The organism is Pseudarthrobacter quantipunctorum, from assembly GCF_045291495.1.
Lineage (GTDB): Bacteria > Actinomycetota > Actinomycetes > Actinomycetales > Micrococcaceae > Arthrobacter > Arthrobacter quantipunctorum.
In genome coordinates this window covers 4,040,154-4,097,824 of sequence record NZ_CP148033.1, presented here as the reverse complement: position 1 = coordinate 4,097,824, position 57,671 = coordinate 4,040,154, and the positions used below count along the sequence as shown (strand labels likewise).

50 protein-coding genes and 2 tRNA genes (2 of these 52 cut by a window edge) are annotated in these 57,671 nt (G+C 63.9%); 23 read left to right on the top strand and 29 right to left on the bottom strand.

What is annotated here, in order from left to right; genetic code table 11:
• The 15 genes from WHH00_RS18695 to WHH00_RS18625 form a co-directional block, all read right to left on the bottom strand.
• Positions 1 to 326, bottom strand: partial view of a M18 family aminopeptidase gene (locus WHH00_RS18695; protein WP_406635142.1) — the 5' end (the start) only. It extends 982 nt beyond the left edge of the window; only the first 326 of its 1,308 coding nucleotides appear in the window; the start codon lies at positions 324 to 326; its stop codon lies off the left edge, out of view.
• Positions 327 to 360: 34 nt separating this feature from the next.
• Complete coding sequence (locus tag WHH00_RS18690; protein WP_231454181.1) at positions 361 to 1,053, bottom strand: response regulator transcription factor; 693 nt, start codon at positions 1,051 to 1,053, stop codon at positions 361 to 363.
• Positions 1,050 to 2,402, bottom strand: a complete 1,353-nt coding sequence (locus tag WHH00_RS18685; RefSeq protein ID WP_406635140.1) for a sensor histidine kinase — start codon at positions 2,400 to 2,402, stop codon at positions 1,050 to 1,052. The genes WHH00_RS18690 and WHH00_RS18685 overlap by 4 nt, the downstream gene beginning before the upstream one ends.
• Before the next feature lie 26 nt (positions 2,403 to 2,428).
• A complete protein-coding gene (locus WHH00_RS18680; RefSeq protein WP_406635138.1) occupies positions 2,429 to 3,274 on the bottom strand; it encodes an ABC transporter permease in 846 nt (281 codons plus the stop codon).
• Positions 3,271 to 4,218 (bottom strand): ABC transporter ATP-binding protein, encoded by a 948-nt coding sequence (locus WHH00_RS18675; RefSeq protein WP_406635136.1) that lies wholly within the window; start codon positions 4,216 to 4,218, stop codon positions 3,271 to 3,273. Before WHH00_RS18675 ends, WHH00_RS18680 begins: the two co-directional genes overlap by 4 nt.
• A gap of 118 nt (positions 4,219 to 4,336) precedes the next feature.
• Positions 4,337 to 5,866 carry a bifunctional phosphatase PAP2/diacylglycerol kinase family protein gene (locus tag WHH00_RS18670; RefSeq protein WP_406635134.1) on the bottom strand — a complete coding sequence of 510 codons (1,530 nt, stop codon included), beginning with the start codon at positions 5,864 to 5,866 and terminating at the stop codon, positions 4,337 to 4,339.
• Between the two features lie 63 nt (positions 5,867 to 5,929).
• Positions 5,930 to 7,123 carry an MFS transporter gene (locus tag WHH00_RS18665; RefSeq protein WP_406635132.1) on the bottom strand — a complete coding sequence of 398 codons (1,194 nt, stop codon included), beginning with the start codon at positions 7,121 to 7,123 and terminating at the stop codon, positions 5,930 to 5,932.
• Positions 7,120 to 7,893: a DeoR/GlpR family DNA-binding transcription regulator gene (locus WHH00_RS18660; RefSeq protein WP_406635130.1), complete on the bottom strand. Its 774-nt coding sequence runs from the start codon at positions 7,891 to 7,893 to the stop codon at positions 7,120 to 7,122. Before WHH00_RS18660 ends, WHH00_RS18665 begins: the two co-directional genes overlap by 4 nt.
• Positions 7,894 to 8,055: 162 nt before the next feature.
• Complete coding sequence (locus WHH00_RS18655) at positions 8,056 to 9,738, bottom strand: ABC-F family ATP-binding cassette domain-containing protein (RefSeq protein WP_406635128.1); 1,683 nt, start codon at positions 9,736 to 9,738, stop codon at positions 8,056 to 8,058.
• Positions 9,739 to 9,828: 90 nt separating this feature from the next.
• A complete protein-coding gene (locus WHH00_RS18650) occupies positions 9,829 to 11,817 on the bottom strand; it encodes a penicillin-binding transpeptidase domain-containing protein (protein ID WP_406635126.1) in 1,989 nt (662 codons plus the stop codon).
• A 69-nt stretch (positions 11,818 to 11,886) separates the two neighbouring features.
• On the bottom strand, positions 11,887 to 13,335 hold the full coding sequence (locus tag WHH00_RS18645) for a phytoene desaturase family protein (protein ID WP_406635124.1): 1,449 nt from the start codon (positions 13,333 to 13,335) through the stop codon (positions 11,887 to 11,889).
• Positions 13,328 to 14,794 carry a glycosyltransferase family 87 protein gene (locus WHH00_RS18640; RefSeq protein WP_406635122.1) on the bottom strand — a complete coding sequence of 489 codons (1,467 nt, stop codon included), beginning with the start codon at positions 14,792 to 14,794 and terminating at the stop codon, positions 13,328 to 13,330. Before WHH00_RS18640 ends, WHH00_RS18645 begins: the two co-directional genes overlap by 8 nt.
• A 125-nt stretch (positions 14,795 to 14,919) precedes the next feature.
• Entirely contained in the window at positions 14,920 to 15,057 is a 138-nt protein-coding gene (locus tag WHH00_RS18635) for a hypothetical protein (RefSeq protein ID WP_406635120.1), read from the bottom strand.
• Positions 15,058 to 15,639: 582 nt separating this feature from the next.
• Positions 15,640 to 16,224, bottom strand: coding sequence for a histidine phosphatase family protein (locus tag WHH00_RS18630; RefSeq protein ID WP_231454169.1), 585 nt, complete (start codon positions 16,222 to 16,224; stop codon positions 15,640 to 15,642).
• Entirely contained in the window at positions 16,221 to 17,744 is a 1,524-nt protein-coding gene (locus WHH00_RS18625) for a CCA tRNA nucleotidyltransferase (protein ID WP_231454168.1), read from the bottom strand. The genes WHH00_RS18630 and WHH00_RS18625 overlap by 4 nt, the downstream gene beginning before the upstream one ends.
• A gap of 207 nt (positions 17,745 to 17,951) precedes the next feature.
• On the opposite strand from WHH00_RS18625, the gene WHH00_RS18620 reads away from it, so the two are divergent.
• The 5 genes from WHH00_RS18620 (at position 17,952) to trxA (ending at position 23,990) form a co-directional block, all read left to right on the top strand.
• Positions 17,952 to 18,452: an NUDIX hydrolase gene (locus tag WHH00_RS18620; protein WP_104186702.1), complete on the top strand. Its 501-nt coding sequence runs from the start codon at positions 17,952 to 17,954 to the stop codon at positions 18,450 to 18,452.
• 71 nt (positions 18,453 to 18,523) lie between these two features.
• A complete protein-coding gene (murJ, locus tag WHH00_RS18615; RefSeq protein ID WP_406635118.1) occupies positions 18,524 to 20,692 on the top strand; it encodes a murein biosynthesis integral membrane protein MurJ in 2,169 nt (722 codons plus the stop codon).
• Between the two features lie 164 nt (positions 20,693 to 20,856).
• Positions 20,857 to 22,413 (top strand): ABC transporter substrate-binding protein, encoded by a 1,557-nt coding sequence (locus WHH00_RS18610; protein WP_406635116.1) that lies wholly within the window; start codon positions 20,857 to 20,859, stop codon positions 22,411 to 22,413.
• A 257-nt stretch (positions 22,414 to 22,670) separates the two neighbouring features.
• Complete coding sequence (gene trxB / locus WHH00_RS18605) at positions 22,671 to 23,627, top strand: thioredoxin-disulfide reductase (protein ID WP_400517864.1); 957 nt, start codon at positions 22,671 to 22,673, stop codon at positions 23,625 to 23,627.
• A 36-nt stretch (positions 23,628 to 23,663) separates the two neighbouring features.
• Entirely contained in the window at positions 23,664 to 23,990 is a 327-nt protein-coding gene (gene trxA / locus WHH00_RS18600) for a thioredoxin (RefSeq protein WP_188810651.1), read from the top strand.
• Positions 23,991 to 28,241: 4,251 nt separating this feature from the next.
• On the opposite strand, the gene WHH00_RS18595 is transcribed toward trxA, so the two are convergent.
• The 8 genes from WHH00_RS18595 to rpmH all read right to left on the bottom strand — a co-directional run bounded on the left by WHH00_RS18595 (position 28,242) and on the right by rpmH (position 33,958).
• Complete coding sequence (locus WHH00_RS18595) at positions 28,242 to 29,528, bottom strand: ParB/RepB/Spo0J family partition protein (RefSeq protein WP_406635113.1); 1,287 nt, start codon at positions 29,526 to 29,528, stop codon at positions 28,242 to 28,244.
• Positions 29,529 to 29,591: 63 nt separating this feature from the next.
• Positions 29,592 to 30,659: a ParA family protein gene (locus WHH00_RS18590; RefSeq protein ID WP_406635111.1), complete on the bottom strand. Its 1,068-nt coding sequence runs from the start codon at positions 30,657 to 30,659 to the stop codon at positions 29,592 to 29,594.
• Positions 30,660 to 30,748: 89 nt separating this feature from the next.
• Positions 30,749 to 31,399, bottom strand: a complete 651-nt coding sequence (rsmG, locus tag WHH00_RS18585) for a 16S rRNA (guanine(527)-N(7))-methyltransferase RsmG (protein ID WP_231454238.1) — start codon at positions 31,397 to 31,399, stop codon at positions 30,749 to 30,751.
• 21 nt (positions 31,400 to 31,420) lie between these two features.
• Entirely contained in the window at positions 31,421 to 31,987 is a 567-nt protein-coding gene (locus tag WHH00_RS18580) for a protein jag (RefSeq protein ID WP_400517317.1), read from the bottom strand.
• Positions 31,987 to 32,967 (bottom strand): membrane protein insertase YidC, encoded by a 981-nt coding sequence (gene yidC / locus WHH00_RS18575; RefSeq protein WP_400517316.1) that lies wholly within the window; start codon positions 32,965 to 32,967, stop codon positions 31,987 to 31,989. Before yidC ends, WHH00_RS18580 begins: the two co-directional genes overlap by 1 nt.
• A gap of 15 nt (positions 32,968 to 32,982) precedes the next feature.
• Positions 32,983 to 33,378 (bottom strand): membrane protein insertion efficiency factor YidD, encoded by a 396-nt coding sequence (gene yidD / locus WHH00_RS18570; RefSeq protein WP_406635108.1) that lies wholly within the window; start codon positions 33,376 to 33,378, stop codon positions 32,983 to 32,985.
• Positions 33,371 to 33,781 carry a ribonuclease P protein component gene (gene rnpA, locus WHH00_RS18565; RefSeq protein ID WP_231454160.1) on the bottom strand — a complete coding sequence of 137 codons (411 nt, stop codon included), beginning with the start codon at positions 33,779 to 33,781 and terminating at the stop codon, positions 33,371 to 33,373. Before rnpA ends, yidD begins: the two co-directional genes overlap by 8 nt.
• Positions 33,782 to 33,820: 39 nt before the next feature.
• Positions 33,821 to 33,958 carry a 50S ribosomal protein L34 gene (rpmH, locus tag WHH00_RS18560; protein ID WP_003800212.1) on the bottom strand — a complete coding sequence of 46 codons (138 nt, stop codon included), beginning with the start codon at positions 33,956 to 33,958 and terminating at the stop codon, positions 33,821 to 33,823.
• A 467-nt stretch (positions 33,959 to 34,425) separates the two neighbouring features.
• On the opposite strand from rpmH, the gene dnaA reads away from it, so the two are divergent.
• The 12 genes from dnaA to WHH00_RS18500 all read left to right on the top strand — a co-directional run bounded on the left by dnaA (position 34,426) and on the right by WHH00_RS18500 (position 47,739).
• Positions 34,426 to 35,850, top strand: a complete 1,425-nt coding sequence (gene dnaA, locus WHH00_RS18555) for a chromosomal replication initiator protein DnaA (RefSeq protein WP_231454159.1) — start codon at positions 34,426 to 34,428, stop codon at positions 35,848 to 35,850.
• A gap of 525 nt (positions 35,851 to 36,375) precedes the next feature.
• Positions 36,376 to 37,500: a DNA polymerase III subunit beta gene (dnaN, locus tag WHH00_RS18550; protein ID WP_350004134.1), complete on the top strand. Its 1,125-nt coding sequence runs from the start codon at positions 36,376 to 36,378 to the stop codon at positions 37,498 to 37,500.
• A 128-nt stretch (positions 37,501 to 37,628) separates the two neighbouring features.
• The gene (gnd, locus tag WHH00_RS18545; RefSeq protein ID WP_406635104.1) at positions 37,629 to 38,513 is read left to right on the top strand and encodes a phosphogluconate dehydrogenase (NAD(+)-dependent, decarboxylating); all 885 of its coding nucleotides are present in this window, start codon (positions 37,629 to 37,631) and stop codon (positions 38,511 to 38,513) included.
• 47 nt (positions 38,514 to 38,560) lie between these two features.
• Positions 38,561 to 39,772 (top strand): DNA replication/repair protein RecF, encoded by a 1,212-nt coding sequence (recF, locus tag WHH00_RS18540; protein WP_406635102.1) that lies wholly within the window; start codon positions 38,561 to 38,563, stop codon positions 39,770 to 39,772.
• Positions 39,756 to 40,316: a DUF721 domain-containing protein gene (locus WHH00_RS18535; protein WP_406635100.1), complete on the top strand. Its 561-nt coding sequence runs from the start codon at positions 39,756 to 39,758 to the stop codon at positions 40,314 to 40,316. The genes recF and WHH00_RS18535 overlap by 17 nt, the downstream gene beginning before the upstream one ends.
• A gap of 380 nt (positions 40,317 to 40,696) precedes the next feature.
• Positions 40,697 to 42,784 (top strand): DNA topoisomerase (ATP-hydrolyzing) subunit B, encoded by a 2,088-nt coding sequence (gene gyrB, locus WHH00_RS18530; RefSeq protein ID WP_406635098.1) that lies wholly within the window; start codon positions 40,697 to 40,699, stop codon positions 42,782 to 42,784.
• A 54-nt stretch (positions 42,785 to 42,838) separates the two neighbouring features.
• Positions 42,839 to 45,517 (top strand): DNA gyrase subunit A, encoded by a 2,679-nt coding sequence (gene gyrA, locus WHH00_RS18525; protein ID WP_406635096.1) that lies wholly within the window; start codon positions 42,839 to 42,841, stop codon positions 45,515 to 45,517.
• The gene (locus WHH00_RS18520) at positions 45,510 to 46,187 is read left to right on the top strand and encodes a DUF3566 domain-containing protein (protein ID WP_406635094.1); all 678 of its coding nucleotides are present in this window, start codon (positions 45,510 to 45,512) and stop codon (positions 46,185 to 46,187) included. The genes gyrA and WHH00_RS18520 overlap by 8 nt, the downstream gene beginning before the upstream one ends.
• A gap of 97 nt (positions 46,188 to 46,284) precedes the next feature.
• Positions 46,285 to 46,358 (top strand) — tRNA-Ile (locus tag WHH00_RS18515).
• 69 nt (positions 46,359 to 46,427) lie between these two features.
• Entirely contained in the window at positions 46,428 to 46,544 is a 117-nt protein-coding gene (locus WHH00_RS18510) for a DLW-39 family protein (RefSeq protein ID WP_216636647.1), read from the top strand.
• A 71-nt stretch (positions 46,545 to 46,615) separates the two neighbouring features.
• Positions 46,616 to 46,691: transfer RNA gene (locus tag WHH00_RS18505), tRNA-Ala, on the top strand.
• A gap of 97 nt (positions 46,692 to 46,788) precedes the next feature.
• A complete protein-coding gene (locus tag WHH00_RS18500) occupies positions 46,789 to 47,739 on the top strand; it encodes a DMT family transporter (protein ID WP_406635091.1) in 951 nt (316 codons plus the stop codon).
• Positions 47,740 to 47,757: 18 nt separating this feature from the next.
• Here WHH00_RS18500 and WHH00_RS18495 read toward each other — a convergent pair whose 3' ends face one another.
• A complete protein-coding gene (locus WHH00_RS18495) occupies positions 47,758 to 48,633 on the bottom strand; it encodes a glycosyltransferase (protein ID WP_406635089.1) in 876 nt (291 codons plus the stop codon).
• 146 nt (positions 48,634 to 48,779) lie between these two features.
• A complete protein-coding gene (locus WHH00_RS18490) occupies positions 48,780 to 49,721 on the bottom strand; it encodes a hypothetical protein (protein ID WP_406635087.1) in 942 nt (313 codons plus the stop codon).
• A gap of 155 nt (positions 49,722 to 49,876) precedes the next feature.
• Between WHH00_RS18490 and WHH00_RS18485 the strand changes: the two genes are divergently transcribed.
• From WHH00_RS18485 to WHH00_RS18475, 3 genes are all read left to right on the top strand, one after another.
• Entirely contained in the window at positions 49,877 to 50,422 is a 546-nt protein-coding gene (locus WHH00_RS18485; RefSeq protein WP_231454150.1) for a peptidylprolyl isomerase, read from the top strand.
• Positions 50,423 to 50,431: 9 nt separating this feature from the next.
• A complete protein-coding gene (locus tag WHH00_RS18480; protein WP_406635085.1) occupies positions 50,432 to 51,310 on the top strand; it encodes a rhomboid family intramembrane serine protease in 879 nt (292 codons plus the stop codon).
• A gap of 535 nt (positions 51,311 to 51,845) precedes the next feature.
• Positions 51,846 to 52,313, top strand: a complete 468-nt coding sequence (locus WHH00_RS18475; protein ID WP_406635083.1) for a carboxymuconolactone decarboxylase family protein — start codon at positions 51,846 to 51,848, stop codon at positions 52,311 to 52,313.
• 237 nt (positions 52,314 to 52,550) lie between these two features.
• On the opposite strand, the gene WHH00_RS18470 is transcribed toward WHH00_RS18475, so the two are convergent.
• Both WHH00_RS18470 and WHH00_RS18465 read right to left on the bottom strand, forming a co-directional pair.
• Positions 52,551 to 53,162, bottom strand: coding sequence for a DNA-3-methyladenine glycosylase I (locus WHH00_RS18470; RefSeq protein WP_406635081.1), 612 nt, complete (start codon positions 53,160 to 53,162; stop codon positions 52,551 to 52,553).
• A gap of 48 nt (positions 53,163 to 53,210) precedes the next feature.
• Positions 53,211 to 53,462 (bottom strand): cell division protein CrgA, encoded by a 252-nt coding sequence (locus WHH00_RS18465; RefSeq protein ID WP_406635079.1) that lies wholly within the window; start codon positions 53,460 to 53,462, stop codon positions 53,211 to 53,213.
• 174 nt (positions 53,463 to 53,636) lie between these two features.
• Between WHH00_RS18465 and WHH00_RS18460 the strand changes: the two genes are divergently transcribed.
• The 3 genes from WHH00_RS18460 to WHH00_RS18450 are packed head-to-tail and all read left to right on the top strand — an operon-like array spanning position 53,637 to position 55,236.
• Positions 53,637 to 54,428, top strand: coding sequence for a class E sortase (locus WHH00_RS18460; RefSeq protein ID WP_406635077.1), 792 nt, complete (start codon positions 53,637 to 53,639; stop codon positions 54,426 to 54,428).
• 2 nt (positions 54,429 to 54,430) lie between these two features.
• Positions 54,431 to 54,598 carry a hypothetical protein gene (locus WHH00_RS18455; protein ID WP_231454144.1) on the top strand — a complete coding sequence of 56 codons (168 nt, stop codon included), beginning with the start codon at positions 54,431 to 54,433 and terminating at the stop codon, positions 54,596 to 54,598.
• The gene (locus WHH00_RS18450) at positions 54,595 to 55,236 is read left to right on the top strand and encodes an anthranilate synthase component II (protein WP_406635075.1); all 642 of its coding nucleotides are present in this window, start codon (positions 54,595 to 54,597) and stop codon (positions 55,234 to 55,236) included. Before WHH00_RS18455 ends, WHH00_RS18450 begins: the two co-directional genes overlap by 4 nt.
• A gap of 17 nt (positions 55,237 to 55,253) precedes the next feature.
• Here the strand turns inward: WHH00_RS18450 and pknB are convergent, their stop codons facing one another.
• Together pknB and WHH00_RS18440 are read right to left on the bottom strand one after the other, a co-directional pair.
• Positions 55,254 to 57,209, bottom strand: a complete 1,956-nt coding sequence (pknB, locus tag WHH00_RS18445) for a Stk1 family PASTA domain-containing Ser/Thr kinase (protein ID WP_406635073.1) — start codon at positions 57,207 to 57,209, stop codon at positions 55,254 to 55,256.
• Between the two features lie 15 nt (positions 57,210 to 57,224).
• Positions 57,225 to 57,671, bottom strand: the 3' portion of a protein-coding gene (locus WHH00_RS18440) for a protein kinase domain-containing protein (RefSeq protein WP_406635071.1). It continues 1,293 nt past the right edge of the window; only the last 447 of its 1,740 coding nucleotides appear in the window; its start codon lies off the right edge, out of view — the gene reads right to left on this strand; its stop codon occupies positions 57,225 to 57,227.

Sequence of the window (57,671 nt, the reverse complement as noted above, 5' to 3'; positions counted from 1 at the left end):
ACACCGGCCTGGAGCCAGCCGTGGGCGCCCGTGGTGGGCTTGGGCTTGAGCTTGAAGGTGGGCGAATCGGTATGCGCGCCCAGGATGTTGAAGCCCGTGGCCGGCTCTGCCCCTTCGGGAACGACCCACGCGATCAGCGCCCCGTCCCGGATGATGAAGAACCGGCCCGGCCCGCCTTCCCAGGGCTGCAGTTCGTCCAGGCGCACAAAGCCCGCGCCTTCCAGTCGCCGGCCTGCTTCGTGCACGGCGTGGAAGCTCGACGGCGACGCGCTGACGTAGGCGCCAAGGTCCTGGATGTGGTCTGCGGCGGAGGCAAGGGAAGGCATGGTCTCGAGTCTAGACGGCGTTGGGCCGCGCGCCTCAGTAGTCCGGGTTGCTCGGCACCACCAGGCCGGTTTCATACGCGTAGACCACGGCCTGGACCCGGTCCCGGAGGTGGAGCTTGGTGAGGATGCGGCGCACGTGGGTCTTCACGGTCGCTTCCGAGAGGTAGTACCGGTGGGCGATTTCGGCATTGGACAGCCCTTCGGCCATCGCCTCCAGCATCTCCGTTTCCCGCGGGGTCAGGTCAGCCAGCAGTGGATCCGGCGCGGGGGCGGCCGGGGCCGGCCGGGCGGCACCCCGGACATACGTTTCCAGCAGGCGCTGGGTAACGCGCGGCGCCACCACGGCGTCCCCGCTGGCCACCACGCGGACGGCGCTGATCAATTCCGACGGCGCCACGTCCTTAAGGAGGAAGGCCGAGGCCCCTGCCTGGAGGCCGGCAAAGGCATACTCGTCCACGTCGAAGGTGGTCAGGATGATGATGCGGGCACAGGAACCAGCGGCGGTGATGGCCCGGGTGGCCTCAATGCCGTCCAGCACGGGCATGCGGACGTCCATCAGCACCACGTCCGGGTTGAGCTCCCGGACCTGGCGCACGGCGTCGGCCCCGTCCGAGGCTTCGCCAACAATCCTCAGGTCCTCTTCGCCCTCCAGGATCAGGCGGAATCCCATCCGCAGCAGCGGCTGGTCATCGGCCAGCAGGACGTTGATGGGTGCGTTGCCGGTCATGGGTTGCCTTGCAGTTCGTAGGGGCGGATTGATCCGGCGGACTCCTCGCCGGGCCAGGACAGTACAGCGTGCACGCGCCAGCCCCGGCCGCTGGGCCCGGCTTCCACCGATCCGGAGTAGATCCTGGAGCGCTCGGCCATCCCCGCGAGCCCCTGGCCGGACCCATGGGAACCGCCAGCGCCGGGCGGGGAAGCAGCCCCCTCCGTGGCGGGATGTCCGGCCACCCCGGCACCGTCGTCGACCACGTCGATGGTGACGGTGGAGCCGGAGCGGACAACGGTGACGTCCACCCGGGTGAGGGCGCGGCCGTAGCGGAGCACGTTGGTGAGCGATTCCTGCACGATCCGGTACACCGTGAGCTGGAACGCCGCATCATCGGGCAAGGCCGGCCCGGTGTGGGAGTAGTGCAGCGGCAGGCCCGCTGTGCGGAAGCCTTCCAGCAGGCTGGCCAGGCTGTCCCCCGCCGTAAGGGGCAGCCTGGGGGCGGCTGTTCCGGTGTCATCGCGGAGCACGCCGAGGACCCGGCGCATGTCAGCGAGGGCGGTCCGTCCCGTCCTGGACAATTCGCCGAGTACCTCGCCGGCGCGCTCCGGGCTTTTCCGGACCACGACGGCGGCACCGTCGGACAGGCTGATCATGACCGTCAGCGAGTGGGCCACGACGTCGTGCATTTCGCGCGCGATCCGGTTCCGCTCGTTGACGGAGGCGAGACTTGCGGCTCGGGCGGCCCAGGCGGCGACTTCCTGCTCATGCTCACGGCGTTGACGGACGCCGATTCCGATGCCCGTGGCCACGATGTTGGACAGGGCTATCGTGGCGCCGGTGGCGATGCTGGTCAGGAGGTGGAAGTCGCCCGGGTTGACTCCGGGATCGTGGACGAAGGAGTTTTCCATGGGTCCCACGGCCGCCAGGAGGTAGAGCAACGCCAGCGGAGCGGTGGCGGCGGCCATGGTGATGAGGGCGAAGCGGCGGGTGTGCGCCACGGCCACGGCGTACAGCGAGAACCACAGTCCCGCGGACACGTTGGAGCCCCAGGGGTGCAGCAGGGTGACTGCCACTTCCACCACCGCGACGAAGGCCACCAGTCCTACGGGATAGAACCGGCGCAGGAACAGGGATCCGGCCACCAGGATTAACAGACCGGCTGCGAGCCAGTTGCCCGAGGAGGCGGCATCCACCGCGGTGGGTGCCACGAGCAGGCTGTAGCTGGCAGCCACAACCGAATCCATGACCAGCGGGCGCCTGTGGAGGTACCGGCGGAGCCGCCCTTTGCGCCTCGCCGTGAGCTCGGCAAAGGACGCGTCGGCCTGCCAGGCCGGCGCGTCCTTTGTAAATGCCGTTTGGTTCATATTTTGGGGTTGCCTGTTTCGTGGTGCTAGACGTCGCGCTTCTTCAACACGGTCATGGCTGCCGCCACCGGAACAACCACCCAGGCGCCCAGCCATGTCCAGGCCTGCCAGACCTCCAGGGCATCCTCGGCGGGGGCAGCTGTCACGATCCGCTCGAATAGGCTGTCCGGCAGGTACTTCCGTGCTTCCTCGAAGAACTCCCCGGGGATGAGCTGGAAGGCAATGGGGACCACGAAGAACAGCCCCACCAGGGACATGATTCCCCCTGCTGAGTTGCGCAGGAGTGTTCCCAGGGACATGCCGATTGCCGCCACTGCTGCCACATACACGCCGCTGACCAGCAGGAGGCGCCGGGAGTGTTCGGAGCCGAGGTCGATGTCAAAGCCGTAGTTGTCCAGGATGGGGGTTGCCGCCAGGTAGGCGAGGAGGGATGACACCACGGTCACCACGAACGCGCACGCCGTCACCACCAGCAGCTTCGCAACGAAAGCCGGCGTACGTTTGGGAACCGCCGAGAAAGTGGACCGTGCCATGCCGGTGGTGAATTCCGAGCTCATGAGCAGAACCGCCAGCGATCCGATGATGAGCTGGGCGAAGGCGATGCCGGACGTGGGGATTCCCGCTGTAAGGTCGGCGCCCTGGGCAGCGAAGGCTGCGGCTGCCTGGGGGTCGTTCCGGGATGCCTCGGAAAACTGTCCGATGCCCCAGGCGTTCAGGGCGGCAAAGCCCACCATCACCAGCACGGTGGATCCCACCAGGATCACGGTGGAGAGCAGGGTCCGGAATTTGATGAACTCCGAGTTGAGGACGCGCAGGAAACTGGGCCCGGGCGTGCCCTGCTGCCGGCGGGATTGAAGTGCTGCTGTGCTCATTGCTGTCCTCCGGTCTGGGTGGGCGCCGCAGCTCCCGTGGTGATGAGGGAGTGGTACTCCACCTCGTCCTTGGTCAGTTCCATGTACGCCTCTTCGAGGCTTGCCTGGAGTGGGGTGAGCTCGTAGACCATGATCCGGTTGTCCAGCGCCGTCCGGGCAATGTCCCTGGCGGGCAGGCCGGCAACCTCAAGGAGTTCGTGGTCCTGGACTTCTATGGAGACGCCGTCCGCCGCCAGAAGGCGCATGAGCTGCTCCGGCTGGTCCGTCCGGACACGGGCACGGGACTGGCCCTTGCCGGTGATGATTTCACCAATGGGGGCATCGGCAATGATCCTGCCCCGGCCAATGACAATCAGGTGGTCTGCGGTCATGGCCATCTCGCTCATCAGGTGGCTGGACAGGAACACTGTCCGCCCTTCCGAGGCCAGGTACTTCACCAGGTTCCGCACCCAGACCACGCCCTCCGGGTCCAGGCCGTTGACCGGTTCGTCGAGGATGATGGTCTGCGGGTCGCCCAGCAGTGCGGCAGCAATGCCCAGCCGCTGTCCCATGCCAAGGGAGAACCCCTTCACCTTCTTCTTCGCCACGTCCCCCAGGCCGGTCATCTCGATGACCTCCTGGACCCGTTTCCTTGGAATACTGTGGGTCGCGGCCATGGCCAGGAGATGGTTGTACGCGGTGCGGCCGGTGTGGACAGCCTTGGCGTCGAGGAGGGAGCCCACCTCGCGCAGGGGTGCGGCATGCTGTGCGAACGGCACCCCGTTCACGGTGACCGAGCCCGATGTGGGCCGGTCGAGTCCCATGATCATCCTCATGGTGGTGGATTTTCCTGCGCCGTTGGGTCCCAGGAAACCGGTGACGCGGCCTGCCTGGACGGTGAAACTGACCCCGTCCACGGCGGTTTTATCGCCGTAGACCTTGGTCAGCCCTGTTGCCTCAATCATGGAATGTTCCTTCGAACGAAAGCTGTGGACTGCAGGATGCTTGCAGAAGACTGGTACGCACCACGCTACCCACGGCCGGGACGGATTGCGCCGGTCTCAGGGATGATTCAGGGACAGCTCAGGGTAGTCCCCTTGGATGATCGGGCGGTGACTGGGGCTGCGGAGAGTAGTAGGACAGGGCGCGGCGGCGCACTGAGTACTCGACGCTGCGGACGCCGGCCAGTGCCTCACCGTCCACTGCCAAAGCCATGGGCGACCCGCCGGCATCAATCCGCACCCGTGTTGCCTCTGAGAGGTGGGTGATGCGTGAGGTGGCTACCGTACCCGTCAGGACGGACCAAAGAAGCCGCATCCGGGCGAAGGACTCGTCGGCAGTGATCATGCGGACGTCGAGCACGCCGTCGTCCATGACGGGCCGGAACAAGGGCGCGTGGTCACGCGGGTAGAACCGGCCCCTTCCGACGTATGCGATCCACACTTTGTGCCGCCTGCCGTCGACAGTGAGGGTGAGCGGGGTTCCGGCCGCGAAAGTGCGGAGCATCGCCACTACACCGGCCAGGGGTTTTCCCAGCGCAGGCTGCAGTTGTTCCCTCCGGCGCACGAAATTCGGGTACAGGCCAACGCTGGAGGTGTTCAGCATGGTCAACTGTGCCCTTTCCGGGCTGCCGGCCAGTCCGCGCTCCACCGTGACAATCCCAAGGTCCGCCAGCGCCGCCTCTCCGCTGGAAGCCGCGGCCACAGCCTCCTTGAGGCTCCCGGTGCCGGCGTCCCGGGCAAAGTGGTTCAGGGTACCGCCCGGGAGTACCAGCAGGGGAAGGGAATGCTCGACGGCGGCGGCTGCCGCAGCGCCGACGGTCCCGTCGCCGCCCCATACCCCGAGCGCACGGGTGCCGGGATGTTCCGCTGTCAGCCGGATTTCCTGCAGCAGGTCCTGGTCCGGATGGACGGAATTAATATGAGCCTTTGGGAATACTTCCTGCAGCGCCGCGGCCGTTTCCTCCGTGAATGATCCGCCGAGGGTGTTGACCACGATGCTCAGTCCCGTGCCGCCGGGGAGTTCCGGCGCCGGCGTCCTGGTGCGGGACACTTGGGGAAAAGGGGGGCGTACCGGCCACCACTTCCGCGTCAGGAGGGCAGCGCCGGCGCCCAAGGCGGAGCCGAACAACACATCGGAAGGCCAGTGCGCTCCGGTGTGGACACGTGAGTAGGCTACCCCCGCCGCCACGGGTGCCAACGCGGCCCCAATCCCGGGCTGGACGAGTCCTGTTCCCACCGCGAAGGCGACGGCAGACGCGGAGTGGCCGGAGGGCATGGAGGAACTCGTCGGCTGGGGGTGGACAAACCGGAAGACCGGAAGATGTTCCGGCAGCGGCCGCGTCCGGGGGAGCAGGGTCTTGAAGACAACGTTCGTGACGGCCGACGCCACTGCCTGGGCTATGAGGCCGTGCAGCGCCGCACGGCGGGGCCGTCCCGGAAAGGCAGCCATTGCTGCAGCCGCGGCGATCCAGAGTTTGCCGTGGTTGGCGGAGGCGGAGAGTCGGCGGAAGAAAGCATCATGGTTCCCTCCCGGGAGATCCGAGACATGCCGCACCAGGTATCTGTCCACGCGGCTGATCCATCGATGGCCCCGGCGCCATTTGCTCTGCATTCCATCACCCTACCGCGCACGGAAAGCCTAACTTCCGGTCGTGCAGAACAGACGTACGCGCCGCTACCCGGCTTTGAGGGGTTTTGCCACTCCCGCCAGCAGCAGTGCCAGGAGGATCGGCGCGAGGATGGCCAGGAGCGCCAGGTGGATCCCGGTGAGGTCACCCAGGTATCCCAGGAGCGGAGGCCCGGCGAGGAAAGATATATAACCCAGCGTGGATACGACCGAGACCCTTGCCGCGGCATGCTTGGGATCGTCCGCGGCCGCGGACATACCCATGGGGAAGGCCAGCGCTGCGCCAACCCCCCATAAGGCAGCCCCCACGGCGGCAAGCCACACGTTTCCGGCCAGGACGAAGAGGCAGAGCCCGGCCGCTGCGGCAGCCATGCTCGCCCGAAGGACGGCAACGCGGCCATACTTGTCGATGACGCGGCCGCCAAGGAAACGCATTGCGGTCATGGCAAGGACAAAGAGCGCGAACATCAGGGCGCCGGTGGATTCGGAGGTGCCCAGGCCGTCTACGGATGCTTTGGCGATCCAGTCATTGCCTGCACCCTCCGTCAGTGTGGCCCCCAGGACCACAATGCCTATGAGCAGGGTGCGGCTGTCGCGCCACGCTGACGGGCCTTTGGCTGCCTTTGGTTCTCCATCAGGTGTGGCGGTGGAGACGTGCGGGAGGAAGTAGCGCGGGGCGGTCAGCATCACCAGCACCACCACGCCGGCGATGACCAGCAGGTGCAGGGGAAGGCCGACGCCCAGGTTCGAGAGTCCGGCACCGACCAGCGCGCCGACGAAGGCACCGCCGCTGAAAGCTGCGTGGAACTGGGGCATGATGGTGCGCCGCAGCTTATGCTCCACGTCGGCGCCTTCGATGTTTTGGGCCACGTCCCAGAGGCCAATGGCTATCCCGAAGAAGAACAGGGAAACAGCAGTCCCCGGAATGGAAGCAACAGAGAGCGACGCCGCGATTCCCACCCCCGCAAGGGCCGCCAGGCTGCCACCGAAGCGTGCAGTGTTTGCGGTCCCGATCCTGCCCACCACCAGGCCAGCGGCAGGGAGCGCGAGAAGCGAACCCACGGCGGTGCACAGCAGCAGCGTGCCCATCTGGCCGGAGGTAATCTCCAGCGTCTCGGTGACGGCAGGAATCCTCGCCGCCCAGCTGGCAAAGACCAGGCCGTTAATGCCAAAAACCACAAAGGTGGCTGCGGCGGCAGCGTTCAGTCCAGCGTGCTGCTCTGTTCCGGTGTTGATGCTCATACAGTCACTACTTCCAGGGAGTTTTTGTCGAGTTGCGCGCGGTCTTGGGCGCTGAAAGTCTTATCGGTCACCAGGACGTCCACCCGTTCCAGCCCGGCAACCAGGGCCCGGGCCTGTGCGTCCCATTTGGAGGCGGAGGCTGCCACCACTACCCGGCCGGCGGATTCCAGGCCGGCACGTTTAACTGCCGCGTCATCGATATCGTGGGCCAGGAGGCCGGCGTTGAGGTCCACGGAGCAGGGTGTGACAACGGCGGTATCGAAGCGCAGGGACCGGATGTTGGATTCAGCGAGCGGGCCGCGGAAGCTCAGCTCGCCGGGGACAAGGCTGCCGCCTGGCAGTAGCAGGGCAGGACGGGTGCCAGCGGTGGGTTCTTCTCCCGCAAGGACGTTCAGCGACCTAAGGGACATCGGCATGACGGTCAGGTCCCTGCCGCGCAAAGCGCGCGCCACCTCCGTAGCTGTGCTGCCGCTGTCCAGCCAGACGTGTTCACGGTCGCCCAATAGTCCTGCCACCGCAGCCGCGATGCGGTGTTTGACGTCCTGGTCCTCCAGTTCGCGCTGGCCGTAGCCCGGATTTTCGCCGCGGCCGATCAGGCTTCGCGCCCCGCCGTGGACACGGCGGAGGACGCCGTTTGCTGCCAGGACCTCGAGGTCCCGCCGGATGGTCGCGCCCGAGGCGTCGCAGGCCACCGTCAACTCCTCCACGGTCACCTCATGGCGCTTACGGAGCAGCTCGGCAATAGCGCGGTGCCGCTCGTCAGTCTTCATGATCAAATGATAGCAACTCCTGATCATTTGATCATGACGCTCTCTCACTTAATGCGGGAAATACTGCAACGCTCTATCACTCGATGCGCCTTAAACGCGATCGCTCTCTCACTGCTGAGAGAGCGATGGCCGAAAAGCCGCATCAAGTGAGAGGGCGTCGGGTCAGCGGACGCGCTCCACGCGCTTTTCATCCCACACCGGTTCGGCGGATTCGTACACCTTGCCGTCGGATCCGAACACCAGGAAGCGGTCGAAGGTGCGCGCGAACCAGCGGTCGTGGGTCACTGCGAGGACGGTGCCTTCGAAATGGTCAATGGCCTTCTCAAGTGCCTCGGCCGAGTGAAGGTCCAGGTTGTCGGTGGGCTCGTCAAGGAGCAGCAAAGTGGCACCACTCAGCTGCAGCAGCAGGATCTGGAACCGTGCCTGCTGCCCGCCGGAGAGGGACTCGTACTTCTGCTCCGACTGCCCCGCCAGTCCATAACCGTCCAGAGCCCCGGCCGCCGCTTCGCGTCCGAGTCCCGAACGGTGCTCATCACCACGGTGCAGGATTTCCAGCAGCGTCTTGCCCAGGAGGTCGGGCCGGACGTGGGTCTGGGCAAAGAAGCCGGGACGGATCCTGGCGCCAAGTTTCACCGTGCCCTGGTGCGGCACTTCGGCAATTTCGACGTCGGAAACGGGCAGGTGCTCCCGCTCAGGATCGGTTCCTCCCGTTGCCAGCAGCCGGAGAAAGTGCGACTTGCCCGAGCCGTTGGAGCCCAGCACGCCGACGCGGTCACCGAACCATACTTCGGTGGAGAAGGGCTTCATGAGCCCGGTCAGTTCCAGCTTCTCCGCCACGATGGCACGCTTGGCGGTCCGCCCGCCCTTGAGGCGCATCTGCACATTCTGCTCGATGGGGAGGGCCTCTGGGGGCCCAATTTCCAGGAACTTTGCCAGGCGCGTCTGAGCGGCGTGGTACCGGTTGGCCATGTCCGAGCGGAACGCAGCCTTGTTTTTGTACATGTTGACGAGTTCCTTGAGCTTGACGTGCTCCTCGTCCCACCGCTTCCGCAGTTCCTCGAAACGGGCGTTCCGGTCTGCCCGCGCCTCCACATAGGAGCCAAACCCGCCGCCGTGGATCCAGGCGCCGGCACCGTTGATGCCCGGTTCCAGCGTGACAATGCGCCCCGCGGCGTTGTTCAGCAGCTCACGGTCGTGGCTGATGAAGAAGACTGTTTTCCTGGATTCGTTCAGCTTCTCCTCAAGCCACCGCTTGCCCGGAACGTCGAGGTAGTTGTCCGGTTCGTCCAGCAACAGAAGGTCGTCCGGCCCGGCAAAAAGCGCTTCCAGAACCAGCCGCTTCTGCTCGCCTCCGGAAAGGCTCGACGCCGGGCGGTGCTGCGCGCGGTCAAAGGGAAGTCCCAGCGCGGCCATGCACACTTCGTCCCAGACGGTTTCGACGTCGTAGCCCCCTGCGTCTCCCCAGTCCACGATGGCCTGGGCGTACCGCATCTGGCTGGGCTCGTCGTCGTGCTCCACCATGGCCAGCTCGGCGTCGTCCACCTCACGCGCCGCTGCCGCCAGCGCAGGCGGGGCAGCGGACACCAGCAGGTCGCGGACCGTGGAGCCGTCCCGGACCTGGCCCACGAACTGGCGCATGATGCCCATGTTCCCGGACCGCCCGATCACGCCTTCATCCGGCACCAGGTCACCGGCGATGATGCGGAAAAGGGTGGTCTTCCCGGTGCCGTTGGGGCCGATCAGGGCGGTCTTGGTGCCGTCCGGGACCTTGAAGGTCACCCCGTTGAGCAGCTGGGTGCCGTCGGAGAGGAAGTAATCTATGCCGGAAACGTCAATATGGGCCACGTATTCCATCTTCCCACGGCGACGGCGGCGGGATTTTGTCCGGATACGCAGGTCTGACCGGGCCTGGAAGCGGGCATATCCGGACAAAAACTACCCGGCCGCGGTGAGGAACTCCTTCAGCAGCGGCCCGGACGTCGTTGCTCCCAGTCCGCCGTCCTCCACGAAGACGGCGACTGCCAGGTCGCCGTGGACAGCCACGATCCAGGCATGCGTCTTCGGCGGGTTCTCTTTGCCGTATTCAGCGGTACCGGTCTTTGCCCCCACGGGCGCGCCGGGAACGCTCGCCAGGAATCCTGCGTGCCCGGAGGTGACCACGGCGCGCATCATGTCACCCAGGGCAGTGGCCTCGGCAGCGGTAATCGGCTCGCCCGAGGCCGTCGACGGCGGCTCCGCCGTAGCGGACGCGGAAGGCTGGGCTGCCGGTGCCGTGGACCCGCTCGTCGTGCCGGCCGCGGCAGCGCCGCCGTCGGGATTCAGGACCAGCTGTGGTGACACCGGCGCGCCCTTGGCCACGGAACCGGCCATCATGGCCGCCGCCAGGGGAGAAAGCAGCACCTTGCCCTGCCCGATCATGGAGGCGGCATGCTCCGTCCCGGCCGCCTCGCCGGGGACCGATCCGAGGAACGCGTCGGCGCCCAGCGAAGGTGCTTCGACAGCGATGCCCATGGCCAGGGCGGCGGCCTCGAGCTGTCCCTGTGACACGGTGTCCCGGGCGGCAATGAACGCCGTGTTGCAGGAATGTGCGAAGGCGTCCCGGAGGCTGACGGAGCCCAGTGAGCCCTCGGGATAACCGTCGGCGTTCTTGAAGGTGCGGCCGTCCACTGTGAGGGTCGGCGTGCACTCAACCTTGGAATCGGGAGTCAACCCGTTGCGGAACATGGCCAGGGAATCCACCATTTTGAAGATCGATCCCGGGGCGTACTGGCCCAGCATGGCCGTGTTGTAGCCGTTGCTGCCGGGACCCGATGCCACGGCCAGGACGGCACCGCTGGAAGGGCGCAGCGCCACGATTGCGGATGCCGGTCCCACGTCCTCCAAGGTGGTCTCCGCCAGTGCCTGCAGCTTCGGGTCGATGGTTGTCTTCAGCGGCGTACCGGGCTCCGGCGCCACTTCAAAGAGCACACGCCGGGGGTCCGTTGCTGCGGACTGGATCTGTTCGCGGGTCAGGTCGGCGCGCTGGGCACGGATTACGACGGCGTCCGTCCCCCTGAGCTGTTCGTCATACTGCTGCTGCAGCCCGCCGATGCCGGTGACATCACCCGCCGTTAGGGCACCGTCCGAGGCTTCGATCTGTTCAGCAGTGGCCTCTCCCACGGTGCCGAGCACGGCGCGGGCGAAGGTCCGGCTGGGTGCCAGCGGAACAGAGGCAGGTATGGCACGGGCACCGGGGATGGCTGCGATCTGCTCGTTGGTGATGGTCCGGCCTTCTTCCCGCAGGGTAATGGCGGAAACAAAGGCTTCCGCGCCGGAGGCCTTCACCTGCTCGACGTAGCCGGCCGGGTCAACCCCCACGAGGGAAGCAAGCCTGGTGGCGGAGTCGGCGGGATCGGCAGCGCCCAGCTGCGGTTTGTCTATGCCGACGTTCACCACCGGACGGTAGGTGACCAGGGGGACGTCCCCGGCCCCAAGGATGTCCGCACGCGGCGGGGACTGGGACCCCTTGGCCAGGATCTCGCTGTCCGCGAGGCCGGGTGCCAGGGTCGCCGGGTTCCAGACCGTAAGCCATTTGTCGCCGGACTTCTTGAAGTTGGCCGGGACGGTGTATTTCCACTCCGCTTCACCGAATTTCCAGGTGTAGTTCAAGGGAGCCGAGGCGTTGTCCCCGTCCAGGGTGACGGCGCCTGCTTCAACTTCGGGCTTCTGTGGGTCCAATGCTTTGAAGACGCCACGCAGTTGATCGTTGGCGGCAGCGGCGTCTTTGCCGTCGAAGGCCACCCCCGCTACATCGAGTCCCGAAACCGCTGTGGCAAATTGCTGTGCTGCGGCTTCTGCGCCGCTCCTGCCGTCGTCGCAGGCCACCAGCGAGGTTCCCAGGATGAGCGCAGCTACGGCAACAGAAAGTTTTGTTGATTTCCCCATCCGGCCATTATCACCCCGCGCAGCAAGTGGAATTGGCCACTGGGAGGGCTTGGAAGTGTTGCGTTTTGGCTACGGCGCGCCCAGGCCCAACGCCGGAACGGGCAGCTGGAATATGTCCTTCAGCGCATGGGTTGCCGCGTGCAGCCCGGGCATGCCCGTGACCCCGGGACCGGGCGGCGTGGAGGAGGAACAAAGGTAGACGCCGCGCATGGGGGTGCGCCAAGGGTGCCGGGACACCACTGGCCGCTGGACCAGGCCGCGGAGGTCCATGGTGCCCGCGCTGAAGTCCCCGCCGATGTAGTTCCGGTTGTACTCTGCCAGCTGGGCCGCGGTCACCACGTTGGTGTCCACCACGAGGTCCCTGAAACCGGGGGCGAACCGCTCCAGCTGGGCGGTGATGGCTTCCGCCATGTCCCTGGTTGAACCGGCCGGCACGTGGCAGTAGGTCCACAGGGTGTGGCGCCCGGCGGGAGCACGCTGCGGGTCGAAACGGGAAGGCTGGGCCACCAGTACGTAAGGGCGTTCGGGGTGCCGGCCGGCGCTGACCTCGTTTTCCGCGTGCGCGAGTTCCGCCCTGGTCCCGCCAACATGGACTGTTCCGGCGTCAGCCAGTTCCGCAGCCTCCCACGGCACGGGGCCGGAGAGGATGAAGTCCACCTTGCAGGAGCCGTTCCCGTAGCGGAAGGCCTCCAGGGCTCTGCGGTAGCGCCCGGGAAGGGAGTCGCCGGCCATGTCCACAAGTCCGCGCGGCGCAACATCGAGGAGGGTGGCACGGGCGGGCGGAAGGTCGGCCAACCGGTTTATGGGGGTGTTGGTATGGAGGATGCCGCCATGAGCCTCTATGTCCGTTGCCAGGGCGGCGGCGATGGCAGCAGAACCACCCAGGGGAATGGGCCACCCTTCCGCGTGTCCCAGCGCTCCGAGCATCAGCCCTGCTCCGGAGGCAGCCAGGGACGGAAGGTGGGACACGGCGTGAGCCGCAACACCGCTGAGGAGCGCAGGAGCCGCTTCCTCCCGGAACCGGGCATTCCAGAGTCCCGAACCCTGCTCCAGGGTCCGCAGGCCGAAGATGCCCGCGGCCACAGGGTTGCGGGGAAGGCGGAAGAGCTGGTTTTGCGTGAAGTCCATGACGTCGTCGATATTCCGCACGATGGGGCCCATCAGCCGCCGGTAGGCAGCGCCGTCCCGACCGAGTCCAGCCGCTGTCCGGTCAAGCGAGCGGTAGGCGAGGGCGGACCGACCGCCGTCCAGGGGCGATCCAAAGGAGAGCTCGGGAGTAACAAGGTCCATTCGCCGGGAAAGCTCGAAGGCCCGGAAGAAGGGCGAGGCCAGGGCCATTGGATGAACCGCGGAGCAGACATCGTTGAAGTGGCCTGGCTGCATCAGTTCCGCAGTGCGGGTTCCGCCGCCCACCACAGGTGCGGCCTCGAAGACCTCCACGGCAAGCCCTGCCCTTGCCATCACTGCCGCGGCGGCCAGCCCGTTGGGTCCGGCGCCCACCACCGTTACGTCAGTCATCGGATGCTGCCTTCTGCGGGAGCGTGGAACGCGTCCGGCGGCGCAGGTTAAGCCGGAACCGGTCCGGCGCGCCGGTGAACGGGCCGCCATGCGGATCGTCCAGATGGTGCCGGCGGATGGGATCGTAGGTGGGGTCGTAGATGTCCCAGGCAACCCGGGCCATCAGGTAGGCGACGGCCATCATGTGCGCTGCCACGGCAAGTACGTAGTAGGGCATATCCAGGTTGTGCTGCGAGGAGCCGGCGCTGGTCACCTGTCCAAGGTACATCCACACCGCGGCCCAATGCAGGCTTTCGATGCCCTGCCAGACCAGGAAGTCGCGCCACCGCGGCCTGGCCAGCGCCAGGAGCGGAATCAGCCACACGACAAACTGCGGGGAGTAGACCTTGTTCGTCAGGATGAAGGCCGCCACAACCAGGAAGGCAAGCTGGGCCAGGCGCGGGCGGCGCGGGGCGGTCAGGGCAATGAGGGTGATGAGGGCGCACCCCACCACAAACAGGCCGAGGGACAGCAGGTCCACGGCTGCATCGCTGAGCTCCTGCCCCCTGAGTCTGCCCAGCACCAGGTTGTAGGCGAACCAGGGTGAGCTGTATCCGGCGCCGCGGTCCGCCGAGAATTGGAAGAAGTAGGCCCAGCCGGGAAAATTTGCGACGGCGAACGGGAGGTTGACAACGGCCCATGAGACAGCGGCCGCTCCAGCGGTCTTAAGGAACGGCTGGAAGCGCCCGGTCCGGATGGCGAGCAGGAGGATGGCGCCCAGAATAAGCAGTGGATACAGCTTTGCTGCCGTGGCAAGGCCGATAAAGACGCCCGCCAGCACCAGTCGCTTCCGGGAAAAGAAGTACATGCCCACGGCAAGAAGGGCTACCGCCCAGAGGTCCCAATTGATTGTGCCGGCCAGGATGATGCCCGGCGCCAAAGCCACCATAGCCGCGTCCCAGGGCCGGCGGGCACTCATCCGGGCGGTGGCCAGGACCGTGACCGCCGCGGCGGCCGCCAGAAGACCGGCATTGATATCGAAGTAGGCCAGGATCCGGGCATCCGGGGTTCCGGTGCCGGGGACCAGCCACGCCGTTACCCCGGCGATGAGGGCCGTCAGGACAGGGTATTCAAACTGGCTCCCTGTTCCCAGGATGGGGAAGTTCCCGTCCGCCAGTCCGCGGTTGCGGAACAGTTCAGGGAAGTCGGAGTAGCAGGTGGCGTAAAACTGGGTGGGGGATTCCCACCCGTTGGCGCGGCAGTATCCCTTCAGCAGGATGCCTGCCAGTGCCGCCAGGACGGTCAGCAGGACAAGCACCCGTTCCACGGTGAAGATGCCGGGGGAAACTATCCCTGGAGCGGTCCGGGATCCGAGGGGGCCGCCCACCACTTCGGTGAAGTTCCGCAGCAGGACATCGCTGCGGCTTGGAACAACAAGGCGCAGCCTTCCTCGATGCTCGGGCGGCTGGGTGTCCTCCATGGCATCGAGCTTACCGTCGCGCCCCGAACCCGTTTGGATGCCCGGGCGGGGAGCCCACGCGCCGCCGCGTGGGCTCCGGCCACAGGCTCGCTGATGTCCACGGCAGCTCCTGTCTGAGGTAGTTCCTAGCGGGTTCCGCCGATCTGCTGGTGCATCAGGACGAACACGTCCTCGCGCTGCTTTTCCAGCAGCGTCTCGTTGAACTTCCGCCGGGTGCTGCGCCGCCCTCGGGCGGGAAGCAGGAGTTTTCGGAACTTTTTCATGGCAATCACCTCCTATCTGTTGAGGGCTAGTGCCTACAGTTGGGCACGGCAATTAGGCCCCTTTATGCCGGATAAAACACGGCAGGCGGCAGGGGAATATGGACAGCGCGAATATAGGCGAAAAGAATTTGACGCCAATTACCCGAAAAACAGCACTAAAGCCACGTTTGAACGGGGAAGTAGGCGAAAGAACAGGCAGGAAGATTCCGCGTTCCGGGGAAAGCGGTCACAGCGGTTGCACCGCACTACGCAGGTTGGTGCACACCCGGTCCAAGACCCGGGGAAGGACGCTGCCCGGAGCTCCAGGCGGGAGTAGCGGGCTAGGAGCCGGCGTAAACCCAGAGGGGGCGCGCAAAAGCATCAGAGGCCGGGGCAGCGGTGATGGTCATCTTCCGTCCGCTAGTCAAAGTAATCATTTTCCCAACCTCCTTTTCTGCTCTGTCGCCGCAGGGGCCAAGGCCCGGACAGCGTGCGCCGTGATCCCGGCAGGACGCCCTGGGATCAGAAATAAAATTACACTACTGCTTGGATGATCCGCTACTAAACAGCTGAAATTTATCCAATTAATTTTGGTTATCGCTGCTAAAGGCCCCACCGGACGATTGCGGGCGTCTTTTTATCCCACCCGAGTGTGCAGACCTTTGCGGTACCCAGAATGAAATGGCGGCCCTCGGCGGGCGGCAGTTCCAGCCAGCGCGCGGTAAGGATCCTTGAAAAGTGGCCGTGCGCCACAATCAGCACATTGTCCATGCCGGACTCGAGCACGCGGCCGATAATTTTGTCCGCCCTGGCCGCAACCTCGTCCAGCGTTTCGCCGTTGGGAACGCCGTGGGTCCAGATGAGGTAATCGGGATTGTCCTTGCGGATCAGGTCCGAGCTGATCCCTTCGTAATCACCGTAGTTCCACTCCACTGCCAAGGGTTCGTGCTGGGCGTCGGGGAAGCCGGCAAGCTCGGCCGTCCGCCGTGCGCGCCTCAACGGTGAGGTGAGCACGAGGTCGAAGTCCACGGGGTCCAGCACCTTCCGGGCCTCCACGGCCTGCTGTTCACCCTCGACGGTCAGTGGAAGATCCGTAAGCCCGGTGTACTGGCCGCTCTTGGACCATTCGGTCTCGCCGTGGCGGAGGATCCAAAGCTGGGGCCGGGGGGCAAGGGCAGGAATGGTCACTTGGACTCCTCAGAAGGGGACGGCTCGACGACGGCGGGGGACGTTCCAGCGCCAGGCGCCGAGGGTGTGGGTTCGGCAGGCGCTGATTCCGGCTGCCCTGCCCACCAGCGGAGCAGCCGTGCTTCCGCTTCCTCCGCGGGCAGGGGACCGTTCTCCATCCGCTCATTCAGCAGGAACTTGTAGGCGCGGCCCACTACCGGACCGGGTTTGATGCCCAGCAGCGCCATGATCCGGGCCCCGTCAAGATCCGGGCGTACGGCATCGAGCGATTCCTGCTCCCGGAGGGCGGCGATGCGGGCTTCGAGGTCGTCATAGGCGAAGGCGAGGCGTTCGGCTTTCCGCTGGTTGCGGGTAGTGACGTCCGATCGAGTGAGGCGGTGCAGCCGTTCCAGCAGGGGCCCGGCGTCGGTCACGTAGCGGCGGACTGCAGAGTCGCTCCAGCCTGCGTCCCCGTAGCCGTAGAAGCGCATGTGGAGTTCCACGAGGCGGGCCACGGCTTTGGTGGTGTCGTTATCGAAACGCAGTGCCTTCATGCGTTTGGAGGTGAGCTTTGCTCCCACCATGTCGTGGTGCCGGAAGCTCACCGCTCCGCCCGGTTCGAAGCGGCGCGTTGCCGGCTTCCCGACGTCGTGCATTAATGCTGCGAAGCGCAGCACAAAGTCCGGCCCCGGCACCGGGCCCTCACTGTCCGTTTCCAGCTCCGCTGCCTGTTCCAGGACCTGGAGGGAATGCTGGTAGACGTCCTTGTGCCGGTGGTGCTCGTCCGATTCCAGCCGCAGGGCGGAAACCTCCGGCAGAACGAACTCGGCGAGGCCAGTGTCCACGAGCAGATCCACGCCGACCCGCGGACGGGCGCCGCAGATGAGCTTGACCAGTTCGTCCCGTACCCGTTCGGCGGAAATGATGGTGATCCGTTCCGCCATCTGGGTCATGGCCTGCCGGACGTCGTCGTGCACGGAGACACCCAGCTGGGCAGCGAAGCGGGCCGCGCGCATCATCCGCAGCGGATCATCAGAGAAGGACGCTTCCGGTGCCCCGGGGGTAGCCAGCACGGAAGCGTGCAGGTCGCGTACGCCGCCGAAGGGATCCACCAGTTCCAGGGAGGGCAGTTTCAGGGCCATGGCGTTGATGGTGAAGTCCCGCCGGAGCAGGTCGTCAGTCAAGGAGGAACCGAAGGCCACCACTGGCTTGCGGGAATCGGGATCGTACGCCTCTGCCCGGTAGGTGGTGATCTCGATCTGGAAACCTGCCTTTCGCATGCCGATGGTGCCGAAGGCTCGGCCGATCTCCCAGTAGTTGTCCGCCCACTTCTTGATGAGGGCCACCGTCTGGTCCGGGGTGGCGTCGGTGGTGAAGTCCAGGTCGGGGGAGGTCCGGCCCAGGAAAAGGTCGCGCACCGGCCCGCCCACCAGCGACAGCTCGTGGCCGGCGTCCACGAAGCGCCGGCCGAGCTCCAGGACCACCGGGTCCACCTGGAAATCGACGGTCTGGGAATCAGTCTTGTGATGTGCGTGAGCCATAGTTACTTAAGCTTGTCAGAAACCAGCGCATCGGCAGGCCAAAATACGTTCAAGATCGTGCGGAATCACTCCACCGCCGGCAAAGTGCGTCATATGCAGTCCATGTTGGTGTCATGTTCCGGTCATCACCAGCGGGCAACAGTCGTTAGAGTGGACTCCATGGCCCAACCAGTACCGAGCGCTCCAGGCAGGAGGACGAACGCACCATTGCCCTCGGCAATCGGTGCGCACGTTGCGCCCGCCCAGCATGCGGCACCGGCATCGCTGCCCACGGTTGAGGAAGTCTCGGCCGGCGGCGTTGTAGTGGACACGTCCGACGCCGAGTTGAGGGTTGCGATTATTGCCCGCCTTAACCGCGGCGGACGTTTGGAATGGTGCCTGCCCAAGGGCCATCCGGAGGGCAAGGAAAACAACGAGCAGGCTGCCGTAAGGGAAATCGCCGAGGAGACCGGCATCGAGGGGGACATCCTCGCTCCGCTCGGAAGCATTGACTACTGGTTTACGGTCAGCGGCCACCGGGTCCACAAAACGGTCCACCATTACCTCCTGCGCGCCACGGGCGGGGAACTGACCATCGAGAACGATCCGGACCAGGAAGCCGTGGACGTGGCGTGGGTTCCCATCCAGGAGCTGGCCCGGAAGCTGTCCTTCCCCAATGAGCGCCGGATCGCAGACCTCGCCCGCGAGGTCCTTCCAGAGCACCTCTAGGACTGCTGGTACCCAGGCTTAGGGTGCCGGCGTTGCGGCTTTAACCGCCTTCGGGTGAGACGATGAAGTCGATGTCAGCTACCAACTTTCCTTCCGATAAAGCCGGCCGGCCCGGCGATGCCGGCCCGGACGGCGTTCCCCCCGAACCGGCCGGCGCGGACGGCACCCCTGGCGCTGTGGCTGCCAGTGAAACCCGGTCCAGTGCCATCATGGCCGCCGGGACGCTCGTGTCCCGGTTCCTGGGCTTTGGCAAGACCTGGATGCTGGGCACCGCCCTCGGCCTGGGCTCCACCGTCAATGACACGTTCATCAACGCCAACAACCTGCCCAACCTGATCTTCCTGCTCGTGGCCGGCGGGGTGTTCAATGCCGTCCTGGTGCCACAGATCATCAAGGCAAGCAAGGCTCCGGACAGGGGGGCGGACTACATCAGTCGGCTGCTGACGCTGGCTGTGCTGCTCCTGCTGGGCCTGACGGCGCTGGTGACGCTGGCGGCCCCCTGGGTCATTGAACTGACCACCCAGGGCTACACGCCGCAGCAAAAAGCGCTGGCCGTGGCCTTCGCCTTCTGGTGCCTCCCGCAGATCTTCTTCTACGGCCTCTACGCCCTCCTGACCCAGGTCTTGAACGCTAACGGAGCCTTTGGGCCCGCCATGTGGGCACCCATCCTTAACAACCTGGTGGCCATCGCCGGCCTGGGGATGTTCATCTGGATTTTCGGCGCCAACGAAATAAATCCGCACACCCTGGACAACTGGGGCGACACCCAGACCCTTTTCGTGGCCGGCTTCTCCACCATCGGCGTCATCTCCCAGACGGCCATCCTGATGATCCCCGTGATGCGGCTCAAGCTGGGCATCCGGCCGCGCTTCGGCTGGCGCGGGGTGGGACTGGGCCAGGCAGCCAGGCTGAGCGTCTGGACCCTGCTGACCGCCGCGGTCGGCCAGCTCGCCTTCCTGTACGTCATGCGCATCGCCACCATTCCCGGCGCGGAACGCATCAGGCTGCAGCAGGCAGGGGACCCGGCGGCCTACATGCTGCCCGGCAACGCCGTGCTGGAGGTGGCCAGCCAGCTCTACCTGTTGCCGCACTCCATCATTGCCCTGTCCCTGGCCACGGTGCTGTTCAACCGAATGACCCGGGCCTCCCAGGACGGCAACCGCGACGAGCTGCGCGATGCCCTCTCGCACGGTTTGCGGACCATGGCGGTGGCAACCGTGTTTGGTGCGCTGGCGCTCTTTGCCCTGGCGGGTCCGTTGGGAATGTTCTTCTCGGGCGGACTCCGGCAGGACGGCGTGATGCTGGCGCAGACGCTCACCATCCTGGCGCTGAGCACGCCGTTCATGAGTGCCAACTTCATGATGTCCCGGGTGTTCTACGCGAACGAGGACGCCCGCACGCCCTTCTACGTCCAGCTGCTCCTGGCCATTGTCTATGTGGCCGGCGCCTTTGCTATCCAGTTCCTGCCCGTCACGCAGATCATCTACGCCATCGCTGTCCTCTACATGGTGGGCAACATCCTTTCGGTGGTCATCAGCGCCTGGTTCCTGCGGCGCCTCCTGGGGCATTTGGACGGGCCGCGGATCGCCAACTCCTATATCCGCATGGGGTATGCAGCGCTGGGTTCAGCCATCGCCGGAGCGGGTGCCCTGTGGCTGCTGGGGAGCTACAGTCCGGACGGGTTTGCCTGGCGGGACAGGCTCACAGCCCTTATCACCGTCGTTGTGGTGGGCCCGGTGATGCTGGTGGTCTACTTCTTCCTGCTCAAGCTGTTCCGGGTCTCCGAGCTGCGCGACCTGCTCCGGCCCCTCCTGGGCCGGCTGGGGCGCGGTGGACCGGCCGAGCCTCCCGCTGGAGGCGGGACCCCGCCGTCGGACTCCCCATCCGGTCCGCCGTCAGATGCGCCGTCCGGCTCGCGGGGGCGCCCGGACCCGGAGCGCGCCACTACCTCCGTGGACACAGGCCTCATTCCCAGGATTTCCGGTGAGTTCGATGCCGTCTCCTTCAGGGCCGGACCGGCTCCGGAGCACGGGGCACCGGAGCATGGGGTGCGGAATGAGCCGCTCGACGGCGATGGCCCGGCAACGCTCGACGGCGGCTACCTTCCCGGGGAGGACCAGCCCAGCACCGCGCGCGGAGGATTGCTGCGGGAGCAGATCCCCCTGCCAGGGCGCCGCACCTTCCAGGGGAAGCCCGGCGAGAACCCCCATTTCAAGTCAAGGCACCCCCGGAAAAAGTGATGTTCCAGCGGTTTCCGGCCGTCTTTGTCCAAGGTGCAAGGGACGCAATCGGCTAGGATCGAAAAGGTACAGGGTAGTTGCATCCAGGGGTCAGGCGCGCGCCTGCTCCTGGACGATGGTTGCATCATTCAAGCCGGCAATCCCGGACAGTCTAGGAGGAACACGTGTCCAACCCGATCGATGTCGGATCAGTACTGGGCGGCCGCTACAAGGTCACTGCCACGGTACTGGCCTCGCATGACCACGATCTGGTGCTGGACGGTGTGGATCAGGTCCTGAACCGTCCCGTCAGCATACTGGTGGCCGGCCCAGGCAACACCGAACAGGTTGCCCAGAGTGCCCGTGAAGTAGCCACCGGCGAACGCCCCGGCACCGTCCAGGTCCTGGACCTCGGCATGAGCGAGGCAGCCACTTACCTCATCACCAACCACACCTCGGCAGCGGATTTGCTGGATCTGGTGGTGGCCTCCAACCCTCCCTACGTGGAGCCGTTCTTCACGGATACCCTGGGAAGCGAAATCTTTGGGCAGCCTCGCTCGAACGAGCCGGAACCCTACGACGATGAAGACCATGTAGAAGCCGGCTACATCAGCTACTCGGACAACCACCCCAGCCAGGTGGATCCCTACCGGGCAGCACCGGCTGTTCCGCCTAAACCGCCAGTCCGTCCTGCTGGCGCGCCGTCCTCCGGCCGCACGTCCAACGGGTCCTCCCCGGTTGGCGGCGCAGCTGCAGCGGGCGGAGCACTGGCGGCCGGTGCCGCCGCTGGCTCCGGTTCGGATCGTTCCGCACGCCCGGAGGATCACCAGACTGCGCCCGGCCCGGCTGTAGGACCTTCGCAAGGATCTCCCGGTTCACCTGGCGGGAAGCCGAAAGTGTCCCTGTGGTCCGATGACGATTATGCGAACGCTGAAGAGCATTCCCCGGCGGACCCGTCCATCGACGACAATTCGAGGCCGGCAAAGAAAAAGTCTTCCGTTTTTGCACGTTCCGCCGCGCCGGCCGCTGCCGCTGGTGCGTCCTTCCCCGATCAGGGCCGTTATGACGACGACGACCGCGACGAGCCTGCGCGCGAGCCGCGGTCCATGCGCTGGCTGGTGGGGGGACTGCTGGCCGTGGTGCTCATTGCCGGGCTCGTGTTTGCCGTGACAAACCTGGGCAGCCTGTTTTCCACCCAGCCGCAGGCAGGACCTGCGGCACCCGGCACTAACAGCAGCGCCCCCGAAGACACGGCAGCTGCGACGCAGGCGCCCACAACTGCCCCTCCTGCCGTGCCGCCCGCCATCGAGAGCATCACCAGGCAGGGCAACTTCGACTTTGCTGCCACCTTTGATGGCGACCTCGTCAGGTCATACGACGGGAACGCCGCGAGCTTCTGGTCCGACATGGAGTTTGCCACCGAGAACTGGGGCGGATTGGCACCCCAGGGCGTCCCCCTGGTGGTGAAGCTCGAGGAGCCCGCGCAGGTATCCTCCATTACGCTTTCGCAGCTGGGTGGCTCCGGCGGCAACATCACCGTGTACACCAATGACCGTCCTTCACTTGACGGCGCCAAAGCAGTAGGAACCAACAGCTTCACCTCGACAGACCTCACCATGCCTTTGGCGGAGCCGGTACAAGCCGAGTACGTCATCGTCTCGATCAACTCCCTGCCCCGGCTGGCTGCTCCGAAGACACGCTATGGATTCGGCATCAGGCTGGCGGAGATCAAGGTCCAGTAGCCAGTTTCCTCCGGTCCAGGGTTTGGCCTTCATGCTCGCCGGTACTACCCGCGGGACTAAGGCCCGGACCGGAGGAACACAGGGCGTGCTGCCGTGGGGGCGGTAACCTTGGAAGAGCGCCTACGGTGACGGCGTCCCGCTGTCTGCCGGTATGCCACCGTGTCCGGGCGCCGGAATAATCAGCAACAATCAGCAGTTGTGCCATGTGGCCGGCCTCCACGAGGGGCGCGTCAACCAAGGAAGAGGTTCACCGTTCAGTGACCATCGCAGAAAACACCGCGTCCGACGTACGTGATGTCATTATTGTCGGCTCCGGCCCGGCTGGCTACACGGCAGCTGTCTACACAGCCCGCGCCAACCTGAAGCCGCTGCTGCTGGCCGGCTCCGTCACTGCCGGCGGTGAACTCATGAACACAACGGATGTTGAGAACTATCCGGGCTTCCCGGAAGGGATCATGGGCCCGGACCTGATGGAGAACTTCGAAAAGCAGGCTGTCCGCTTTGGCACGGAGATCCAGTTCGAGGACGTCACCAGTCTTGACCTTGAAGGCCCGGTCAAGACGGTCACCATTGCAACGGGCGAGAGCTTCAAGGCAAAGGCCGTTATCCTCTCAACAGGCTCGGCATACCGCGAGCTCGGCCTGCCGAACGAGAAGCGTCTCTCAGGGCACGGCGTCAGCTGGTGTGCAACCTGCGACGGTTTCTTTTTCAAGGATCAGGACATTGCCGTGATCGGCGGCGGTGACTCTGCAATGGAGGAGGCCCTGTTCCTCACCAAGTTTGCCAGGTCAGTAACTGTCGTCCACCGCAGGGACTCCCTGAAGGCTTCGAAGATTATGGCTGACCGCGCCCTGGCCCACGAGAAGATCAGCTTCGTCTGGAACAGTACAGTGGATGACGTCATCGGCGACCAAAAGGTCACCGGTTTGAAGGTGAAAAACCTCCTTGACGGAAGCATTTCGGATCTTGCAGTTACGGGGGTGTTCGTAGCGATCGGCAACGACCCCCGAACCGATTTGGTCAAGGATGTCCTGGACCTCACCCCGGAGGGCACCATCGCTGTGGAAGGCCGCAGTTCCAGGACCAGCATTCCTGGCGTCTTTGCTGCCGGCGACGTGGTGGATCCCACCTACCGCCAGGCGATCACTGCTTCGGGCTCCGGCTGTGTTGCGGCGATCGACGTTGAGCACTACCTCGCAGACTTGCCCGCGTAAATACCGTCACGATATCCGAAGAGAGAGATCAGGTTAATGAGTAACGCCAAAGACGTAACAGATGCCAGCTTCAGCACGGACGTACTGTCCTCAGAAAAGCCGGTAATCGTTGATTTCTGGGCTGAGTGGTGCGGCCCCTGCCGCAAACTGGGCCCGATCCTGGATGAGATCTCCGTCGAGTACAGCGAGAAGGTGGACGTGGTCAAGGTAAACGTCGACGACAACCCGGCTATCGCTGCCGAATACGGCATCACCTCGATCCCCGCCGTTTACCTCTTCCAGGGTGGGGAAGTGAAGAGCACAGTCATCGGCGCCAAGCCCAAGCAGTTCTTCGAAAAGGAATTCGCGGACGTTCTGTCCTAGGAGTTTTCTAGTTCAGCTGAATTGAACAGAATAGTGGCCACTGCACAACGGTGGCCACTTTTTTGTTGCCAGCTGCCAGCTGCAGGCTACGTCGCCACATTGCGACCACTTCAGTCCCTAAACGTAGGAAAAGCGCTGTGTCTGTGTACGACAACGCGGCGGCCCACGTGTTTCACGTGAAACATGACTCTTGACTAGCGTGCTCGAAGCTGAAGCAGCAATGCGGCGCGGTTTGGTCCAAACCTGAGCCCAAGAGTAATGTGCTCTCGCAACTTGCGGAGGGCTTCCACGTACTTGGTGCACCTCCTGACGATCAATAAGACATCTGGCGAACATCTTCTCCGCAAGCTGGCAAGTGAACGGCTACGTCGAAGTCAGGACATAGGCATGAAAGAGCTTTTCCCAGACCGCGTCATCAGCTGAAAGCTCCACCCAGGCCAGAACAAAGCACAGCAGGCGGGAAAGGCCGGCCCGGTGTCCTCCGGAACAGCTTGGGCGTCGTAGACGCAGGATCCCCAAGTAACTGTTAGGCTGCCTGCGCGACCATAGTAGCCGTTGCCCGGGTGATGCCGCGGTTTCACGTGAAACATCGAGTGGGCTGAAAAATGGCCACGTGGAGTTCCCGTGCCCCTAAACATATTGCCCTTTTTTCTCATACGGCACACGAACAAACAAGAAAAGTGCATGGGGCGATTATCGGGCTCAGGCGCTGGTTGGCAAGAAATTCCAGCGCCGGCCCACCCCTACCCTGCTCCTGGGAGAGTGGGTGGCGACAGAGCTAATGCCCAAGTGGCACTAGCAGAGTTGGCCCGCTGCGCGCCCTTTGGGATCAGTCGACCTGCGCAGTACACCCCGCCCAGTGCGTTAGAAGCACAGTGGGCTTGCTCCCCAGACGTGGAAGGCCGACCGCGGCCCCAGCATGCCGCGGTTTCAGCCAACCATGTCACCGACAGGCATGAGCGTCCCCTCCGCAGTCGATTTGCCGTGGGCTGCAAAACGCGATCCTTGTGCATGCTGACGGTCACCAGGCGATCTTCCATCCTAACGTCGTAGGCGGACCACGTACTGTGCGGGTATCTGAGGAGTCATGTACTCAAAGCGAGTTCAGGCTAGGGGGCGAGAGGCCGTGGACCCGCAGTAGTACGAATATCTTGTGTGGCGCGGAAACAGTCGCTCTTGGATGCAGACCCGCTCCAATAGGAACGCCAGTATCGAAGTGCGTTTTCCGCTCACCGGGAGTAAGGCTTGGCGTTCAACCCGTAGTCCTGACGTGCGCGCATGGTCAGAAGCGCTTGTAGGCCACCTACTGTTTCACGTGAAACAGAATGCGCGGCGGGCGGTCCAATCTCATCGAACAGCGATGCAGCCCTCCGCCAAGGTGCAGCATCTTGGCAGTAGGACGCCGGCAATCTGACTTGAGCTGTAGACGCGCCGATGTCATCCCATTGGGGCTAGCGATGAAGGGGCCCAGTTCTGCATTGCGTCATCTTGTCGCCTGCAATGGAGATGGCTAGGAGGGGTGTGCGCAAGTTGTTCTCATGCTCAGCGCGGATGACTTGGCACGCTGCTCAAAAGGATGGCCTTTCGTCTGACCGAGCATAGGAAAGGGAGTCGCAGAGCTGCTGGCCGGTCCATTCGCAGGGCACCAGGGGGACTACACAAGAGGGGAAACTGGACATCTCCAGGGAAATGTAGGCTTTGGTTTACAGACTTACCTGATGGGCGCTGAGTTGGGATTGGCGTCGACTTGGAAGCCGCGCCGCGTCAAAAAGAAGCGAAGGGCCTTGGGCTCCAAGACAGGTGGTGACCGACGTTGACCTTCCTACAGCGCCAGCGAGCTGCCAGGGGGTCTGGACCATGATAGATATCCACAGCGTTTTCCACAGGGCTACTAGCGAGTATTCACAGCAATATCCACAGGGCGAATGGTCGGTGGCATCGCCACCTACTTGACGGAGATCGAAACGTATATGTCCGCCAGTCGGCAACTGCAAGTAGTGTTGCATCTCACGGCTCTGGGCTTTCGGGTCGGGCGGTTCTCACGACGCCGGACCTTCGCTGGAACTAGCTGTATTCAGGCTGTTTATTCCACCTTGTGCGCACCGAGCGCGGCAATCCGCCCAGTGTTTCACGTGAAACAGCCAGGGCGTCACTGCCGGTGACCTGTGAGACCCAAAACAATGCCACCAGTCCTGCGACCCCGTGTAGCAAGACGGCCCTAAAACTCGTCAATCCGGCAGCTAGCTATCCACATAGTTATCCACAGCGTTTTCCACGGCCTGCGTTACCAGTAGGAAATGGCCCGCTGCCGAAGAGACAGGGGGAGAGACCGTTGTCCTAGCCCTGCATCAGAGAGGTAAGGAGCCGGTGACCACTAGAGACAAAGTCCGGGTTCGTGCTCTGCCAGGCAGGCACACGATAGTGAAACCTTGTGGCGCCTGTCGCAGTTCTAGATGCCCACATGGACCATATTCCGGGATACAGTCAGTGGCTGAACCCCCAAGGCTGCGCAGGAGTCAACGAGGACCGGAATGGCACCGGGCAGGGGAGCGCTTCCCGGATGCCCCCCACTGGCGGACGAAGCCGAAATCCAAGCGTCACGTTAACGATGTCCATCGCGTGTCCCGGGTCCAAACACAAGGACGCCAGACCGGTTACGGCACCGGCAGCGGCACCGGCACCGGCACCGGGCGACGATAGATGTCCAGAAATTGGCGCCCATGGACCACCGATGCAGTGGTCCAGGGAAATGGCTCAGATTCGTATGGTCGAAGCTCGGAGTAAATGCCGGCCGCCAGCGGGCCTGCGCCGCTATTCAGCTACAGTGCGCTCCACGCTGATGCAACTACCTGCGTGTCCTTCTCCTGCTCAGAATCTGCCCTCGCAAACCCCACGTCTGGATCGTGAGGTGTGCTGACCCGAAGCTTGGAAGGGGCTTCAACGCTAACTCAGGCATGAGCCTCAGCTTAGACTCCTCGTTCTGACCAAGATGGGTCCCAGGTCGTCCCTTCCGGTTGATTCCTGTTTCACGTGAAACAGGCAGCGCACCAGACGTCGATCGCGGGACCGAACAGGCAAAGAGCCCGACATGGTGCCGTCCTCCGCCCCAGGCCCGAGCCGAGAGGTCTCCGTGCCCACATCTATAGACAAGCGAATCCGACCAGCGGTCGTTGGCCTGGACGAAATGCGAGTTGGACAGCTTCCTGGGGCCGAGGTCAGAACTACCACTTGACTACATGTGCCATCGCGAAGCTTCATCCAGCGCACATCGTCAGCGCCAAAACTGCACAAGGAAACGGTCGAGAACCGCACGGCGCCTGCAGCACGCATAGTTTTGCCCTGTCCACCTAAACCGAGGAAGACTACAGCTCTCTAGCTTCTTTCCTTTTAGGGTGATGACAAGGGCTAATTCCACTGAAGCCGAATACCGTTCTACGCAGGAAGGGCCAGCAAGTTACGACGTGAAGGGCGCAGTCGTATCCATACCGGCACATGTTCCACGTGAAACATCGAAGGATTGCCCTGCAGTTGGGGGATAAGCGCAAATGTTAAATCGAGCGGTTCAAAAACCCATACACTGGCCTAGCTTAGGACAGCACTGTTGATTTACCGCGGCCTCGATGCAAACGTAGTGGCTCCACCGCTGTGAGAGGACGATGCTTGTTGCCAAGAGTGACTACCTCCGCGGGCTTAACGGTTATCCAAATGGCCGGCCAGCCCATATAGATATGCGTCGCTCCGCCAGCCAGCACCTGCCTCCCTAACTCGCGACCCGGCGCTGCCCGATTAGGTGCCAGTCTGCCTAAGGAACAGTAGGGTGAAACTCCCAATAGCGCCCACTGACGAGGAGTTTCACGTGAAACATGGCCCCACCTGGCGGAGCAATCACAATCGTGCCTGGTGCCATTACGTATCCGTCTTAGGCCTGCATGAAGCCTTACAGCTGCTCCGGGGAAGTTTGAGTTTCGCATCGGCGGTTGACTAGCAAGCGGTGATGCCTGAGCGTTTGCGCCTAACTACTGCGCAAAAGTGCGGGAAATGGAGGTGACGGGCTTAGCTAGCAGCGCTTCGACACACGATCCCGCTCGGCACAACTCCATGAGCCGCAATTGCGCCCGCCCCAAAACGGCCGTTGTTGCTGGTGCTCCCACATAGAACCCGACATTTACTGCGAGCAGTCCCTACGAGGGACCCCCCGGAGACAAGTAGGGCCCGATTCGATATGAACCGGGCCCTACTCGTAAAAGATGGTTAGCCACTCTGGCCGGGAGCCAGGACCTCCATAATGCGGTTCAGGTCCTCGACGCTCGCGAATTCAATACTAACTTTTCCTTTACGGACGCCAAGGGAGATCTTGACGTTGGTATCAAGCCGGTCGGAAAGCGAGGATGCCAAATAGTCGAGCCGCTCATGGCGGGCTCCAGGACGGGGAATGTTGTTCTTCGTCGGTTTCCCCGGATCCTGATACAGCGTCACAGCCTCTTCCGTTGCGCGGACCGACATTCCCTCCGCAACGATCTTCTGAGCCAAGCGCTCCATGGCGGCAGCGTCAGGAAGAGCCAGGAGGGCGCGAGCGTGGCCTGCGGACAGAACACCGGCCGCTACACGGCGCTGTACCAGCGGAGGCAGCTTGAGGAGCCGCAGGGTGTTCGAGACCTGCGGACGCGAACGGCCGATGCGGTCCGCCAGCTGTTCGTGCGTGGTCCCAAAGTCTTCCAGGAGCTGCTGGTAGGCCGCAGCTTCTTCCAGGGGGTTGAGCTGGCTGCGGTGCAGGTTTTCCAGGAGCGCATCGCGAAGCAGGTCGTCGTCGGTGGTGTCCCGGACGATTGCAGGGATGGTTTCGAGGCCAGCGGCCTGAACTGCCCTCCATCTGCGCTCACCCATAACGAGCTCAAAGGGCTCACTACCTTCTTCGGTTGACTTCCGCACAACAATTGGCTGGAGAACGCCGATTTCACGTACCGAGTGAACGAGCTCAGCCATGTCGTCTTCATCAAAGACAGACCGCGGCTGTTTGCGGTTGGGATGGATGTCAGAGACCGGAATCTCTGCAAAGCGGACACCCGGCACTTCCACCAGATCAACGCCGTTGTCGTTCCATGCAGGAGTTTCATTGCGCCCACCGGTGGTACCTGCCGAAGCAGCCTCCTCCGGCGTGCCCGCCTGCTCCTGCCCTGCTTTGTCAGCATCGTCGACGCTGTCTGCCGGTGTAGCCGGTGCTTCCGTCTTGGCCTTAGCGGCAGCATTCGCCTTCGGTGCCGTCGTACCGGCTTGCGTCCCCTTGCTTGCAGCAGACTCGGCTGAAGGTTTGGCTGAGGAGGATTTGGAGGACGCAGCCGCAGCACGCCTCTCTTCCGCCGGCTTCGACGGCAGGGTCTCGGCTGCCTTATCCAGAGGCTCGGTCTTCTTGCGTCCCTCAGGAAAAAAGAGATCTACCGGACGCGAGACGGTTGCAGCATTGCCCGACCCGTTGGCGGCGGCGGAACTTGGAATCAGCGCACCCAGACCGCGGCCCAGGCCGCGTCGTTTCTCGCTCATTGGTAATCCCTCCAGTGGTAGAGCCGGGCATCGCCAGGCTCCGGTCGTTGCAGTTTGAAGATTTTAGCGCTCTGCTATTTCAGCAGCGGCTTCCAGATAAGACAGGGCTCCACTGGAGGAAGGGTCGTACGTCATCACCGTCTGCTGGTAGCTTGGCGCCTCAGATATGCGGACCGAGCGCGGAACGACAGCAGACAGGACCTGGTCCGGGAAGTGCTGGCGTACCTCGGCCGCAACCTGGGCTGCAAGATTGGTGCGGCCGTCGTACATGGTCAAAAGGATCGTCGAAACAACCAGGTCAGCGTTCAAGTGCTTCTGGATCATCTCAATGTTCTTGAGCAGCTGGCTTAGTCCTTCCAGTGCGTAGTACTCGCACTGGATGGGGATGAGTACCTCGTTGGCTGCGCAGAAAGCGTTGACGGTCAACAGGCCAAGGCTCGGCGGGCAGTCAATGAAGATGTAGTCGAGCCGCTGCTCGCCGTTCTTCTCGCGTGTTTTGGCATAAACGTCAATCGCACGCCGGAGCCGCTGCTCGCGGGCCACCAGGGAGACCAGCTCAATTTCCGCGCCTGCCAGGTGGATGGTTGCGGGTGCGCAGATCAGGTTCCCGATGTCCGGGCATGGCGCCACCACATCTGCGAGAGGGACGTCGTTGATCAGGACATCGTAGATGCTGTCCACGTCCGCGTGGTGTTCGATCCCCAGGGCGGTGGATGCGTTGCCCTGAGGGTCAATGTCGATGACCAGGACATTGAGGCCGGCCGCCGCAAGGGCCGCGGCAATGTTGACGGTGGTGGTGGTCTTCCCCACCCCACCCTTCTGGTTGGAGACCGTGAAGACGCGGGTGTTCGTCGGCCGCGGCAGCTGGCGGCCTACCAACCGCTCACGCCGTTTCGTTTCGTGCGCAAGCTCCCGGGCTATGGGGCTTGAATCATCAATCGCATCGATTACATTCGATCGCCCGCCAGCGGTTGTTTCACGTGAAACGGCTGCTGACTTGGAGGCATTCGAAACCTTTTGCGGGTGAACTCCACCTCTACCGGGGGCCGCGAGAGGACCAGCGACAGAACGTGCTGACCCCAAAGACACAAACGGGGGTATCCGCTGTGTGGAGGCTTCACTACTGGTCACTGGGGCACACTCACTCTCGTTCAGCCAAATTTGCTGCCGTTGTCTAGCCTAACTGCTGGACCCGGCAGAGTTGGGCCACCGGGCCCGAACTAGGCCTTCTTTTGGGACTTGTTTACAACGATACGAACCACGGTGGTGGGTTCCTCCAGGAGGTTCTCACCAACAGTGAGAACTGACGTCTCCACACCCCCAAGCTTACGGATGGTCTTGGCGGCTTTTTCGATCTCATCTGCCGCGCTGCGGCCCTTGATGGCAACCACTTCACCCTTACCGGCAAGCAGGGGAATCGTCAGGCCGGCGAGGTTACTAAGGGCGGATACGGCCCTTGCCGTCACTACGTCCGCCTCCACGTGGCCCACTGCCAGCTCGGCCCGGGTCCGCATAACCGTCACGTTGTCCAGCCCGAGGTCGTCAACCACTTCCTGGAGCCAAATCACCCTGCGTTCCAGTGGTTCGATGAGGGTCAGCTCCAGGTCGGGCCGCGCAATCGCGAGGCACAGCCCGGGCAGGCCGGCACCGCTGCCGACGTCGGCAACATGGCTCCCCTCAGGGATCTCACTCTCGATGACGGCGCAGTTAAGGACATGCCGGCTCCACAGGCGGGGGATCTCACGCGGACCGATCAGGCCCCGCTCCGTGCCGGAGGTGGCCAGGTGTTCCACATAACGCTTAGCCAGGTCCAAACGGTCGCCGAAGATCTTCTCCGCGGCAGCAAGTTCAGCCGGCGTGATGTCAACCATGATTAGCGGATCAGCCATTCTCTACTCGGCGGATACTACGATGTGGCGTCCAGCGCCTTCGCCCTCGGACTCGCTGACCAGTCCCAGGTCGGCGACAGCATCATGGACGATTTTCCGCTCGTAGGCGCTCATCGGTTCCAGTGCCACCGGCTGGCCACTTTCCTTCACTGAAGCTGCGGCGTCCTCGGCAATCTTCTGCAAGTGACCGGTACGCTCCTGGCGGTAACCGTTGATATCCAGCACCAGCCGGGAGCGGTTCTCCGTTGCGGACAGCACCGACAGGCGCGTGAGTTCCTGAAGGGCTTCGAGGACTTCGCCGTCCTCACCCACCAGGCTGTCCAGGGCATCGGACTCTTCTTCGGTCACGATGGAAATGTACGTGCGTCCGTTGCGGACCTCAATGTCGATGTCGCCATCGATGTCGGCGATGTCCAGGAGCTCCTCAAGGTAGTCCGCTGCAACGTCCCCCTCTTCCTCCAGGCGGCTGGCTGATGAGGCCCGGGGCAAGGAAGCCTCCCCGTTCTCGGACGCGTCCTGATCGTCGATGATCTCCTCGGACAGGGCGTGTTCGGTACTCTCGGCAGACATTACTTCTTCTTCCTGTTCTTGCGTTGTGGCTGGATGCGCTGGCCCTTTGCCTGGGCCACGGCCGCGGCGGCAGCAGCGTCCTCGGCGGCCTCGTCCTTCTTGCCGCCCAGGATGGGCAGCGCCGGAAGGCCCTTGGCAGCCCGGCGTTCGGCGAGGGCCTTTGCAGCGGGGGATCCCGGCGTCGGCATGCGGCGGATCACAAAGAACTGCTGGCCCATGGTCCACAGGTTGGTGGTGGTCCAGTAGATGAGGACGCCGATGGGGAAGTTAATGCCGCCCACGCCGAAGACAATCGGCAGGATGTAGAGCATCATCTTCTGCTGGCGCATGAACGGGCTGGCCATGGCTTCTTCGGACATGTTCTTGGCCATGATCTGCTTCTGCGTGATGAACTGCGAAGCCGTCATGGCGAGGATCATGAGGATGGAGAGGATCCAAACGGCGACGACGTTGCCGCCAGGGGGCGTGCCGTGAAGCAAGGTCGCGGAAAGCGGAGCGCCGAAGATTGTGGACTGATCGAACTGCACCACCTGCTCGTGGCTCATCGCGCCGATGCCCTCGCCCTCGCGGCTTGCCGTCGAGATGCCGGACAGCACGGTGAACAGTGCGAAGAAGAACGGCATCTGGATCAGCATGGGAAGGCAGGCCGAGAACGGGTTGGTCCCGTGCTTCTTGTACATGGCCATCTGTTCCTGCGCCATTGCCTGGCGGGACAGCTGGTCGGTCTTGCCCTTGTACTTGTCCTGGAGCTTCTTCAGGTCGGGCTGCAGCAGCTGCATGCCGCGCTGGGCCTTGATCTGCTTGACGAACACGGGAATCAGCGCGGCACGGATCACCAGCACCAGGCCGATGATGGACAGCGTCCACGTCCAGCCGGAGGCTTCCGGCAGCCCAATGGCGGTCAGTCCCTCATGGAATCCCACCATGATGATGGACACAAGCCATTTGAACGGAAACATGATTGTTTCAAAGAAGTCCATACTTATCCCTATTCGTCAGGCCGCACTGCGGCCTTCTCCATCAGTCCGAGCAGCCAGGTACTTGTCCGGGTTGTTCAGCACAACAATTGTGGGGGTCTGGTGTTCCGGCCATTCCCGGTGGCCGGCGGGGACATGGTCCACACCGCCGGCATTCCATGGGTGGCAGCGGCCGAGGCGCCGGACAGCGAGCCAGCTCCCCTTAACGGCGCCATGGACGGTGACAGCTTCCAGCGCATAGGCCGAGCAGGAGGGGAAAAACCGGCACACCTGGCCGTACAAGGGTGAAATCACCTTGCGGTAGGCCTTGAGAAGAATAATGAGAAGGTTCCGGGGCAGGTTCCAGAGGAACAGCCCCAAGGCTGCGGCACCACGTTGGAGAGAAGTAACGACGACGGCGGTGGCGTTACGCACGCGGTGTCCCCTCCTGTGTTGTACCGGCCGAATCCTTGGCAGCAGCCCTTGCGGGGCGGCCGGCCAACCGGACCATGGTCGATTCCAATGCGGCATTGTAATCCGACAGCAGCTGGTCCCAGCTGGCAGTTGCGGACGCCGGAAGCGCCCGGACCACTATGGCAAACCCGGTACCGTGCTCGCGCAGCGAGGCAGCACCTGCTTCTCTCAGTCTCCTCTTAACGAGGTTCCTGACCACAGCGTTCCCTACACTCTTGGAAACGATGAACCCGATCCGGCTGGGTTCGTCAGCAGCAATGGCTGCCGTATATAACACTACGTTCCGGCGTCCATTGCGGACACCGGAACGTACAGTTGTTGAAAAATCGGTTGCAGTCCTCAAACGGTTACGGGTGGCCAGCACCTTAAACTCGCAAAGAAATGTCTACCGACGAGTCAGTATTTAGGCCGACAGCTCGGTGCGACCCTTGCCACGACGGGCTGCCAGGATGGCACGGCCGGCACGGGTACGCATACGAAGGCGGAAGCCGTGCTTCTTGGCTCGACGGCGGTTATTCGGCTGAAAAGTCCGCTTGCTCACGTTAGTTACTCCAGTGGATCAAAGGTGCGCCCACCCGATCAATATGGGGAAGAACTGGCCGACGCTAAGTTTTGTATATGCACGCTTCCCCCGGCTGCTCAAGCGCACTGCGCCTAAGAGATTCAGATGGGGCCAAAAAGCGGACACAAAGGACTTCACAACGTTAGGGCAATCCAAGGGCCAGAGTCAAACCGGGAGCCCCCTGTGCGGCTATCCCCAGCTGTGCCTAACCTGCCCCCGCAACCTGTGGATGAAGTGGCTCACAGACCCGTTTTCCGAACCACACCGGTGTAATTATCCACAAGCTACTTGCCAGCTATCTTCTAGGCTTTTCATCCCCTAGAGTGGCCCAGTAGCCGATTATCCACGGACTGTGCATAACCCTGTGGATGAAGCTGAATCCATCCTGGTTCATGACTCGCGGCTGCAGGCAATGCAGGCAAAGCAAGTTTTGAGGGAACCGATTGATGACAGTAGACGAAGCCAACCACGCCAATACTGTCGGAAGTTCCTGGCGGCGCGTTATTAGCCTGCTGGAGCAGGACCACCGCGTTTCACCACGGCAGCGGGGCTTTGTCATCCTTGCCCAGGCCCAGGGCCTGATCGGTTCCACGCTCCTGGTGGCCGTCCCGAACGAGCTCACCCGCGAAGTTCTCCAGACCCAGGTCAAGGACGCCCTGGACGATGCGTTGCACAACGTTTTCTCCGAGGACATCCGCTGCGCCATCGACGTCGATACCGACCTGGTTCCCATCCACACGGAGCCGGAACCCGTCGTCGTCGAGCCGTCCTTCTCCCCGGACCAGCTCATTGAGCAGAAGCCGCAGCCCATGCTGCCCAGCACGTCGCACGAGTTCGGCCGGCTGAACCCGAAGTATGTCTTCGATACCTTCGTCATTGGTTCGTCCAACCGCTTTGCCCACGCCGCCGCCGTCGCAGTGGCTGAAGCTCCCGCCAAGGCGTACAACCCGCTCTTCATCTACGGCGATTCGGGACTGGGGAAGACACACCTCCTGCACGCAATCGGCCACTATGCCCGCCGGCTCTACAGCGGCATCCGCGTCCGCTACGTGAACTCGGAAGAGTTCACCAACGACTTCATCAACTCCATCCGTGACGATGAAGGCGCCAGCTTCAAGACCACCTACCGCAACGTCGACGTACTGCTCATCGACGACATCCAGTTCCTCGCGGGCAAGGACCGGACGCTGGAGGAGTTCTTCCACACGTTCAACTCACTGCACAACAACAACAAGCAGGTAGTGATCACCTCGGACCAGCCGCCCAAGCTGCTGGCAGGGTTCGAGGACCGCATGAAGTCACGGTTCGAGTGGGGCCTGCTCACCGATATCCAGCCGCCTGAACTTGAAACCCGAATCGCCATTCTCCGCAAGAAGGCACTGAGCGAAGGCCTGTCCGCACCGGACGACGCCCTCGAGTACATCGCCTCCAAGATTTCCAGCAACATCCGGGAGCTCGAGGGCGCGCTGATCCGCGTCACCGCGTTCGCCAGCCTCAACCGCCAGCCCGTTGATGTGGCCCTTGCCGAGATGGTCCTCAAGGACCTCATCACCGACGACGGCGCCCAGGAGATCACGTCCAGCCAGATCCTGCAGCAGACCGCCGAGTACTTCAAGCTGAGCATGGAAGAACTGTGCAGCAAATCGCGCACCCGGACCCTGGTGACTGCACGACAAATCGCCATGTACCTCTGCCGTGAGCTCACGGACATGTCCCTGCCGAAGATTGGCCAGGAACTTGGCGGCCGCGACCACACCACGGTGATTCATGCCGACAGGAAGATCCGCGAGCTGATGGCCGAGCGCCGTGTGATCTACAACCAGGTGACCGAGCTGACCAACCGCATCAAACAGCAGCAGCGCGACTCGTAGTCACCGCATCTATACCTTATTAACAGGTGCATGTGGATAAGCCTGTGGATACTTAAGGGGACAACCGCGGTTAATGGGCTTAAAACCCTTAAGGCGCCTGTGGATTCGAAAAATCGCGAAAAATGTTGTCCCCATCCACACCCTGTTTAAAACCTCCGCCGCCCACAGTCCATGAACAGGGCTAAACCGCCGGATCCTGCGGTCAGGGAGAGTTATCCACAGTTTCCACAGCAGTTATTAACACTACTAATCCCAAGAAATTGAAATCCCTCAAACAACAAGACCGGTCCGCACTCCTGAACCTCTCCAGGCCAAGCGGCCCGAAGGGGGCCTGGCTGACTTGGGGGATGGGTTAATCCCGGATCTTCCGGCTAAGCTGTCAGCAGCGCTCCCATCCTTGGGTTTTTGTGTGGTTCCTGCAGCACGGACCATGCACCAGCACGGGCGGGGCAACAACTCTTCGGAACTCCCGGCGGGACGTTTCAGGAACATCAACGCAGCAGCAATGAAAGGCGGCACCCTTCCGTGAAGTTCAGAGTCGATCGGGACGTCCTGGCAGAAGCCGTCACCTGGACAGCCCGCTCGTTGTCTCCGCGGCCGCCCGTACCGGTCCTGTCCGGTTTGCTGTTGAAGGCCGAAGCCGGCACGGTAAGCCTCTCGAGCTTTGACTACGAAACCTCTGCCCGACTGGAAATAGCGGCCGACATCAGGGACGAGGGCACCATCCTGGTCTCCGGCCGGCTGTTGGCCGACATCTGCCGCAGCCTGCCCTCTGCTCCCGTCGACGTCGAAACCGACGGCAACAAAGTGACCCTCACCTGCCGCCGCAGCAGCTTCCACCTGGCCACCATGCCGGAGGCCGAGTACCCGCCGCTTCCCGCACTTCCGCCCATCAGCGGCACGGTTCCCGGTGATGCTTTCGCCCAGGCGGTATCGCAGGTGATCATCGCCGCGAGCAAGGACGACACCCTGCCCATCCTCACGGGGGTACGGATGGAAATCGAGGACGACCTCATTACGCTCCTCGCCACTGACCGCTACCGGCTGGCCATGCGCGAGGTCCCGTGGAAGCCGGTCACTCCCGGCATCTCAACCAGCGCACTGGTCAAGGCTAAAACCCTGAACGAAGTGGCCAAAACCCTCGGCAACAGCGGCGACATTCACCTCGCCCTGGCCGATGACGAAAGCCGGCTGATCGGCTTCGAAAGCGGCGGGCGCACCACCACCTCGCTGCTGGTTGATGGCGACTACCCCAAGATCCGCTCACTCTTCCCGGACTCCACCCCGATTCACGCCACCGTTCAGACCCAGGAACTCGTGGAAGCAGTCCGGCGCGTCTCCCTCGTGGCAGAACGCAACACTCCGGTCCGCCTGGCCTTCACCCAGGGCCAGCTGAACCTGGATGCCGGCACGGGAGAGGACGCCCAGGCCTCCGAAGAGCTGGAAGCCCAGCTTTCCGGTGAGGACATCACGGTGGCCTTCAACCCCCATTACCTGGTGGAGGGGCTGAGCGTGATTGAAACCAAGTTCGTCCGGTTCTCCTTCACCACCGCTCCCAAGCCCGCCATGATCACGGCCCAGGCTGACGCCGATGGCGAGGACCAGGATGACTACCGTTACCTGGTGATGCCGGTCCGCCTCCCCAACTAATCCCCACCGCCACCCTCGCTTCGCAAGTCCCCATCGTCTCCCAGCCTTCGCAAGCTCAGGCAGGGCCCCACACAGTTGGGCTGCCCACGAATTGTTCCCACCCCCCTAGCGCAGAAAAGAGTTCCACCATGCACATTGGACTGATCGGCCTTGGCAAAATGGGATTCAACATGCGCGAACGGCTGCGCAAGGGCGGGGTTGAGGTCACCGGATATGACCGCAACCCGGACGTGACGGACGCCGGATCCATCGATGAGCTCCTGGCCGCGGTCCCCGCGCCGCGGCTCATCTGGGTCATGGTCCCTGCCGGCGACATCACCGACGCCGTCATCAAGGAGTTGGGCGAAAAGCTCAGCGAGGGCGACCTTGTGATTGACGGCGGCAATTCCCGCTTTACCGAAGACCAGAAGCACGGCGAACTCCTGGCTGCCAAGGGGATCCACTTCGCGGACTGCGGAGTTTCCGGCGGAGTCTGGGGACTGCAGAACGGCTACGGTCTCATGGCCGGCGGAGACGCCGCGGACATTGAGCGGGCGCTTCCGGTCTTCGACGCCCTGCGGCCCGAGGGGGACCGCGCGGACAGCTTTGTCCACGTGGGTGGAATCGGCGCAGGCCACTACGCCAAGATGGTCCACAACGGGATCGAATACGGCCTGATGCAGGCATACGCCGAGGGCTACCAGCTGCTGGCGTCCAAGGACATCATCAGTGACCTGCCCGGAACGTTCCGCGCCTGGCAAAAGGGCACCGTGGTCCGGTCCTGGCTGCTGGACCTCCTGGTCAAGGCCCTCGATGAGGATCCGGGACTGCAGAACATCGACGACTACGTCGAGGATTCGGGTGAGGGCAGGTGGACCGTGGAGGAAGCGATTGCCAATGCCATTCCGGCGCCGGCCATCACTGCGGCGCTGTTCGCCCGGTTCGAGTCCCGCGAGGACAGTTCCCCTGCCATGAAGATGGTGTCCGCGCTGCGCCACCAGTTCGGCGGCCACGCCACCCGTCCCGCCAAGTAATACCCCACCAGGGAACCGTGAGGTTCCCGGAATTGCCGGAAAGCCGCGTGTACCTAGAACACCTCTCCCTGACTGACTTCCGCAGTTACGCCCAGGTGGACCTTGCCCTGGGGCCGGGTGTCACCGTCCTGGTGGGATACAACGGAATCGGCAAAACCAACCTGATGGAGGCCATCGGTTACCTGGCCACCCTCAGTTCCCACCGCGTCAGCTCGGACGCACCCCTCCTGCGGTTTGGGACGGAGCGCGCGCTGGTCCGGGCAAGGCTGGTCCGTGGGGAACAGATTACTGTCCTGGAACTGGAAATCAACGCGGGGCGGGCCAACCGCGGACGCATCAACCGCAGCAACCCGGTGCGGGCACGCGACCTCCTGGGTATCTGCCAGACAGTACTTTTCGCGCCGGAGGACCTGGCGCTGGTCAAGGGCGATCCTTCCAACCGCCGCCGTTTCCTCGACGAGCTGCTGGCAAGCCTCGTTCCACACCACGCCGCCACCCGCAGCGATTACGACCGCGTCCTGAAGCAGCGCAACGCCCTGCTGAAATCTGCCCGCGCCGGCAAATTCACGCCCGCCCACGAGGCAACCCTGGATGTGTGGGACCAGCACATGGCCAAGGCCGGGGCCGAACTGCTGCACGCGCGGCTTGAGCTGGTTGACCGCCTGCGGCCGCATCTGGGCCGCGCGTATGCGGAGCTGACTGATGCGTCAAAACCGGCCGACGCCGTCTACCGTTCCAGCCTCCAGAACCATATGGACGACGACGGCGCCCCGCTGGTTGGTGCCGCCGGCACCAGTGCCGGGGGTACTTCGGCTGACGTGGAAGACCTGCGGCAGTTCTCCGTGGACCAGCTCGCGGACCGGTACATCAAGGCCTTCGCAGATTCGCGCCGCAAGGAGATAGAGCGGGGCATTTCGCTGGTGGGTCCGCACCGTGACGAACTGGAACTCATCCTGGGGAACGCCCCGGCCAAGGGCTATGCATCCCACGGTGAAACCTGGTCCATGTGCCTGTCCCTTCGGCTCGCCTCCTATTATGTGATGCTGGATGACACCCGGACCGGAGGGTCTGCCCCCATCCTGATCCTGGACGACGTTTTTGCCGAGCTGGACGTCCAGCGCCGGCGTAAACTGGCCGCAATAGTCTCCGGCGCGGAACAGGTCCTGGTGACCGCCGCCGTCGACGCCGACATCCCGGAAGAGCTCTCCGGACGGCGGGTGAAAGTCATCCCGGGAGGTATCGATGAGCAGGGACAATGAAAAAGGCGGCGGGCTCCAGCCTGGCCGCGACCCCGACAACATCGATGCTCCCCAGGTTGCCCTGAACAGGATGCGGGAGGCCGCCGCGGCGCGGGGCGAGATCCGCAGGACGGCATCCCGCCCGGGTTCCGCCAAAGCCAAGAAGGGCGTCCGGGACACCCGCGGCTTCAGCCAGTTCCACGCCAGCGGCCGCGACCCCCTCGGCCTGGGCAAGGTGGTGGGGCGGCTTGTGGCCGAACGCGGCTGGACCTCGCCCGTGGCGGTGGGATCCGTCATGGCGGAATGGGCCACGTTGGTTGGCCCCGAAATCTCGGCCCACTGCACGCCCGAAAGCTTTACCGACACCACCCTCCACGTCCGCTGCGACTCAACCGCCTGGGCCACCCAGCTCCGGCTCCTCAGCACCAGCCTGCTGGAGAAGTTCCGGGTGGAGTTGGGCGACGGAGTGGTGACGAAGATCCAGGTTTTGGGCCCCTCCGCACCGAGCTGGCGCAAGGGCGGCCGGTCCGTCAACGGACGGGGTCCCCGCGACACCTACGGGTAGCGACGGCAGCGGAGTCTTGAAAATCGACGTAACGGCGTGTAGAGCCCTGAAAGGGCGGGAGGGTGTATAGGCACCCGGAGGCCGTCCTGCCAGCGCGCCCTAGGCGTGGCCAACGGCCTCCCGCAGGCACACCACTGCCCGCGGAAGGCCCGGGAATGCGGGGAAATGGCCGTCAGCACGGTAGAATCGTTGTAGATAACTGGGCGCGGGTGAACGTTGACTGGGTCCGTTTTCCGCGCGTTTTACTCCCGCGGAGCGCGGCTCCACCGTCAGCCATACATCGGCGCTACAAGTTTGTGCCTGTTGGCGGATGACTTCCTGCGGTAACCGGGGAAGGAGTCGGCCGGCCATTATCGAGAACAGAGGAGTCGACAGCGCCTGTGGCTAACGACAATACAGATATTCTGGCAGCTGAACCCGCAGTCGAGGATGCCCGTACGCCTGACACCCCGGCCGCATCAGGGACGCAGCGCGAATACGGCGCCAGCGACATCACTGTCCTTGAAGGCCTGGAAGCCGTCCGGAAGCGGCCAGGCATGTACATCGGCTCCACCGGACCCCGCGGACTCCACCACCTTGTCTATGAGGTCGTGGACAACTCGGTGGACGAGGCCCTGGCCGGCTACTGCACGCACATTGAGGTTATCCTTCAGGCGGACGGCGGCGTGAAGGTTGTGGACGACGGCCGCGGCATCCCCGTGGACATGCACCCCACGGAACACAAGCCCACGGTTGAAGTGGTCATGACCATCCTGCACGCCGGCGGAAAGTTCGGCGGCGGCGGATACGCCGTCTCCGGCGGACTCCACGGCGTCGGCATTTCCGTAGTGAATGCCCTGTCCAGCCGGGTGGATACCGAAGTACGGCGCCAGGGGCACGTCTGGCGCATGTCCTTCGCGGACGGCGGCAAGCCGCAGGGCAGCCTGGTCAAGGGCGAAGAGACAGACCGCACCGGCACCACCCAGACGTTCTATCCGGATCCGGCCATCTTCGAAGTTACCGAGTTCGACTTCGAGACGCTCCGCGCCCGCTTCCAGCAGATGGCCTTCCTCAACAAGGGGCTGCGCATCACGCTCACGGACGAGCGCACCTCCGCTGAAGCTGACGGCGACGCAGACCTTGACCTGGACGCCGTGGCGACGGAGGGCGAGGTCAGTGCGGAGCACCGCACCGTGGTGTACCAGTACGACGACGGCCTGCTGGACTACGTCAAGCACCTGAACTCGGGCAAGAAGGTGGATGTGGTCCATGAGGACGTCATCGCCTTTGAAACCGAGGACACGGATCGGAAGATCGCCCTCGAAATGGCCATGCAGTGGACCAACGCCTACTCCGAGAGCGTGCACACGTACGCCAACACCATCAACACCCACGAGGGCGGAACCCACGAAGAGGGCTTCCGGGCAGCGATGACGTCCCTGATCAACCGCTACGCGCGCGAGAAGGGAATCATCAAGGAAAAGGACGACAACCTGACCGGCGATGATATCCGGGAAGGCCTAACCGCCGTCATCTCCGTGAAACTCGCCGAACCCCAGTTCGAAGGCCAGACCAAAACCAAGCTCGGCAACTCCGAGGTCAAGGGCTTTGTGCAGCGCGTGGTCACGGACGGCCTGGGCGACTGGCTGGAGCGCAACCCCGGCCCTGCCCGGGACGTCATCCGCAAGGCGATCTCCGCAGCGCAAGCCCGCATGGCCGCACGCAAGGCCCGGGACAACGCCCGCCGCAAGAGCCCCCTGGAATCCTTCGGCATGCCCGGCAAGCTCTCCGACTGCTCCTCGAAGAACCCGGAAAAATGCGAGGTCTACATTGTGGAGGGCGACTCCGCCGGCGGTTCCGCCAAGCGCGGCCGCAATCCGGAGACCCAGGCCATCCTTCCCCTCCGCGGCAAGATCCTGAACGTGGAACGCGCACGCCTGGACAAGGCGCTGGGAAACGCCGAAGTCCAGTCCATGATCACTGCCTTCGGCACGGGTATCGGCGAGGACTTCGACCTCTCCAAGCTGAGGTACCACAAGATCGTCCTGATGGCCGATGCCGACGTGGACGGCCAGCACATCACAACCCTGCTGATGACCCTGCTGTTCCGCTACATGCGGCCCCTGATCGAGAACGGCTACGTCTACCTGGCGCAGCCGCCGCTCTACCGCATCAAGTGGTCCAACGCCGCGCACGACTACGTCTACAGCGACCGCGAACGCGACGCCAAACTCGTCGCCGGCCAGGCCGCCGGGCGCCGCATCCCCAAGGACAACGGCATCCAGCGCTACAAGGGCCTCGGCGAAATGGACTACACCGAGCTATGGGACACCACCATGGACCCGGACCACCGCACGCTGCTGCAGGTGACGATGGACGACGCCCTCGCCGCCGACCAGATCTTCTCTGTCCTCATGGGCGAGGACGTCGAGTCACGCCGCAACTTCATCCAGCAGAACGCCAAGGACGTCAGGTTCCTCGATATCTAGGACAGAGTCCGGTAGATATTCGGTGACTGACATATACCTGAAACGGAATTTAATATGAGCGACGAAACACCCGAGAACCCGGCCCCCGAGGACGGCGCTCCGGACACCGTTCTTGAAGGCGATGTGCTGATAGACCGCGTGGAGCAGGTTGACCTGCAGACTGAAATGCAGCGGTCCTACCTCGACTATGCAATGGCTGTCATTGTTGGCCGTGCCCTCCCCGATGTCCGCGACGGACTGAAGCCCGTGCACCGCAGGGTGCTCTACGCAATGTTCGACGGCGGATACCGTCCGGACCGCTCCTTCAACAAGTGCGCCCGCGTGGTGGGCGAGGTCATGGGCCAGTACCACCCCCATGGCGACACCGCGATCTACGATGCACTGGTCCGCCTCATCCAGGACTGGACCATGCGCTACCCGCTGGCACTCGGCCAGGGCAACTTCGGGTCCCCGGGCAATGACGGCGCTGCCGCCCCGCGGTACACCGAAACAAAGATGGCTCCGCTGGCCATGGAGATGGTCCGTGACATCGACGAGGAAACCGTCGACTTCCAGGACAACTACGACGGCAAGAACCAGGAACCCACCATCCTGCCCGCCCGTTTCCCCAACCTCCTGGTGAACGGCTCCTCAGGCATCGCCGTCGGCATGGCCACCAACATTCCGCCGCACAACCTCCGCGAAGTAGCCGACGGCGTGCAGTGGTACCTGGCCAACCCCACGGCCAGCCGCGAGGAACTGCTGGAGGAACTCCTGCTGCGGGTCAAGGGCCCCGATTTCCCCACCGGCGCCACCATCCTGGGCCACAAGGGCATCGAGGACGCCTACCGGACCGGCCGCGGCTCGGTCACCATGCGCGCCGTGGTGAACGTGGAGGAACTCCAGGGCCGCACCTGCCTGGTGGTCACTGAGCTTCCGTACCAGGCCAACCCGGACAACCTGGCCATCAAGATCGCCGAACTTGTCAAGGACGGCAAGATCCAGGGGATCGCCGACCTTCGGGACGAAACCTCGGGCCGCACCGGGCAGCGGCTGGTGATCGTGCTGAAGCGCGACGCCGTGCCCAAGGTGGTGCTGAACAACCTTTACAAGCACACAGAACTGCAGAGCAACTTCTCCGCGAACATGCTGGCCATCGTCGACGGCGTTCCCCGGACGCTGAGCCTGGACGCCTTTATCCGGCACTGGGTAACCCACCAGCTGGACGTCATCGCCCGCCGCACCCGGTACCGGCTGCGCAAGGCCGAGGAAGAAGCCCACATCCTGCGGGCACTGCTGAAGGCACTGGACATGCTGGATGAAGTGATCGCCCTCATCCGCGCCTCCAACACCACCGAAGCCGCGCGTGACGGACTGATGGAGCTGCTGGACATTGACGAACTGCAGGCCCGGGCGATCCTGGACATGCAGCTGCGCCGCCTTGCCGCCCTTGAACGCCAGAAGATCCAGGACCGGCACGCCGAACTCGAAGCCCTGATCGCCGAGTACAACCAGATCCTTGGCTCGGAGCAGCGCCAGCGCGAGATCATCAGCACCGAGCTGGGCGAGATCGTGGACAAGCACGGGGATGACCGCCGCACCAAGATCCTCATGGGCTTTGACGGTGACATGTCCATGGAGGACCTCATTCCCGAAGAGGAAATGGTGGTCACCATTACCCGGGGCGGCTACGTCAAGCGCACCCGCAGCGACAACTACCGGTCGCAGCAGCGCGGCGGCAAGGGCATCAAGGGTGCACAGCTCCGTGGTGACGATGTGGTGGAGCACTTCTTCGTCACCACAACGCACCACTGGCTCCTCTTCTTCACGAACCTAGGCCGCGTCTACCGGGCCAAGGCGTACGAACTGATGGAAGCCGGCCGCGACGCCAAGGGCCAGCATGTGGCAAACCTGATGGCATTCCAGCCGGACGAGCACATCGCCCAGGTCCTGGACCTAAAGGACTACCAGCAGGCTCCCTACCTGGTGCTTGCAACCAAGCGCGGGCTGGTCAAGAAGACCCGCCTGGAGGATTACGACACCAACCGCTCCGCCGGCGTTATTGCCATCAACCTCCGCGACGGGGACGAACTGGTGTCCGCGCAGCTGGTGTCCGAAACGGACGACCTCCTGCTGGTGTCGCGCAAGGGCCAGTCAATCCGCTTCACCGCAACAGAGGATGCGCTGCGCCCCATGGGACGGGCAACGTCCGGCGTCACCGGCATGAAGTTCCGCGAAGAGGATGAGCTGCTGGCCGCCAACGTGGTGACCGACGGCTCGTACGTCTTCATCGTCACCGAGGGCGGTTACGCCAAGCGGACGGCCGTGGAGGAATACCGGCTCCAGGGCCGTGGCGGGCTGGGCATCAAGGTGGCCAAGCTCGCGGAAGAACGCGGCGACCTGGTGGGGGCACTGATTGTCCAGGAAGAGGACGAGGTGCTGGTGGTCATGGAGGGCGGCAAGGTGGTCCGCTCCTCGGTTGCCGGCGTCCCCGCCAAGGGACGTGACACTATGGGCGTCATCTTTGCCAAGCCGGACAAAAATGACCGGATTATCGAGGTGGCACGCAACAGCGAACGGGGTCTAGAGGGCGAGGAATCGCTGGAGGATGACGTAACGTTGGCTGAAGATGGCGGATCCCCCGAGGATTCCACCAGCCCAGCAGTGGCAGATGAATCACCGGCCGTTGAGTCAGAGGACGCCTCGGGCGACGCTGAGCCGAACGAAGACTACACGGAGGTAACGAGTGAGTAATCCCGACTCATTTCCCAAGTCGAACAGTGCCGTTCCCGACGGCAACCAGCCCTCGGCCGCACCCCGGGTAAACGCCCCCGTTCGTCCGCAGCAGCGCCCGGCCGCGCCCGCCGCCGCCCCCGGGCAGCGCCCCGCCGTTCCCGGCCAGCGTCCCGGGCAGGGCCAGAACGAACGTCCCGCAGGCCAGCCCGGCCAGCGCCCGGGCCAGGGCCAGCCCGGCCAGCGGCCCGCGGCAGCCGGCCAGCGTCCTGCAGGGGCTCCGGGCCAGGGCAATCCAGGCCTTGTGAAGCCTGCTCCGAAAGCAAAGGTCCGGCGCGCCCGGCTGCTCATCAGCAAGGTGGACCCGTGGTCTGTCCTGAAGATGGCCTTCCTGCTGTCCGTGGCGCTGGGAATCGTCACGGTTGTGGCCGCCATTGTCCTGTGGACCGTCCTTGACCTGACGGGCATCTTTGACCAGGTGGACAGCCTGCTGGGCACGCTGGCCGGCTCCGAGGGCGGCGGCTTCGAGCTGAAGAAGGTGGCTTCCCTGGGCCAGGTGGCATCCTTCGCCACCATCATCGCTGTGGTGAACGTGGTCCTGCTGACCGCACTTTCCATGCTTTCTGCTGTCCTCTACAACATCTCGGCCACCCTGGTGGGCGGCATTGGCGTTACCCTCACGGACGATTAAGGTCCAGTTTCCGCAGGCCTGACAGCTGCGGAAAGGCCCGATTTGAGATCGGGCCGGGATGTGCTGTAAAGTCATGTCTCGGCTCGATGAGGCATCGGGGCGTATAGCTCAGGCGGTTAGAGCGCTTCGCTGATAACGAAGAGGTCCCAGGTTCAAGTCCTGGTACGCCCACGGAACCTGTGCAGGTTCAAGTGTAGGTTTGGATTGCGTAACCCGCAGCCGGACCGGAACGGGGAGCTAGTGAAGAAGTTGCTTGTATTGGCAGCGGCAATCGCAGGCGTCCTGCTCTACCGGAAAGCACAGGAATCCGAGGCTCGGAAAGATGTCTGGAGCAAGTCAACCGACACGGTGGACTAGCCCCGGCGCCCGGACGGGAGCTGGTCAAAGGCTCCCTGGTTCTAGGGTATGATTGACGGGTTGCTTCTTATGGGGGCATGGCGCAATTGGTAGCGCACCTGCTTTGCAAGCAGGGGGTTCGGGGTTCGAGTCCCCGTGCCTCCACCATAGGAAAGTCCCGGTCAGCGGAAACGCTGGCCGGGACTTTTGTTTTGGCGGCCGGACTGCGCAAATGTCCGGCCCGGCTGCGCATTAGGGTGGTCCAGTGAACTTCTTTCTCGCGGCCGTCGGCGTATTGGGTGTCGCTTCATCCGGTCCGCTGATTGCTGCCACCCTTGGGGCCACAACCGTCAGTGCCCTAGCCATAGCATTCTGGCGCAACGCCATCGGCGCGGCCGTGATGGCCTCCCCTACCCTCATCCGCGACCCCCGGCAGTTCCGCAGTATCACCTGGCGCGAGTTCCGCTGGTGCCTGCTGGCCGCCGTCGCGCTGGCCCTGCACTTCGCCTGCTTCATCACCTCCCTGCAGCTGACCTCTGTTGCCGCCGCTACAGCCCTGGTGTGCCTGCAGTCGGCCTGGATAGCTGTCTTCCAGCTGTTCCGCGGCACCCGCCACCGGTGGCAGGTGCTGGTTGGACTCGGCATTGCTTTTGGCGGCGTGGTTGCCATTACCGGATTCGACATGGGGTCGTCGCCGGATGCCCTGCTGGGTGACCTGCTGGCTGTCGCCGGCGGGGCGCTGGCCGGCCTTTACACACTGGCTGGAGGAAAGGCCCGGCAAAGCATGACAACGGGCACCTACACCACGCTCTGCTACGGCATGTGCGCAGCCCTGGTCGCCGTACTGGCAGTCCTGGGGAGGCAACCCCTGGTGGGATTCGAAGCCGCGGGGTGGCTGGGGATCCTGGCCATCACGGTCTGTGCGCAACTGGTGGGGCATACCGCGTTCAACCACCTGCTGGCCACCATGAGTCCGCTTCTGGTCTCCATGATCATCCTCTTGGAGATCCCGGGCGCCGCGCTGCTCGCCGCGGTATTCCTCCACGAAACCCTTCCCGCGGGCACCTACGCCGGCCTCGGCCTCATCCTGGCGGGACTTGCCGTGGTGGTGCTGGGCCAGCGGTCCGGGAAAGGCGCGCGCCCACGAAGGGCAGCGGCAAGCGGGCGGGAGGAACCGCCGTCGGACCGTCCGCTCGCTGAGCTGGGGACCGACTGACGGCGTCGCCCGGGTCCTTTATTGACCGCCGCGGCGTACAGGCTGGGCGGTATTCACGGTGTGGATGGCCCGGAGGAGCTTGGCGGGGAAGTACACCGAAAAGAACACCACCATGGGAGCCTTCAGCGCCATCTTCTTGACGTTGTGGGCTTTGTAGGTCCGGTCAAAGCGGGTGACGTAGTAGCGGTAGTCCCGCGGTGAATCCTCAAGCCTGCGGGCAGACATCCCGGACACCATCTGCGGGCAGTACTGGATCTTGAGATCGTTCTCGGCCAGATGCAGGGACAGGTCGATGTCCTCGTGCATCTCGTCCCTCTCGTCACGGCAGGTTTCGGCCCGGATGATTTCCCACGCGGTGGAACGCAGGGCCATGTTGGAGCCGAAGAGGAAGTGGTACTGGTGCTTGGCCAGTTTCAGCATGAGCTGGCGCATTTTGTCGTCCGCTTTGAGCCCGAACCGGCGCATCGGCATGTCGTAGTAGACCACCGGGCCGGTGGCTGCCTGGACGGACTGGTCGAGGAAGGCTTTCTGCACCTGCTCCACCCAGTCCGGCTCCACGACCGAATCGGCATCGATCCTGCCCAGGACGTCCCCGGTGGCGTTGTCCAGCCCGAAGTTCCGGGTGGGGATGAGCCCCTGCTCCTTGTCCTGGCTGAGCAGGATGATGGGGCTTTCCGGGTATTCAAGCTGCATCTGCTGCACAATGCGGGCCGTGCGGTCCTTGGACAGGTTGTCCACAACCACGATTTCGTGGGCGGGGACGGACTGGTAGATGGCAGCTATGAGGCACTGCCGGATGACGCTTTCCTCGTTGTACGCCGGAATGACAATGGACACGCGGGGCAGGTCTGCTGCGTCGTTCAAGGCATCCCCAGAGGATTGTTCGGCTGACATCGGTTCAAATCTAGCACCGAACCGCTGCCCGGACCCGGACCACAGTAACCATCGGAGACGGGAAAAGGGCCCCGCCTTGCGGAGGAGCCCTTTCCGGCTGCTGCTCCGGCCCCAAAACGCGGACCGGTTACATCAGGACTGTTGAATCAGGACTGCGAAGCGCCCTTGTCACCGTTGCCGATGTTGGAGGCGATGTTCTTGGTGGCGGTCTTCGCGTCCGTGGCGGCCTTCGTTGCGCTGTCCGCAGCGTCCTCGGCCACGTGCTTTGCCTTCTCGCCGGTTTCCTCAGCCTTGTCCCCGGTGGCGGACCCGGTGGTTGCCGGAGCTGCCGCGGCGGGCGTGACGGTTGCCGGTGGCTCCTGGACCTCGTTCACGGTGGTGGCCGGCACGGGCGCAGGCGTCGGTGTTACCGGTGAGGGGGTCTTCCAGGGGTCTTCGACCGGCTTGGAAGCCTTCCAGGCTGCGACGCCGGCGGCTACCGCGGCAGCGATCACACCGAAAACCAGCCAGCCGCGCTTCTTCTTGGGGGGTTCCGGCTGTGCAAGCTGGATGCCCACCGTGCGGCCGGCCTCGGTTGCTGCTGCCTTCAGCTGCGTGCCGGTGGTCTGTGCCTGCTCCTGGAGGGCGTGGATGATTCCCACGTCGCCGAGTTTGTGGGCCATGGCATCGACCCGGGCCGGGGCATTTTCCAGGGTGCGGTGCACGGCCACGGATGCGGTACCAATCTGGTCCGAAAGGCGCGGCAGGTATTCCACAACCACGCGGTCACGGGCGTTGAGGATCACCGGAGTGGCCTTGTCCAGCGCCTCGTGCAGGCGGGGGGACGCACTGTCCACGGCGTCGTTAATCTTCGGGGCGAGCTGGGCCAGGCCGTCCTGGATGCGCGGGGTCACCGTGGCAACACCGTCGGCCAGGTTGTGGGCCGCGGACTTCAGGCCCTCCTGGACCTTCGGGGACGCGGTGTCCAGGCCATGCTGGAGACGGTCAATGGCTGCTTCCACACGGGGGGTTGCCCAATCCTTGGCATTCTCCACTGCGCTGGTGACTGACAGTTCAAGGTCACGGGCAATACGGTCCGACTTCTTCACAACTACCTCCCGATTAATGTGACGGTTCTGTGGTTAGCCTACGTGGCTTGGTGTTCACCTGCTATTCCCCCAGCGGATTTTAGGAGGATTTCACCCAGCGCGGAACTGCGGCGGCAGCCGTTCCCTCCATAGACCGCCATGGAAGAATAGGCCCTATGACTGCCATAGCAACTGCAAAAGCAACCATCCACACCAGCCTCGGCGACATCGTCGTCAACCTCTTCGGCAACCACGCCCCCAAGACGGTCAAGAACTTCGTTGGCCTCGCCACGGGTGAGCAGGCATGGACCCATCCGGAGACGGGCGAAGAGAAGAACGGTACTCCGCTGTACAACGGCACCATCTTCCACCGCATCATCAAGGACTTCATGATCCAGGCCGGCGATCCGCTGGGCCGCGGAACGGGCGGACCCGGCTACCGTTTCGATGACGAGATCCACCCCGAACTCAGCTTCAACCAGCCCTACAAGCTGGCCATGGCGAACGCCGGCATCCAGATGGGCAAGGGCACCAACGGCTCGCAGTTCTTCATCACCACCATCCCCACGGACTGGCTGCAGGGCAAGCACACCATCTTCGGCGAGGTTGCGGACGACGACTCCAAGAAGGTCGTTGACGCCATCGAAGGTGTCCGCACCGGCATGGGCGACCGCCCGGTAGAGGACGTCACCATCAACAGCATCGACATCGAACAGCTGTAATACCGCACCATGAGCTACGGAATTCCGGCGGCTGAGCCGTCCGCCCAGGTTCCGGTGTGCCCGCGGCACCCGGACCGGCCCTCCTACGTCCGCTGCCAGCGCTGCGGACGACCGGCCTGCCCCGACTGCCAGCGGGCGGCCGCCGTCGGATTCCAATGCGTTGACTGCGTCAACGAAACAAAACGTACGACGCCGGAGGTGCGGACCGTCTATGGCGGCGCCGTAGCTGCGGGCAAACCACGGGTGACGTTCGGGATCATCGCTGTGTGCGTCGTTGTGTATGCCCTGCAGTGGCTGATTCCAGGCCAGGTTGTCTACGAACAGTTTGCCTACAACAATGTTTTCGCCACGCCCCAGTACGGTGCGTTCGAACCGTGGCGCATGCTTACCGCTGCGTTCCTGCACTCTCCGGACTCGCTCCTGCACATCATCCTCAACATGTACACGCTGTGGATCTTTGGCCAGGCATTGGAGCCCCTCCTGGGCCGCGCCCGCTTCCTGGCGCTTTATCTGATTTCCGCCGTGGGCGGTTCCGTGGGCTACCTCCTCCTGAACCCGGTCCTTGTTCCGGGCCAGGGACTGGTAGGCGTGGTGGGTGCGTCCGGTGCCATCTTCGGCCTCTTCGGGGCCATGCTGCTGGTGCAGCGGCATCGCGGCGGCGAGACCCGGCAGCTCTGGGTACTGATCGCCATCAACGGAGTGATCGGTTTCCTCATCCCCCAGATTGCCTGGCAGGCGCACCTCGGCGGACTCATCACCGGCGGACTCTGCGCGGCCGTGCTGGCCTACACCCCCCGCGGTCCGCGGCAGCGGCTCCTCCAGGCGGCAGGACTGGCAGCGGTGCTGGCCCTGCTGATAGCCGTCAGCTGGGTGAGGATTTCCCTCTAAGCGCCTCGCGCCCAGACGGGCAGAACGACCCAATCCACCAGAAATCCCGCCGTCCCGAAGGACGGCGGGACTTTTTGTTTTCCACAGCCCTTATCCACAATGTTGGTAACTTACAGCTTTGTAGTTCATCCCCGGGAGCCTCCCACACCCCTGATTCACGGCTGTTTTCCCCAGAACCTGGGCGTTTTTCTCCACAGCTGTGGATAACCTCTGGGGATATGCATGTGTTTAAGTGGACAAACCGGCCTGGGGAGGGCGTTCTGTGGATAACTGTTGGAAAGTCTTTTCCTGAGGGGTTCGCATCGCCTTCGAGGACGCGGCTATCAACACAGTTATTCACACTGTTAATAAACAACACGGCTGTAGTTCACCCGTCCGGATGTCCCCGCATCGCAGCGTACGGGCCTCTGGGGTCCACCGTTGCCCACGCAGTATCCACAACTGTGGATAACTTGTGGGTATCGTCTTGTTGGTAAGTGGATAAGCAACGAGCGCCTACCCTTGCTTTGACGTCACTTTTCCGACAGGAGGGTCCATGACCGCGACCACCAAGCACATATTCCTCGACAAGCAGCATCCCGCTGTGTGGCGGGCGCTTAATGGCCTTGGACTCAAGGTCAAGGAGGCGGCGCAGGAAGCGGGGATGGAGCCCAGGACGATGGAGCTCCTGCATGTGCGGATCTCACAGCTCAATGGCTGTGCCTACTGCCTTGACCTCCATGTGCGGGATGCGGTGCAGGCAGGAGAGTCTCCCCAGCGGCTGGCCGTCCTGCCGGCGTGGCGGGATACCTCACTGTTCACCGAGAAGGAGCGTGCCGCCCTGGCATTGGCTGAGAGCATCACGGCACTGCCCGGCCACCACCCGCAGGAGCAGGAGGAGGCATTTGCCAGGGAACACCTGACAGAGGAGGAATTCTCCGTGGTCAGCTGGCTCGCCATTGCCATGAACGCCTTCAACCGGGTGTCGATCACCAGCCACCACCCGGTCCGCAAAGAGCGCTGAGCCCGGACGAGGCCTATCCCCGTACGTTATCCACAGGTATTCCACACTGTTAATAACTGCTTCCAGAATGCAGGTTTAGCCTCCGACGCCTCCGCGGCAGGGATCTGCACGCCCGGCAGCCGGGAAAGGACCTTTGGCTGTGGATAAGGTTGCCAACAGCTGGGGAAAGCGAGAGGGCGCCACGTGGTGCGGCGACTGGCGGCGCACTTCCTGGGTCCGTCGGCCCGGCAACTCCGTCTACCGTGCGTGCGGCCAGATTCCGGAGGATCCCCGCCGGTGGCTTCCCAGCAAATGGGTATCCACCATTCCGATGGCTTCCATGAGGGCGAACATGGTGGTGGGACCTACGAAGGCGAATCCTCTTTTGCGGAGGGCCTTGGAAAGGGCAATGGATTCCGCGGACTGGGTGGGGATGTCCGCATGGGTCCGGGGGCGGGGTGTTGACTCGGGCTGGAACTGCCAAACGAAATCCACCAGGCCGCCGTCCTGCCGCAACGACAGCGTCGCGTGGGCATTGGTGACCGCGGCACGTATCTTCAGCCGGTTCCGGACAATACCGGCGTCCTGGAGCAGCCGCTCGACGTCGGCCTCCGTGAACTGTGCAACGGCGTCGGGGTTGAAGCCGGCAAAAGCGGTCCGGAACGCGGGGCGCTTGCGGAGGATGGTGGCCCAGGAGAGCCCGGCCTGGAAACCCTCCAGGCATATGCGCTCGTAGAGGCCCTGCTCATCCCGGACGGGCATGCCCCATTCATGGTCGTAGTATTCCCGCAATAACGGGTCCGAGGACGCCCATGGAGGCCGGGCCAGGCCGTCGCCGCCCAGCAGGACGCCGTGATCGTCAGGAGGCATGCGTGTCCCCGGGGATGAGTTCCGGCCTCACGGCCGTTCGAAAAAAACCTATGAGCGCCAGCGGGTGGTCATCAGGAATCCGATAATCGCGATACCGAAACCAGCCACGATGTTCCACGACTCCCATGCCTGGACGGGAAAGCGTCCTTCGCTGATGTAGAACGTGATGATCCAGAACAGGCCGATGATCATGAGGCCGAACATCACGGGCTTGAACCACACCGGGTTCGGCTTGTACGTCTGGGACGAAGCCTGTAGGGCGCTGCTGGCAGTTTTCTTGCGCGGCTTTGACTCGGGCACTGGCTCTCCTTGGCGGGCTGAGGCAAGCTCGGCGTTCCGGGCTTGGTATCCTGCAAGAAGGAAATTGCCAGCGGTCTGCGCGATCTTGGTCAAATCTGGATTCTTACTAGCAGCCAATTCTAGCCGTAGTTCATGGGCCGCCGGTGCCCGATGGAACCGCCCCGAGGAGAACGCGTGGTGTTGCAGGAAAAGGCGGGCCGAGCCGCTGCGGCGCCTGCCGGCGTCGTACTTCTGCGTGGAGCAGTCCAGGTGGTTGGCGAGCTGCTCATCACCGCCGGCATCGTCCTCCTGTTGTTCGTTGCGTGGCAGCTGTGGTGGACCAACGTCGAATCGGATGCCAGGCAAAGCGAAGTCATCAAGGAATTCGCGCAGGATCTTGGGGGCGCTGCCCCAGCCGCACCCGCCCCTGCCGCACCCGCCCCTGCCGGCGGGGAAGACTTCGGTGAGCCGGTAGTGTCCGCTGCTCCCGGCCACGCCGGCACAATCGGCATCATGTACATCCCGCGGTTCGGCGCCAATTACACCCGGCCCATCGTGGAGGGTACCACCAGCGATGTGCTGGACACTTTGGGGCTGGGGCACTACGGCACCACTGCCATGCCCGGAGCAGTCGGCAATTTCGCCGTTGCCGGGCACCGCCAGACCCACGGCGCCGTCCTGGACAACATCCACACCCTGGTTCCCGGGGACAAGATCTACGTCCAGACCAAGGACGGTTATTACATCTATGTCTTCCGCAACAACCAGATCGTCATGCCATCGCGCACCGACGTCCTGGAACCGGTGCCCACCCTCCCGGGGACAGTCCCCACCGAAAGATACCTGACCATGACAAGCTGCAACCCCCGCTTTGGGGCGGAAGAACGCATCATTGCCTACTCGCTCCTGGACAGCTGGCGTCCCGCCTCGGCAGGGCCACCCGCTGAAATCGCGGACCAGGTGGCTGCGGCGATCGGAAAGGGCTGACTATGTACGGCTGGATCTTCCGGCATCTTCCCGGGCCCCTCTGGCTGCGGATCTTCACCTCATTGGTGCTCATCGCTGCGGCACTGGTATTGATGGTGCAGTTCCTTTTCCCCTGGATGTCCGAATACACCCAATTCACCGACTCAACGATTGGTTCAGCAAGCCAGTGACCACAACCAAAATCCTCGTGGTGGATAACTACGACAGCTTCGTCTACACCCTGGTGGGCTACCTCCAGGAACTCGGCGCCGAAACTACGGTGGTCCGCAATGACGATGTAATCCTGGCCGAGGCCATCGAACTGGCCAGCACCCGGGACGGTGTGCTCATTTCACCCGGCCCCGGCAACCCCGCCGAAGCCGGGGTATGCATTGAACTGATCAAGTGGTGCGGCGAGAACAGCGTGCCCATGTTCGGCGTGTGCCTGGGGCACCAGGCCCTCGCCGAAGCCTTCGGGGGGAAGGTCACGCACGCCCCGGAGCTCATGCACGGCAAGACTTCCCTGGTACAGCACATTGGCACCAGCGTCTTTTCCGGGCTCCCCTCCCCCGTCACCGCAACGCGCTACCACTCGCTGGCAGCCGTCCGTGAATCAATCCCGGACGTCCTGGAAATCACCGCGGAGACCGCCTCCGGCGTGGTGATGGGGCTCCAGCACCGCACGGCGCCGCTGTGCGGCGTGCAGTTCCACCCGGAATCGGTGCTCACCGAGGGCGGCTACCAGATGCTGGGCAACTGGCTGGAATCGCTGGGAATGAAGGGCGCAGCCGCCCGGGCAGCCAAGCTAAGTCCGCTGATCCAGCACTGACCTGCCGGCTGTCCCGGTCAGTCGTCATCCTTGGTGGAGGTCGGCTTGGGCGTCGGCGTCGCGGTCGGCTCGGGGCTTGGCGGGGGCGGCGGCGGGGCTTTGGCCACCACGATCGTGACAGTCTTGCCCTGCTCCACCGTCGCGTTGACCGGATCGCTTTGGTCCGTCACCCTGCCCGCCTCCACCTGGGCATTCTCCACCTCGATCACCGCAGGAACCAGGCTCAGTTCCTTCAGCGCAGCCTCAGCTTCTTCGCGGGTACGTCCCCGCAGTTCCGGAAGCGCAACCTTCCCCGTGGACACAATCAGCTCCACGCTGGTTCCCACACCGACCATCTGGCCCGGAGCGGGGCTGGTGGTGATCACGATTCCGGCCGGAACCGTGGCGCTGTTGGCCGTGGTGGTCGAGGGGGCGCCAGCCAGGCCGCTTTGCCGCAGGATATCCCTGGCCGCTGCTTCCGTCTTCCCCGGCAGGCTCTCGGGAATCATGACGGCGCTGGGGCCCTCGGAGATGTTCAGGACCACCTCTGCGCCCGGATCCATGGATGCCCCGGACTCCGGCTCGGTGCCGATCGCCGTGCCCTTGGGAACGGAATCGTGCTGCGACCGGACAATCCTGGGCTTGAGGTCGGCGTTGTACAGTTCCTGCAGCGCCGCTGATTCTGTCATGGCAGCCACCACCGGGATCTGGACTTTCGGCACTTCCGGGGCAGGCCGGTTGACGGTGCTGTACAGCCACAGCGCGCCGCCGGCGAGGACCAGCAGGGTGAAGACCACCAGGGTTGCGATCCATGCACGACGGCGGGACTTCTGCCGGGGGCTCGGCTCACGTTCCGGCGGGAGGCCAAGCGGCAGCACCCCGGCGTCTGTCCGGTCATCGACCCCGGCCGCGAGGGGCATGCCGGCCCCGCGGTCACCGGCGGAGGCGTGCGTTGCGGCCAGCCTCCCGGTGGGAGCATCGTCCAGGAAACCCGCCCCTGTGACACCAAATGCTTCGGTGGCCGGAGCAGAGGGGGCGGGGACGTGGTCATTGGGGTCCGTCGGCGCTTCGGAGGCCGGCAGCGCCGGTACCGGCACCCCCGACCGGGCAGCGCGCAGGGCACGGCGGAAGGCCGCCGCGTCCTGGAACCTGTCATCGCGGTTCTTTTGCAGGGCCTTGGACAGCACGCTGTCCAGTGCCGGCGTGACCTCCGGATTGAGGGTACTGGCCGGTTCCGGTATTTCGCGGACATGCTGGTAGGCCACCGACACGGGGCTGTCACCGACGAACGGCGGACGCGACGTGAGCATTTCGTACAGCAGGCAGGCAGCAGAATAGAGGTCGCTCCGCGCGTCAACGGCTTCGCCGCGGGCCTGCTCGGGAGACAGGTACTGGGCAGTGCCCACCACGGCCTGTGTCTGGGTCATGGTGGCCGATGAATCCGCGATGGCGCGGGCGATCCCGAAATCCATCACCTTCACCGAGTTGGTGCTTTCGCAGTACATCACGTTGGCCGGTTTGATGTCCCGGTGGACGATCCCGGCCTTGTGGCTGTATTCGAGCGCGCCCAGGACGCCCATGCAGTAGTCGATGGCCTGCCCAATGGTGACGTCGTGGCCGCGGATCAGGTCGCGGAGGGTTTTTCCCTCCACAAATTCCATCACGATGTAGGGCACCCGGACGTCCTCGGAGCCATCGTGGACAAGGTGCTCGCCGGTGTCGTAAATGGCCACGATGGAGGAGTGGTTGAGCGCCGCCACAGCCTGGGCCTCGCGCTTGAACCTGGCCTGGAACTGCGGATCACGGGCCAGGTCCGGGCGCAGCAGCTTGATGGCCACCGTCCGCCCCAGCCGGGTATCCAGACCGCGGTACACGTCCGCCATGCCACCGCGCCCGATCAGGCCGCCCAGTTCGTAGCGGCCACTCAGGACGCGGCGGTTATCCACCGGGAGGCTGTCCTCACGGTGCAACGGGGTGCGCGGTGACTCATTCATGGGATGTCCTGGCGGCTACGGGTTGCAGGTTGGAGGCGTACCCGGCTGCTGGCCGTCCGTGCAGTCGGGCAGTGCTGACTCGACGGTGGGCGCCGCCACCGCCGAGGTGGTGGGTGCCGCCGTAGGAGCCGGAGCCGGGGCTGCTGGAGCAGATGTTGTGGGCTCGGGTTCGGGTGCCACGGCATAGACGACGGTGATTGCAGTGCCCTCCGGCACTGCACCCGTGGGGTTCAGCTCAATGACCCTCCCGGGGGCATCGTCGGTGCTTTCCTGCGGCACAACGGTTACTGCAAGTCCCAGGGCAGCAAGATCAGCCTGCACCTGCCGGTAGTCCTTGCCAAGGTAAGCGGCCGGTATCACGTTGACCAGTTCCGGGGTGGGTTCTTGCGTCGCGGTGGGCGTCGAGCGGGTCTGCGTGGGAGTAGCGGACTGGCTTGTCCGGGTGGGGCTGGCGCTGCTCGG

Coding starts and splice junctions, on each gene's coding strand:
- WHH00_RS18475 (WP_406635083.1), top strand. CDS start 51,846: ATGACCGCGACCACCAAGCACATATTCCTCGACAAGCAGCATCCCGCT.
- pknB (WP_406635073.1), bottom strand. CDS start 57,209: ATGAATGAGTCACCGCGCACCCCGTTGCACCGTGAGGACAGCCTCCCG.
- WHH00_RS18645 (WP_406635124.1), bottom strand. CDS start 13,335: ATGACTGACGTAACGGTGGTGGGCGCCGGACCCAACGGGCTGGCCGCC.
- WHH00_RS18685 (WP_406635140.1), bottom strand. CDS start 2,402: ATGAACCAAACGGCATTTACAAAGGACGCGCCGGCCTGGCAGGCCGAC.
- WHH00_RS18595 (WP_406635113.1), bottom strand. CDS start 29,528: ATGAGCGAGAAACGACGCGGCCTGGGCCGCGGTCTGGGTGCGCTGATT.
- WHH00_RS18470 (WP_406635081.1), bottom strand. CDS start 53,162: ATGCCTCCTGACGATCACGGCGTCCTGCTGGGCGGCGACGGCCTGGCC.
- dnaA (WP_231454159.1), top strand. CDS start 34,426: ATGACAGTAGACGAAGCCAACCACGCCAATACTGTCGGAAGTTCCTGG.
- WHH00_RS18535 (WP_406635100.1), top strand. CDS start 39,756: ATGAGCAGGGACAATGAAAAAGGCGGCGGGCTCCAGCCTGGCCGCGAC.
- WHH00_RS18580 (WP_400517317.1), bottom strand. CDS start 31,987: ATGTCTGCCGAGAGTACCGAACACGCCCTGTCCGAGGAGATCATCGAC.
- murJ (WP_406635118.1), top strand. CDS start 18,524: ATGTCAGCTACCAACTTTCCTTCCGATAAAGCCGGCCGGCCCGGCGAT.
- WHH00_RS18650 (WP_406635126.1), bottom strand. CDS start 11,817: ATGGGGAAATCAACAAAACTTTCTGTTGCCGTAGCTGCGCTCATCCTG.
- WHH00_RS18665 (WP_406635132.1), bottom strand. CDS start 7,123: ATGAGCATCAACACCGGAACAGAGCAGCACGCTGGACTGAACGCTGCC.
- WHH00_RS18670 (WP_406635134.1), bottom strand. CDS start 5,866: ATGCAGAGCAAATGGCGCCGGGGCCATCGATGGATCAGCCGCGTGGAC.
- gnd (WP_406635104.1), top strand. CDS start 37,629: ATGCACATTGGACTGATCGGCCTTGGCAAAATGGGATTCAACATGCGC.
- rsmG (WP_231454238.1), bottom strand. CDS start 31,399: ATGGTTGACATCACGCCGGCTGAACTTGCTGCCGCGGAGAAGATCTTC.
- gyrA (WP_406635096.1), top strand. CDS start 42,839: ATGAGCGACGAAACACCCGAGAACCCGGCCCCCGAGGACGGCGCTCCG.
- WHH00_RS18455 (WP_231454144.1), top strand. CDS start 54,431: ATGTACGGCTGGATCTTCCGGCATCTTCCCGGGCCCCTCTGGCTGCGG.
- WHH00_RS18640 (WP_406635122.1), bottom strand. CDS start 14,794: ATGGAGGACACCCAGCCGCCCGAGCATCGAGGAAGGCTGCGCCTTGTT.
- WHH00_RS18680 (WP_406635138.1), bottom strand. CDS start 3,274: ATGAGCACAGCAGCACTTCAATCCCGCCGGCAGCAGGGCACGCCCGGG.
- WHH00_RS18625 (WP_231454168.1), bottom strand. CDS start 17,744: ATGGCTCACGCACATCACAAGACTGATTCCCAGACCGTCGATTTCCAG.
- WHH00_RS18485 (WP_231454150.1), top strand. CDS start 49,877: ATGACTGCCATAGCAACTGCAAAAGCAACCATCCACACCAGCCTCGGC.
- WHH00_RS18495 (WP_406635089.1), bottom strand. CDS start 48,633: ATGTCAGCCGAACAATCCTCTGGGGATGCCTTGAACGACGCAGCAGAC.
- WHH00_RS18660 (WP_406635130.1), bottom strand. CDS start 7,893: ATGAAGACTGACGAGCGGCACCGCGCTATTGCCGAGCTGCTCCGTAAG.
- WHH00_RS18690 (WP_231454181.1), bottom strand. CDS start 1,053: ATGACCGGCAACGCACCCATCAACGTCCTGCTGGCCGATGACCAGCCG.
- yidC (WP_400517316.1), bottom strand. CDS start 32,967: ATGGACTTCTTTGAAACAATCATGTTTCCGTTCAAATGGCTTGTGTCC.
- trxA (WP_188810651.1), top strand. CDS start 23,664: ATGAGTAACGCCAAAGACGTAACAGATGCCAGCTTCAGCACGGACGTA.
- WHH00_RS18675 (WP_406635136.1), bottom strand. CDS start 4,218: ATGATTGAGGCAACAGGGCTGACCAAGGTCTACGGCGATAAAACCGCC.
- WHH00_RS18635 (WP_406635120.1), bottom strand. CDS start 15,057: ATGAAAAAGTTCCGAAAACTCCTGCTTCCCGCCCGAGGGCGGCGCAGC.
- WHH00_RS18480 (WP_406635085.1), top strand. CDS start 50,432: ATGAGCTACGGAATTCCGGCGGCTGAGCCGTCCGCCCAGGTTCCGGTG.